At 36.9% G+C, this 46303-nt stretch carries 64 protein-coding genes (1 of these 64 running past the window's edge); 9 read left to right on the forward strand and 55 right to left on the reverse strand.

The window, feature by feature from the left end:
• The 35 genes from ACEN4I_RS04260 to ACEN4I_RS04430 form a co-directional block, all read right to left on the reverse strand.
• Positions 1–115: the start of an anti-CBASS protein Acb1 family protein gene (locus ACEN4I_RS04260; protein ID WP_407127584.1), read on the reverse strand. It extends 1277 nt beyond the left edge of the window; 115 of the gene's 1392 nt are visible here — the first part of the coding sequence; it begins with the start codon at positions 113–115; its stop codon lies beyond the left edge, outside the window.
• A 16-nt stretch (positions 116–131) separates the two neighbouring features.
• Positions 132–1409 (reverse strand): PBSX family phage terminase large subunit, encoded by a 1278-nt coding sequence (locus ACEN4I_RS04265; protein ID WP_230523535.1) that lies wholly within the window; start codon positions 1407–1409, stop codon positions 132–134.
• Positions 1399–1839, reverse strand: coding sequence for a terminase small subunit (locus ACEN4I_RS04270; RefSeq protein ID WP_407127586.1), 441 nt, complete (start codon positions 1837–1839; stop codon positions 1399–1401). The genes ACEN4I_RS04265 and ACEN4I_RS04270 overlap by 11 nt, the downstream gene beginning before the upstream one ends.
• Positions 1840–2057: 218 nt before the next feature.
• Positions 2058–2603, reverse strand: coding sequence for a sigma-70 family RNA polymerase sigma factor (locus ACEN4I_RS04275; RefSeq protein WP_407127588.1), 546 nt, complete (start codon positions 2601–2603; stop codon positions 2058–2060).
• A 103-nt stretch (positions 2604–2706) separates the two neighbouring features.
• Complete coding sequence (locus ACEN4I_RS04280) at positions 2707–2901, reverse strand: hypothetical protein (RefSeq protein WP_230523538.1); 195 nt, start codon at positions 2899–2901, stop codon at positions 2707–2709.
• A 23-nt stretch (positions 2902–2924) separates the two neighbouring features.
• Positions 2925–3401 (reverse strand): single-stranded DNA-binding protein, encoded by a 477-nt coding sequence (gene ssb, locus ACEN4I_RS04285; RefSeq protein WP_407127590.1) that lies wholly within the window; start codon positions 3399–3401, stop codon positions 2925–2927.
• The gene (locus ACEN4I_RS04290) at positions 3398–4147 is read right to left on the reverse strand and encodes a hypothetical protein (RefSeq protein WP_407127592.1); all 750 of its coding nucleotides are present in this window, start codon (positions 4145–4147) and stop codon (positions 3398–3400) included. The genes ssb and ACEN4I_RS04290 overlap by 4 nt, the downstream gene beginning before the upstream one ends.
• Complete coding sequence (locus tag ACEN4I_RS04295; RefSeq protein ID WP_230523541.1) at positions 4147–4380, reverse strand: hypothetical protein; 234 nt, start codon at positions 4378–4380, stop codon at positions 4147–4149. The genes ACEN4I_RS04290 and ACEN4I_RS04295 overlap by 1 nt, the downstream gene beginning before the upstream one ends.
• A gap of 16 nt (positions 4381–4396) precedes the next feature.
• Complete coding sequence (locus ACEN4I_RS04300; protein ID WP_407127594.1) at positions 4397–4915, reverse strand: Holliday junction resolvase RecU; 519 nt, start codon at positions 4913–4915, stop codon at positions 4397–4399.
• A complete protein-coding gene (locus tag ACEN4I_RS04305; RefSeq protein WP_407127596.1) occupies positions 4912–5100 on the reverse strand; it encodes a hypothetical protein in 189 nt (62 codons plus the stop codon). The genes ACEN4I_RS04300 and ACEN4I_RS04305 overlap by 4 nt, the downstream gene beginning before the upstream one ends.
• Complete coding sequence (locus tag ACEN4I_RS04310; protein WP_407127598.1) at positions 5097–5342, reverse strand: hypothetical protein; 246 nt, start codon at positions 5340–5342, stop codon at positions 5097–5099. The genes ACEN4I_RS04305 and ACEN4I_RS04310 overlap by 4 nt, the downstream gene beginning before the upstream one ends.
• A gap of 24 nt (positions 5343–5366) precedes the next feature.
• Positions 5367–5822 (reverse strand): hypothetical protein, encoded by a 456-nt coding sequence (locus ACEN4I_RS04315; protein ID WP_407127600.1) that lies wholly within the window; start codon positions 5820–5822, stop codon positions 5367–5369.
• Positions 5823–6136: 314 nt separating this feature from the next.
• Positions 6137–6325: a hypothetical protein gene (locus tag ACEN4I_RS04320; protein WP_407127601.1), complete on the reverse strand. Its 189-nt coding sequence runs from the start codon at positions 6323–6325 to the stop codon at positions 6137–6139.
• On the reverse strand, positions 6322–6615 hold the full coding sequence (locus ACEN4I_RS04325) for a hypothetical protein (protein WP_407127602.1): 294 nt from the start codon (positions 6613–6615) through the stop codon (positions 6322–6324). The genes ACEN4I_RS04320 and ACEN4I_RS04325 overlap by 4 nt, the downstream gene beginning before the upstream one ends.
• 195 nt (positions 6616–6810) lie before the next feature.
• Positions 6811–7005, reverse strand: a complete 195-nt coding sequence (locus tag ACEN4I_RS04330) for a hypothetical protein (RefSeq protein WP_407127604.1) — start codon at positions 7003–7005, stop codon at positions 6811–6813.
• Positions 7002–7199, reverse strand: a complete 198-nt coding sequence (locus tag ACEN4I_RS04335) for a DUF6877 family protein (protein ID WP_407127605.1) — start codon at positions 7197–7199, stop codon at positions 7002–7004. Before ACEN4I_RS04335 ends, ACEN4I_RS04330 begins: the two co-directional genes overlap by 4 nt.
• Positions 7196–7483 carry a hypothetical protein gene (locus ACEN4I_RS04340; protein ID WP_407127607.1) on the reverse strand — a complete coding sequence of 96 codons (288 nt, stop codon included), beginning with the start codon at positions 7481–7483 and terminating at the stop codon, positions 7196–7198. Before ACEN4I_RS04340 ends, ACEN4I_RS04335 begins: the two co-directional genes overlap by 4 nt.
• Positions 7480–7947, reverse strand: a complete 468-nt coding sequence (locus ACEN4I_RS04345; RefSeq protein ID WP_407127609.1) for an SAM-dependent methyltransferase — start codon at positions 7945–7947, stop codon at positions 7480–7482. The genes ACEN4I_RS04340 and ACEN4I_RS04345 overlap by 4 nt, the downstream gene beginning before the upstream one ends.
• A 5-nt stretch (positions 7948–7952) precedes the next feature.
• Positions 7953–8417 (reverse strand): YopX family protein, encoded by a 465-nt coding sequence (locus ACEN4I_RS04350; protein ID WP_407127611.1) that lies wholly within the window; start codon positions 8415–8417, stop codon positions 7953–7955.
• Entirely contained in the window at positions 8404–8934 is a 531-nt protein-coding gene (locus tag ACEN4I_RS04355) for a YopX family protein (RefSeq protein ID WP_407127613.1), read from the reverse strand. The genes ACEN4I_RS04350 and ACEN4I_RS04355 overlap by 14 nt, the downstream gene beginning before the upstream one ends.
• Positions 8921–9313: a YopX family protein gene (locus ACEN4I_RS04360; RefSeq protein ID WP_407127615.1), complete on the reverse strand. Its 393-nt coding sequence runs from the start codon at positions 9311–9313 to the stop codon at positions 8921–8923. The genes ACEN4I_RS04355 and ACEN4I_RS04360 overlap by 14 nt, the downstream gene beginning before the upstream one ends.
• Positions 9310–9564 (reverse strand): hypothetical protein, encoded by a 255-nt coding sequence (locus tag ACEN4I_RS04365; protein WP_407127617.1) that lies wholly within the window; start codon positions 9562–9564, stop codon positions 9310–9312. Before ACEN4I_RS04365 ends, ACEN4I_RS04360 begins: the two co-directional genes overlap by 4 nt.
• A 95-nt stretch (positions 9565–9659) precedes the next feature.
• Entirely contained in the window at positions 9660–9893 is a 234-nt protein-coding gene (locus ACEN4I_RS04370) for a hypothetical protein (RefSeq protein WP_407127619.1), read from the reverse strand.
• A 2-nt stretch (positions 9894–9895) separates the two neighbouring features.
• Positions 9896–10717, reverse strand: a complete 822-nt coding sequence (locus ACEN4I_RS04375; protein ID WP_407127621.1) for a Lin1244/Lin1753 domain-containing protein — start codon at positions 10715–10717, stop codon at positions 9896–9898.
• Between the two features lie 45 nt (positions 10718–10762).
• Complete coding sequence (locus ACEN4I_RS04380) at positions 10763–11458, reverse strand: MBL fold metallo-hydrolase (protein WP_407127623.1); 696 nt, start codon at positions 11456–11458, stop codon at positions 10763–10765.
• Positions 11458–12381, reverse strand: coding sequence for a recombinase RecT (locus ACEN4I_RS04385; protein ID WP_407127625.1), 924 nt, complete (start codon positions 12379–12381; stop codon positions 11458–11460). The genes ACEN4I_RS04380 and ACEN4I_RS04385 overlap by 1 nt, the downstream gene beginning before the upstream one ends.
• Positions 12382–12383: 2 nt before the next feature.
• The gene (locus tag ACEN4I_RS04390) at positions 12384–14420 is read right to left on the reverse strand and encodes an AAA family ATPase (protein WP_407127627.1); all 2037 of its coding nucleotides are present in this window, start codon (positions 14418–14420) and stop codon (positions 12384–12386) included.
• A gap of 65 nt (positions 14421–14485) precedes the next feature.
• A complete protein-coding gene (locus ACEN4I_RS04395; RefSeq protein WP_407127629.1) occupies positions 14486–14779 on the reverse strand; it encodes a hypothetical protein in 294 nt (97 codons plus the stop codon).
• Positions 14779–14925 carry a hypothetical protein gene (locus ACEN4I_RS04400; RefSeq protein WP_407127631.1) on the reverse strand — a complete coding sequence of 49 codons (147 nt, stop codon included), beginning with the start codon at positions 14923–14925 and terminating at the stop codon, positions 14779–14781. The genes ACEN4I_RS04395 and ACEN4I_RS04400 overlap by 1 nt, the downstream gene beginning before the upstream one ends.
• 20 nt (positions 14926–14945) lie before the next feature.
• Complete coding sequence (locus tag ACEN4I_RS04405) at positions 14946–15071, reverse strand: hypothetical protein (RefSeq protein ID WP_407127633.1); 126 nt, start codon at positions 15069–15071, stop codon at positions 14946–14948.
• Positions 15072–15076: 5 nt separating this feature from the next.
• Positions 15077–15289 (reverse strand): hypothetical protein, encoded by a 213-nt coding sequence (locus tag ACEN4I_RS04410; RefSeq protein ID WP_407127635.1) that lies wholly within the window; start codon positions 15287–15289, stop codon positions 15077–15079.
• A 4-nt stretch (positions 15290–15293) separates the two neighbouring features.
• Positions 15294–15590 (reverse strand): DUF771 domain-containing protein, encoded by a 297-nt coding sequence (locus ACEN4I_RS04415; protein WP_407127637.1) that lies wholly within the window; start codon positions 15588–15590, stop codon positions 15294–15296.
• Positions 15591–15592: 2 nt separating this feature from the next.
• A complete protein-coding gene (locus ACEN4I_RS04420; protein ID WP_407127638.1) occupies positions 15593–16366 on the reverse strand; it encodes a phage antirepressor KilAC domain-containing protein in 774 nt (257 codons plus the stop codon).
• A 3-nt stretch (positions 16367–16369) separates the two neighbouring features.
• Positions 16370–16903 carry a hypothetical protein gene (locus tag ACEN4I_RS04425; RefSeq protein WP_407127640.1) on the reverse strand — a complete coding sequence of 178 codons (534 nt, stop codon included), beginning with the start codon at positions 16901–16903 and terminating at the stop codon, positions 16370–16372.
• Positions 16904–17008: 105 nt separating this feature from the next.
• Positions 17009–17224, reverse strand: a complete 216-nt coding sequence (locus ACEN4I_RS04430) for a helix-turn-helix domain-containing protein (protein WP_407127641.1) — start codon at positions 17222–17224, stop codon at positions 17009–17011.
• A 153-nt stretch (positions 17225–17377) separates the two neighbouring features.
• Here ACEN4I_RS04430 and ACEN4I_RS04435 point away from each other — a divergent pair, with 153 nt between their 5' ends.
• From ACEN4I_RS04435 to ACEN4I_RS04465, 7 genes are all read left to right on the forward strand, one after another.
• The gene (locus ACEN4I_RS04435) at positions 17378–17755 is read left to right on the forward strand and encodes a helix-turn-helix domain-containing protein (protein ID WP_407127643.1); all 378 of its coding nucleotides are present in this window, start codon (positions 17378–17380) and stop codon (positions 17753–17755) included.
• Positions 17742–18191, forward strand: coding sequence for an ImmA/IrrE family metallo-endopeptidase (locus ACEN4I_RS04440; protein ID WP_407127648.1), 450 nt, complete (start codon positions 17742–17744; stop codon positions 18189–18191). The genes ACEN4I_RS04435 and ACEN4I_RS04440 overlap by 14 nt, the downstream gene beginning before the upstream one ends.
• A 451-nt stretch (positions 18192–18642) precedes the next feature.
• Complete coding sequence (locus ACEN4I_RS04445) at positions 18643–19248, forward strand: hypothetical protein (protein ID WP_407127644.1); 606 nt, start codon at positions 18643–18645, stop codon at positions 19246–19248.
• Between the two features lie 90 nt (positions 19249–19338).
• Positions 19339–19659 (forward strand): hypothetical protein, encoded by a 321-nt coding sequence (locus ACEN4I_RS04450; RefSeq protein WP_230523568.1) that lies wholly within the window; start codon positions 19339–19341, stop codon positions 19657–19659.
• A gap of 2 nt (positions 19660–19661) precedes the next feature.
• Positions 19662–20798: a tyrosine-type recombinase/integrase gene (locus tag ACEN4I_RS04455; RefSeq protein WP_407127646.1), complete on the forward strand. Its 1137-nt coding sequence runs from the start codon at positions 19662–19664 to the stop codon at positions 20796–20798.
• Between the two features lie 404 nt (positions 20799–21202).
• A complete protein-coding gene (locus ACEN4I_RS04460) occupies positions 21203–21694 on the forward strand; it encodes an N-acetyltransferase (protein ID WP_407102862.1) in 492 nt (163 codons plus the stop codon).
• Positions 21695–21770: 76 nt separating this feature from the next.
• On the forward strand, positions 21771–22796 hold the full coding sequence (locus ACEN4I_RS04465) for a YeiH family protein (RefSeq protein ID WP_407096994.1): 1026 nt from the start codon (positions 21771–21773) through the stop codon (positions 22794–22796).
• Positions 22797–23531: 735 nt separating this feature from the next.
• Here ACEN4I_RS04465 and ACEN4I_RS04470 read toward each other — a convergent pair.
• From ACEN4I_RS04470 to ACEN4I_RS04520, 11 genes are all read right to left on the reverse strand, one after another.
• On the reverse strand, positions 23532–23696 hold the full coding sequence (locus tag ACEN4I_RS04470; protein ID WP_407096995.1) for a hypothetical protein: 165 nt from the start codon (positions 23694–23696) through the stop codon (positions 23532–23534).
• A 56-nt stretch (positions 23697–23752) separates the two neighbouring features.
• On the reverse strand, positions 23753–24247 hold the full coding sequence (locus ACEN4I_RS04475) for an SRPBCC family protein (RefSeq protein WP_407126431.1): 495 nt from the start codon (positions 24245–24247) through the stop codon (positions 23753–23755).
• A gap of 63 nt (positions 24248–24310) precedes the next feature.
• Complete coding sequence (locus ACEN4I_RS04480) at positions 24311–24484, reverse strand: hypothetical protein (RefSeq protein ID WP_407096997.1); 174 nt, start codon at positions 24482–24484, stop codon at positions 24311–24313.
• Between the two features lie 12 nt (positions 24485–24496).
• Complete coding sequence (locus ACEN4I_RS04485) at positions 24497–24718, reverse strand: hypothetical protein (RefSeq protein WP_407096998.1); 222 nt, start codon at positions 24716–24718, stop codon at positions 24497–24499.
• 78 nt (positions 24719–24796) lie between these two features.
• Positions 24797–25099, reverse strand: a complete 303-nt coding sequence (locus tag ACEN4I_RS04490; RefSeq protein WP_407097012.1) for a PTS lactose/cellobiose transporter subunit IIA — start codon at positions 25097–25099, stop codon at positions 24797–24799.
• Between the two features lie 192 nt (positions 25100–25291).
• The gene (locus tag ACEN4I_RS04495; RefSeq protein WP_407096999.1) at positions 25292–25600 is read right to left on the reverse strand and encodes a PTS sugar transporter subunit IIB; all 309 of its coding nucleotides are present in this window, start codon (positions 25598–25600) and stop codon (positions 25292–25294) included.
• Positions 25601–25767: 167 nt separating this feature from the next.
• Positions 25768–28446 carry a sigma 54-interacting transcriptional regulator gene (locus ACEN4I_RS04500; RefSeq protein WP_407102863.1) on the reverse strand — a complete coding sequence of 893 codons (2679 nt, stop codon included), beginning with the start codon at positions 28444–28446 and terminating at the stop codon, positions 25768–25770.
• A 30-nt stretch (positions 28447–28476) separates the two neighbouring features.
• Positions 28477–29763, reverse strand: coding sequence for a DEAD/DEAH box helicase (locus ACEN4I_RS04505; RefSeq protein WP_407102864.1), 1287 nt, complete (start codon positions 29761–29763; stop codon positions 28477–28479).
• Positions 29764–29883: 120 nt separating this feature from the next.
• A complete protein-coding gene (locus ACEN4I_RS04510) occupies positions 29884–30882 on the reverse strand; it encodes a Gfo/Idh/MocA family protein (RefSeq protein WP_407102865.1) in 999 nt (332 codons plus the stop codon).
• A gap of 686 nt (positions 30883–31568) precedes the next feature.
• On the reverse strand, positions 31569–32480 hold the full coding sequence (locus ACEN4I_RS04515) for an aldo/keto reductase (protein ID WP_407102866.1): 912 nt from the start codon (positions 32478–32480) through the stop codon (positions 31569–31571).
• Between the two features lie 132 nt (positions 32481–32612).
• Positions 32613–33446, reverse strand: coding sequence for a metallophosphoesterase (locus ACEN4I_RS04520; protein WP_407102867.1), 834 nt, complete (start codon positions 33444–33446; stop codon positions 32613–32615).
• A 183-nt stretch (positions 33447–33629) separates the two neighbouring features.
• Here ACEN4I_RS04520 and ACEN4I_RS04525 point away from each other — a divergent pair, with 183 nt between their 5' ends.
• Positions 33630–33842, forward strand: a complete 213-nt coding sequence (locus ACEN4I_RS04525; protein WP_407102868.1) for a hypothetical protein — start codon at positions 33630–33632, stop codon at positions 33840–33842.
• 76 nt (positions 33843–33918) lie between these two features.
• Here ACEN4I_RS04525 and ACEN4I_RS04530 read toward each other — a convergent pair whose 3' ends face one another.
• Entirely contained in the window at positions 33919–34620 is a 702-nt protein-coding gene (locus ACEN4I_RS04530; protein WP_407102869.1) for a hypothetical protein, read from the reverse strand.
• 330 nt (positions 34621–34950) lie between these two features.
• On the opposite strand from ACEN4I_RS04530, the gene ACEN4I_RS04535 reads away from it, so the two are divergent.
• Positions 34951–36294 (forward strand): MATE family efflux transporter, encoded by a 1344-nt coding sequence (locus tag ACEN4I_RS04535; protein WP_407102870.1) that lies wholly within the window; start codon positions 34951–34953, stop codon positions 36292–36294.
• Positions 36295–36361: 67 nt separating this feature from the next.
• On the opposite strand, the gene ACEN4I_RS04540 is transcribed toward ACEN4I_RS04535, so the two are convergent.
• From ACEN4I_RS04540 to ACEN4I_RS04575, 8 genes are all read right to left on the reverse strand, one after another.
• Positions 36362–36922 (reverse strand): GNAT family N-acetyltransferase, encoded by a 561-nt coding sequence (locus tag ACEN4I_RS04540; protein WP_407102871.1) that lies wholly within the window; start codon positions 36920–36922, stop codon positions 36362–36364.
• Positions 36923–37163: 241 nt separating this feature from the next.
• On the reverse strand, positions 37164–39140 hold the full coding sequence (locus tag ACEN4I_RS04545; RefSeq protein WP_407102872.1) for a hypothetical protein: 1977 nt from the start codon (positions 39138–39140) through the stop codon (positions 37164–37166).
• A 46-nt stretch (positions 39141–39186) separates the two neighbouring features.
• Entirely contained in the window at positions 39187–39822 is a 636-nt protein-coding gene (locus ACEN4I_RS04550) for a hypothetical protein (RefSeq protein WP_407102873.1), read from the reverse strand.
• Positions 39823–40391: 569 nt separating this feature from the next.
• Positions 40392–40910 carry a signal peptidase I gene (locus ACEN4I_RS04555; RefSeq protein WP_407102874.1) on the reverse strand — a complete coding sequence of 173 codons (519 nt, stop codon included), beginning with the start codon at positions 40908–40910 and terminating at the stop codon, positions 40392–40394.
• A 76-nt stretch (positions 40911–40986) separates the two neighbouring features.
• Complete coding sequence (locus tag ACEN4I_RS04560) at positions 40987–42108, reverse strand: PfkB family carbohydrate kinase (protein WP_407102875.1); 1122 nt, start codon at positions 42106–42108, stop codon at positions 40987–40989.
• 164 nt (positions 42109–42272) lie between these two features.
• Positions 42273–42941 carry a P-II family nitrogen regulator gene (locus ACEN4I_RS04565; protein ID WP_407102876.1) on the reverse strand — a complete coding sequence of 223 codons (669 nt, stop codon included), beginning with the start codon at positions 42939–42941 and terminating at the stop codon, positions 42273–42275.
• A gap of 4 nt (positions 42942–42945) precedes the next feature.
• Entirely contained in the window at positions 42946–44424 is a 1479-nt protein-coding gene (locus tag ACEN4I_RS04570) for a DUF1538 domain-containing protein (protein WP_407102877.1), read from the reverse strand.
• A gap of 260 nt (positions 44425–44684) precedes the next feature.
• Entirely contained in the window at positions 44685–45953 is a 1269-nt protein-coding gene (locus tag ACEN4I_RS04575; protein WP_407096434.1) for a mechanosensitive ion channel, read from the reverse strand.
• Between the last annotated feature and the right edge of the window lie 350 nt (positions 45954–46303).

Genomic DNA, 46303 nt, shown 5'->3' on the forward strand with positions numbered 1-46303 from the left:
GACGAACGAGAGCATCTCTTGCTCCGGCTTTTCCATTTCCTTGCATGAAGTCCGTTCGGAGCTGCCCTTTTAATTGACCATCTTCTAATATCTTTCTTTTGTATGCTTTAGGCATTCTTATTCCTCCTGTATTATCTAGTCTTGTAGCGATCCAGTAATGATTTTTTCTTGACTGGAACGGATTCCATCGCATAACGGAAGGCATCCATCAAATGATTGAAGTCATCAATTGGTTTGTTAATAGCTGATCCATCTTTGTTATCCCAAACGTAGTTAGTCAGTTCGACTAATGTATTTTCACAACGAGGATGTACAATAACTTCATACCCTTGGATTTTTTGGATACCGTGATTGATGGAGTCTTTCCCTTTGACGGATCCTTTTATTCGAGAAAGTCCCATTTGTTTTAAGTCTTCGATATCCTTTGGCGCGGCACCGTCGGCTATGATTCGTTCTTTGTTATACCCCATGTATTTGATTTGTTTAGCGATATCTTTGTTCAATTGCCCGTGCTTGTACCATTCATCAAAGATGTAAATCTTCTCGTCCCTCGGATCGACCAACGCTGCAATGAAAGCCGTAGGGTCATTCGTAAATCCGAAATCGAGACCAAATGCAGAGAAAACACCCAACTTCTTACTGATAACAGAGTAGTCGAATTCTTCTTCTTTCCAGTTCTCATAAACCAGACCATCCGCAATACCCCAGTTACCCATTCCTTCGATGTTGTACCGACGAGGATTCTTTTTTTTCATCATCTTGAAGATATCAATATCGTCGTCCCCTAAAAATTCATTGCATAAGTAGTTCGTAGTCATCGATAAGGTGTTTTTATCCGGATCATCAAAGAACCTCGGTTTAAGCCAATGATTCTCTGACCAAGGGTTAAACGTCATGATCAACTGTTTGAAATACCCTGGTGGAAGTTCTCCACGAATAGACATATCAATTTTGTTGAACGCATCTTCATCCCTTATTTGAAAGACTTCTTCAAACCATGCCCAACATAAAAACCCAACTTCTACTGTGATGGATGTGATAGACTCCGGGTCATCAAGTCCTCTGAATAAAATCTTTTGACCAGTCGGAATGTATGTTGCTTCTAGCGGACTTTTTGAAAAATGCCACAAATGGGCCACCCCTAAGTTACGAGTAGCCCATTTAAGCTGCGTGTATGTCGAATCCTTGTGTGTATTAAAAAACCGCCGGAGAACTAAAGTGTTCGCCAACGGGTATTTCATCATGTTGTATATAATTTTCTGAGCTGCAGTGGTAGATTTTTTGGACCCACGTCCACCCTTCACTACTAGGTAACGCTTTTGGGACCTCCAAAAGGATCCGTAACCTTTCCCTATTTTTTTAGGAAGATTGATGATAACACTCACTTTTTGATTATTTTTAGTCTTCAAGTTGATCTTCCCCCTGGAACACTATTTGTTGGGAAATATCTACTTCACCTTTATCAACCCACATTGCATATCGTTTGCCCAGCATTTGAGCTGCTTTAGTTCGATTGTTGACATCAGGATGCTTCGTGTGCAACTCGACGTGTTCATCAAAACCCTCTTTGACTGTTAACAGCTGTTCTTCAGATACTTCTCCACGCATGACGGATGTCAGAAACTCCATGATTTCCTGCTGATCAGCCACCTTTTGAGATTTGATTTCTTCGAGCCGCTCTTCTATGTAATCTTTTACGCTCACATTTTCTAACAATTTAGCAGCATTGCCTTTGGCGTAGTTTTCACTGTAACCTGCTTTAAGCGCTGATTTATAGATGTTTCCGCTGATAATGTACTCATCAGCAAAGTTCTTCCACTGTACTCTTAATTTACTCACTTTCCATCACCTTCTTGATGTATTTTAGTTATGCCAATGCCTGGAGTCGAACCAGGTAATTAATCCATTTCATCGGTTAAAACAAACAGCTAGCGAAAGGAAAAGCTTTATAATACTGTATTGTTGTGTGTCTTATGGGCTTCACTAGCTGAATGAATAGGAGGAATGGCGGAAGTCAGAAGGTCCGCCTAATAATAAGTGTCTTTTGTAATACAGAATTAGATTTTTAAAGCCATTTGAATTTGGCCAGCATCAAGTTTGTCTTGTATTTTAGCTTTAGCTCGATTGATGAGTGATTGAGTCGCTCCTCGGCTGATTCCCATGTAATAAGCAGTCTCGGCATATGTATGACCTTCCGCGTAAATACATTTATAAGCTTCCCTTTCTCGCTCGCTAAGTATAGATAAAATTTCATCCATTCTTTCGTTTTCTTCAGCTGTCAGTTCTCTGCCTTCTGGTTCGCTCTGCATCCGATAGGCTTGCATAGATAACATGTCAATCTCTGCCCATAATTGTGTTCGTTGATACCGCGAACGGTTAGAAATACCTCTTTTAGATCCTGGTTCTCTCGCCGACTCTAACCAACTGATAGCATATTCCATATCGCTGATCATCCCACCTAACAGCCTCACATCGTTCTGTTTTTGATTCGAACTCATATCTTTGCACTTTTTTAGCTGTGCTTTTAATTTGTTGCGCTGGATGTATAAAGCTTCTAAACCTCCTTTGTACTCATCTGCCAATTCATCTGCATAATGCCACATATCATTTCCTCCTTTTCATCAATGACAACAAAAAAGAGGACATTCGTCCCTGTACGCATTTGTACAAGAATGAATGTCCTCTAGGGTCTCTAGTCAGACAGCTTTATTGAAGTTTTGTTCTACTTTCAGACACGTCGTCTATGTATTGCACATGTCCATTTTGAGAAACTAGGTTAAGTTTTGTTTCTCCGAACTCTGGAAGTTTTTTAACCCAAACGCTTCCTTTGCTTACTACAAGTATAGCATTTTCTGCTATCATTTTCTCTAATTCTTTTGAATCTATTTTCTCAAATTCCACGTTTTTGCCCTCCCTTGTCACATTTAGAATGGTAAGTCATCATCGCTGATATCCATCCCGTGACTAGAATTATAATTTGGCGTGCTAGTGTTATAATTCGCCTCATTTTTAGCCTGCGGTGTGTTTTGTCGATAACTTGAGTAATTATCAGGACTAGGCGCTTCTTTCTTCTCTTCTGCTTTTTTTCCGTCTAAGAACGTCACGTTACCCGTAACCACTTCCGTCACATATACTTTTTGACTTTGTTGATTATCATAAGAACGTGTCTGGATTCTTCCTTCTATCCCGACCATAGAACCTTTATGCGTATATTGAGCTATTAGTTCAGCGGTTTTTCTCCAAGCAACACAATTGATAAAATCTGCTTCGCGTTCTCCGCTTTGGTTAGTAAATTGTCTGTTTACTGCTACTGTAAAAGAAGTGACGGCCGTGCCTCCAGAAGTATATTTTAATTCTGCAGGTTTTGTCAGCCTTCCAACTAAAACGACATTATTGATCATTGTTTAACGCCTCCTGCTGCTTTATCTTTATAAACTGCTGATGCATAATACTCATTTCCTTCGTTATCCAACTCTCCCCATTCTCTCCCTGCTGGTCTTAAGAAGAGTTTTTCACCACATTCTTTACATTTAGCATAACGATTACCCCTAAAAGTGAATTGTCTCCCAGCGAACTCACACGATGGACAATCAACAAATATTGGAACATTTACTTTTTTATACGGCTCATCTTCGTGTTTATCTTTTACCCATAAAGGCACGGCATAGCTCAACGCATCCAATGAATCTTTATCAACTGGTACTATATCGTTTTTTCGAGCTAATACTTCTTCAAATTTTTCTGCTAACGGTGTAAAAAGAGTATTCCCCGCATTGATAAACTCCACTTGTCTAGGTCTAGGCTTCCCTTGATCAACATTCTTTTTACCAGTTTTTATCGGAGCTGCAATAGGAAGTTGCTCACTTTTAGCATCAGAATAACCTGGATAAAGCCCCTCAAACTCTTTTAATTCATCTAAGCATGCTTCTCTCGTTTCTTGAAATGCTTGAGAAATAGATTGATCTATCTTCATTCCTGAAGAGTTGTTTTTCTGCAACCCAACATCCGACACTAGACAGTCTTCTTTTAAACGCTTGTTTCCAGAAACTAGCTCATAAGCAGCTAGTACAGCTTGTTCTTCGATCATACCTTCTTTTTTAAGAATTAAATGCAGTCCTGTTACTTCATTTTGTAAAGTGATTTTCATTACACCCCAACCTCTTCCCATTTGATTAGTTTTATTTTTGAAACTTCTTCCTCTAAAAATGTAGACACTTTTTCTTTTTGATCTTCAGCTATTTTTTTAGCTGTTACTAGCATCAATGAAGACGCCGGGTTTTCGCTGCCTTTATTCAACATCATGCTGTACTGTTCTATTTGACATTCGAGTGCTCCAATTTCTTTTGCCATGTTTAATACTGCAGTTAATTTATTGGCCATGATAAAGTTCCTCCGCTTATTCGTATTGGTTTAAAAAATGGATGAATCTGCCTTTGTACTCTACTCTGTACTCAACTAAATCTTTTTCGTTAACTGATTTTTTCTTAAATATCCCTTGCATGTCTTCCCATACTGGCCAAGGTACTTTATAGAATCGTTTCATCTGAAAAGAGACTAACACGAAACATTTGGCTCCCAATTCGTACTGGCTATTAAAGTTACATACTTGTTCATCTGTAAGACGATTTTGCTCAATCCGATTGCTCTCGGTGTGCTTTGCTTCAAATATGACAGCTCGACCACCTTGAAGCACCCCTTTGAAGTCAGGCTGCGCTTGTTTAGCGAAACAGGCTTTGAAGGTTCCTTTTTTTCGATCTAGAGGAGCCAGCACTCTCATAGGCTCTGGAGTTTTTTGAATGTCTGCAGCTCCAATTTTTTTATAGTAGTTGCAGCTTATTTCAATCACTTTTTCAAATATTTCACCGTTATACCTTGCTCTTTTTCCTGAAGATCTTCCACCGGTTTCCATCGTCATTTTCTTATCTCCTCAAAATAGATAGTTTCTCCATCTTCCAAGACTCCAGAGACGATCAACTTATTAATTAAATTTTGTTTACTGATCTCAATCGTGTGACCAGTGTATCCGTTACCACTATTTCGAAGAGAAGTGACCATGATACGGCCACGTTCCTCTTCGATTGCTAAGAATTCTTCACTCACTCTGTATCCTTCTTTCTTTCAGCAACTTTTTCATTTCCAAGCCAAAAACCTGCTAAATGTCGATTTTTATTTTCCCAGTTAACATCTCTTTCTTTTTTAGGAAAGTAATTTATTTCTCTTTCGCAAGACTTACATCTAAGTCTTAACATTCTTTTCGATGGTTCGTAGTGAGGATGATGAACTAATCGCCATTGAACCATCTCGTACTCATGTTTGTGAAAGGGCCAAAAATTTATTTTCATTCTATACTCTCCTCCATCTATTTTTTAGCTCGATATAACCTTGAACTTAGATATTCTATTCGCTTTGATAGCTTGATTGATTTCATAATCGGCCCAGGGTTGAACTACCTCAGCTTCGTAAGTTATTACCAAATCAACAAATTCGTAGGAAAATTTTTCAATCCCGTTGATTTTCACAACTGTCTCACCATCAAAAACGACTTCACCAACTTTATAAATTTTCAAACTTCCGAATTCTGCTTTCTTCGCGATGTTGTATTTCTCGGTAAAAGTAAAATGTTTTATATATTTGTGTGCTGTATTCACTTCTCCTATTTTTTGACAAACAACTTCACTGATAACTTTAGGATCTCGAAAAACTTTAACTGATGTATTAAGTATCTGGATGACAATATATTTACTTTTCTCGTAATCAATGATGTCACCAATGTTCATTTGCTCATTAAATCCAACTCTCGTAGTCTTAAATACATATAACATATGACATCACCTCTTACTTTTTGCATTTCTTCTTTGTTCGTTTTCTTTTAGGTCTGCTGCAGATTCTACGAACGAAATTTTCACTCAATTTCATTGTGTCAAACTGTATAATTGAACTATTTCTTAACCAGTAATAGTCATCGCTTTTCATTCCGCACCTTCCTTTATCTTTTTCAATTCTCTTTCCAAACTGTATAAAAGAAACGCTGAAATAAAACCCGTAAAAATCATCCCATGTGTGTCATAAGATATCCCTCCGTAATACATAAAAGCTAATCCGCTTGACAGAAACAAAAATAGTTCTAGCAACACTCTCATTCTGCACCATCTTTTTTTTGAATACTCCTGTTTGTTTCTTCAATCATTTTTTCGAATGCAGATAACTTTTCCTTTCTTTCTGGGCTCGATTCTAAAACACTTTCAAATCGGTCTGATTTCATTAATTTAATCAACCTAACTGCTACTTTATACAAATTGGCAGCTACCATTTTAAGCAATTTCATTCCGCGCCACCCTCCCGAGGTTGTTTCTTTCTTATTGACCAAACAGGAACAGAAGTTTTATATTCTTCCTGCTCTAACCACCAACCGACCACAGGTTGTCCATCAGAACTACCGGCTCTATGTCTAGCGAAAGCATCCTCTACTATATAAGGCACATCTTCTCCAAACACTTCATTTTTCCAAGCATTTATTGCTTCTTCTTTAGAATATTTTTGCTTGTTAAATCCAGCCCAGTTACCCCACTCTCCATAAAATATTGAGTAATCGAATTTACTAGTACCTTTTATCATTTCGCGCCTCCTCGTATTCTTCCCTCGCCCAATACGTCTGATTTCGTGAATAACATTCTCGATGGACAATTCTGACATCTGTTGGATCATGATCATCAATTGCTACGAAGTAATGCTTCTCTGGTGGTATGATATTACTACCACAGCTATCGCATTTTGGAAGGTAGACAGGTTGTATATACTTTACAGGTTGTTTCATTCTGCACCGTCCTTCTCGAGCTCTATCCATGCTCCTTTTTTTATGAGTAGTTGAAGATAGTCTTTAGTGATAGAACCACCATCTAGTTCATAAGGTTTTTCAACCCATGAAATGTAGACTGCTTCATTTGAATAAGGAACAACCGTGTAAATCTTTCCGGATTCAACTTCTAAATAGGCTTTTTGACTCATTCTGTATCTCCCCTCCCAAATCTCTTCGCTACATTCTCAGCAAACCGCACCTGCTGCATAATATACGGATCATCATCTTTTCCACCACTAGCCAACCAATCATTGATACGCTGGTTAATATCGGCTAATACTTTTATTGAGATGTCATTAGGCACATTTTTTAAAGCAGACAATATATCAGCTGCATAACTCACCCGCGCACCCACTTTCCACTTTTGAAATAAGAGTTCTGGCCACGTTTGTATTTTTCTTCCAAGTAGCCGCCCCAACCAAATACCATCAACCCTTCTAAATCTTTTTCGGTAATGGAATCACGTCTATATTTCTCGTAGAAACCTCCGGTGATGGAGCGATGATTTTTATACCTTGTCACTATACCTCGTACACTGCGTTCAGCTGATTTCTCGCTTTCAAAAACATCGTGCAATGTATTTGATCCATCTTTTTGTGTTTTAAAAACGACGTAAACTTCTTTCATTGTTTGGCCTCCTTCATAAATACTAGCCAATGTGTTTTACTTCTCTTATTACCAAACAAAGGCTTGTAGCTCGTTGTGGCCAGAACATCTTTCAGTTTTACCTGGTCCTCATTCCACTTGAAAACCAATGTTCCATTCGGTTTCAAAACTCTCATACATTCGTTGAATCCTTTACCTAAATCTTCTTGCCATGTATCTGGATTTAACTTTCCATATTTCTTGGCAAGCCATGATTTAGGTCCTGCTCTTAGCAGATGTGGTGGATCGAATACTACTAGGTAAAAAGAGTCATCTTCAAAAGGCATTTTTCTAAAGTCACCAACCACATCAGGAGAAATGTTTACTACGTGCCCAGTTTCTAATTCCTCGTAGTAAGTACGGTTGTCCATAAACAAAATATCCTCATTTTGTTTATCGAAATGAAACATCCTACTGCCGCAGCAAGGATCTAAAACTCTCTTCAACCCTATCATCCCCCAACGACTTCAATTTCATCAAACTTCAATAAAGATTGTTCCTTCTCATAAGCCCAGCTGCTCAATTCTGCAAACTTTTCATCAGAATCGGCTCCAGAATGAAAATCTCCATAAAAACCAATGACCTTGGCACCTCCATATTCTCCCCCACTACCATCTTGTTCATACTCTCCAAACTTGACTACACCTTTGTAAATGGAGACTGGTTTATATTCTTTATTATACTTGATACCCCAGGAAGCGATTATTGGATCGCCTTCATAGATTTCGACGCCATTCTTATCTTTAATACCGGTAAACTGACCGACAGTTTCCGGATCCACCGGTTCCCATCTTTCGATAGTGATGTATTCGCTGGTAGCGTCTAAAAATCCGCTGATGATGTAACCTTCGATGTATGTTCCGTAAACCCAATTTCTTGTTATTAGTGACTTACCTCTGACTTTAATCTGTCTCATGGTTTCTCCCCCCCAGCAATTCAGGATTATCATAAATATTCCCTAAAATATGGATATCTTCTTGTATAATATTTTCACTAAAATAAAACCTATTAGTTTCATAGTCGTCTTCAGTAAAAACAGGAATACCATCAATTTCTCTTGGGATTTGTTCTCCTCCACTTGATGGAGGTTTGATTAAATCAAGGCAGTACACGCATTCGGTTTCATCGTATTTCACTATTCCGATGTATTCAGTCTCTCTGTAAAATCCAAACACATGATCTTGAAGAATGACTGATGCTACATCAAATTCAAAAACATCCTCGTCCCCTTCGTTTTTGCGCCCTATATATTGGCCGACTGTGTGATGGTCAACCTCAAAACAGAACTCATGCAATCTTTCCATCGGGTAACCTAATTGATCAATTGTGGCTATACAAATCAAATGTGCTTTCCCAAAACTATTCTTAATTGGAACACCGTAGACCCATTCGTTATTATCTAGGCGTTTACCTCTGACTTTAATTTCTCTCATGATTTCCCTCCAAATATTCAGGATTTTCGTGAATGTTTCCAACTATTTCACCTTCAAGGTATGCACCCTCTGCGAAAAAGTCGGTCGGATTATCTCGGGGTGATTCACAAAAACCAATCAAACCAAATCCGTAGCTCCCTCGAATTAGACGGTAGATGTTGTTTTTGTATTTGACCCAATCATCTTGACAGTAGGTTTTACCATTTTTATCTTTTAACTCGGTGTATTGAAGCAAAATAGCATTCTCGAGTGTTAAAAATCTTGTGTCATTTTCGAATAATTTGCTATCAACAGTTATGCGGTCACTGAAATTTATACGATAAACTTCATGCATATTTCTATTCAATATATCCCACGCTTTAAACTTGATCGGTCTCATGATTTTTCTCCTGCTTCCTTTAGTAATTTTCTAGCTTCTCCTTCTTTAATTCCGCTGTTTACTTGCTCAACAACCTCTCTCCAGCTAATGTCAGCAACCTTTTTGCAGTTATCATAGACTGTCAACTTTCTTTCGCCGAACATCGATGGGTTTCTCAAGATAAACAAATACATCTTAGTCAACCACTTGTAATGTCTGACCACATTAGGTTCCTCACCTTTTCTAGTTATATGCCAAGAGTGTTTACTCATCTTTTCCCCTCCAATTTAGACCCGCTACTATGAATAAAAGGAGCACTATACAGTTAATAATTTGAATCGTTTCTAACATTGGTATACGTCCTTACTCAAAATCTATCCCCGTTGCCACCATACGAAGCTTTAACAATTTTCCCGGGTTTGCTCTTTCCTGGAATATAAACGTCCTCAGCTGTTCCGAAGCCTAAATACTTCAGTCCATGAACCGTCACACAAGCTATGCTTAATTTTCGTTTGTAACCAGCTAATCCTTTAGCAAAATCATATTCTTCATACGGAGGCAGAGTCTCAATTCTGACCGCTTTGTAATAATGTAATTCCATCTTTATTCCTCCTGTCCATTCCTGGATAAATATTCCGGCTGAGCCCAATCAGGTGGTTCTGTGTTTATGTGAATCCGTTCGTTACTCTGGTCATTCTCGGGATTTCCGGTTACTCCTTTTTGTTTAGAATAGTCCTCGTCATCCAGATGAACCAGATCCATCGTGTTGATATTTCTTTTAGACCAATCTTTTAGTATACCTTCTGCATATCTGAATGTTTTTTGATTCAGAACAGCCCTCTTCATAGCTTCTGTGACCATCTCTTCATTCAGCGATTCGCACCAATACTCAATACTTTCTATAATTGGTTTAGCGATCGGGTTAGCATTTTGTTTAAGATTGGTTTCAAAAAAAGCGACAGCTTTAGGAAATTTATAGTCAGTTTCCTTTTTTTCATCAGCTGAACTTTCTTTTTTCTCTTCAGCTACAGGTTTGCTTGCAGCACCATTGTCTCCCCATCTTTTTTTAGCACCTTTTCTGCCTGCTTCGACTTTCTTTTTCCGTTTTTCCTCTTTGATTCCCATACGTCTAAGTAGTGATTCACTCCAGAAATGACTGCCGTCGGAAGAAAGGAGTTCATAGTCATTGATGAGGCTGTTAATGAATTGTTCAGCTTTATCGGCTTCGCACATCATTTCCATCGCGATGCCGTAGTAGCTCCAACTCTTGTGCTCCATCATATAACCTTCCTGCTCCGACAACATTTCTATTAGAATCCAATACCACGCATACCCTTCATTTCCATACTTAGACCGTAGCGCCAGTATTTTAGGATCTCTCCTGGCATTATTGTCATGAGAAAAGTAGTACGCTTCTTTTGCCATCATGTGCCTCCGTTCCTTCCGTAAATCCAGTCATTCTTTTATCTCCTATTCAGCGATATATACAGGTGTTCCTGTTATTTCTTGTATTTCTCGTTTAAATCTTTTTTCATCCGAATTTCCATTGGATAAATGCAGCAGCCAAACCTCTTGCAACTGGCTCAAATCATTCGTTTGGATAAACTTCTTGACGTTGTTCAACTCGAAATGGGACTTTATAACCCGATTGCTTAAAAACGCTCCTAGGCGCCCTGATTCGACGTTTTTCTTAAGGATGTCCATCGCGTAATTGCATTCAATCATCAAATGAGTGACTCCTGGAAACTGGTACTTGATGTAGTAAGTGTCAGTGGCAAATAATATTTTTTCTCCGCCTGGCGCTTGAATCAAAAAACCAAGCGGTTCATTTACATCATGTTGTACATCGAATGGAAGCACCGTCCAAGAGCCGATATTTTGCTTCGTGAGCGCTTTTAACGTTTTGATACGATAACTACTTATTTCGAGAACCTCTTGCGTCCCTGCGCTTAAATACAGGTCAATTCCGGTACGTTTCAGCAAATCTTTTGCATATTTAGTGTGATCACCATGTTCATGCGTAATTAAGCAAGCATCAACCGATGACCAATCAATGCCGTGTAGTTTTTTTAACGGAACCCCGGCTTCTAATAAAAGCGAACGCCCTCCAGAAGTGATAAGATATGAGTTTCCCGAGCTATCGGACCCGAAACTTATTATCTCCATTAGAAGTTCGGCTCCATCTCAGCTAAGCTGTCGAATAATCGCCCTTGCTCTTCGTCTGTCCCTTTAGACACTTCTTCATAAATGGGTTCAACTTCTCTAACTTTAGTAGGTACGACTCTCTCTTCTGGTATCGTATCGAAATCAAGAACTCGTTGATTTGCATTTTGATCAACTTCGTCTTGAACAATTTCAGCTTCATCGACATGTTTTCTTTCACTCGGTTCAAACTCGCTGTCAGTAGTGTTGTTAATAGCTTCGATCAGTAAGTCGCTGTCGTCGCTGGTGTTAATAATGTTTTTAGCTGCACGGTTGATGACCGTTCTCTTGGCCATTTCTTGAGGAAATTTTTTATGGACAGATTGCCCAGTTTTCGATTGGCTCCACGCTGCTTCAACTTCTTTTTTTGTCATGACGGTCAATTCTTGCGCGCCGTCTTCTTTTTCAATGATGCAGTAAACACCTTTAATGCCGCCGTCTCGATTTTCAAATTTTGTCTCGTGTTTGATCAAAACTTCTTTACCTTTTTCAATAGCCATTACAAACTCATCAGCGTCGTAAATAACGTTCGCCCAGATATCTTTAACACCTTTCAATCTCTTAAGAACCGCTTGAGTTCCAAAGTAAGACCGATTCAGCTTCAATGTATTTCCGTAAACGATAAAATAGCATTGAGTTTTAGCAGGGCTCAACCCCTGGACCACCATGTCTAAAAGTGCGTTAGCTATCGAGTCTGTTGTGCAAACACTCAACGCTGGGTTATCCTTTCGATCTTTCGTTTCCTGAAGTTTGAAAAACGCGCTTTTTAAAGCGTTTTGAGGATTATAGTTGGGCGGAAAATTCAATCCGGTACTTTCTAGTTCGCTCAATTTTCCACTAACGTGATCAGTTATATCTTTTTGAAGCAAAGCCATTTCATTAGACATTTTTAAACAACTCCTTCAGTGATTTTAGTTTCGATTTTTAATTTATCGACGCCTTCCGCAACATACATTTGAACGGTTTGAGCTTCTGTATCAAGAAGCTGCGTAACGCTTTCGCTGTTATCAATAAACAGAGGTACTGTGACTCCTTCTAATCGGCTGATAGCATTAATAATGTCGATACCTGCATTGATTCTTGCTGCACTATTTAACCCGCTGCTGTAAGGAACACCGTTTACAGTAGGCTCACACACTTCTTTCAATCCGCCGTTGATTTGCTCTTCAAACAATTTGAAGTGAACGAATTTAAATTGACTATTGATGCGCTCTGTCAGCAGATTTACTTTGGCTCTTGTGAATTGATCCAATAGATAAAGTTGATCTTCTAATTCACCAAAACGAATCGATAACGTTTTTTCTTGATCAATCAATTCTTGTTTCCGTTTCTCCTGGTTAGCAGCTAGTTTGAATTGGTAAAGTTGGTCCTCAATGACATATCGTTTGTTTTTTTGATTAGAAATATCGATACGGTATTTTTCAAGTTCTTGCTCACTCGATTTACTAATGTTATCCAACTTTTCATTCAATTGATTTAAATCATCTATTATCGCGCTATAAGCATCCGTAGCTTCAAACGGATCTTGTTTAGCTTGAATTTCTTTGATTTCAGCTTTTACACTCTCGTGTTTCGCTTTTACTTCGTCGCGCGCCTTAATAGCTAGTTCTAACGCTTTTTTCGTTGCTCTTGCGTTTTCTTCTAAAGAGGCTATTCTTTCATTAGCTAAAGAGACTTGAAGGTTCAAATCAACGCCCTGGCTATTAATATTTTCTAATTTTGCAGCTTTTTTAATATTGAAAGCTTTGCGCTCCTCTTCATACGTAGCTTTGATTTCCTGTTGTTTTTCAAGTGGATAATCTTGTCCGCAAAATTGACAACTTGTTTTGTGTTCATCAAAAGAAGGGAAAATGTCATCACGTACTGTTAGAAATTCAGTTCTGAGCGCTGCTTGCTTGCGCTTAACCTCTTCGACTAAAGACGTTTCTTCAATAACTGCATTTTCATCCGCTCTTAACGATGATTCAATTTCTCCTACAACCTGATTTCTACCCATCGCTTCGTCGTAAAGTTGTTGTTGCTCTTTTTGCAAGCCTTCAACTTTTGCGTATTGCTCCACTTGATATTTGCTTATGGCTAACTCTAATTCAGATTTTTTGGTATTGATTTCAGCCCTTAAATCAGTAGCTGCATTTCCGTTCCGAATCCCGGAAACTTTTTCCTCTAGCTTCTCATTTTTTTTGTCAATTTCATCTATTTCTTGTTGCAAACTTTCTTTGTCGAAGCTACTCAAATCAGGGATAGAACGATCGACTTCATCAATTCGATTAGGAATGCTGTCCAAATCTTTATTGATTTTTCGTCGTTCTTCAATGATTAGCGAACGCTTATCATCTACGCTGTGACCATTTAGAATTTTCAACAACGGTTTTAGTTCTTTTTCTGATTTGATGACCTCTTCATCCGTGAAGTCACCTACCAGGTTGAATAGCATTTCCCGTCGATCTTTAGCTTTCATCGTTTCAGCCACGTAATAAACATTGGTCAGCTGTTTAAATAAATCCTCACTAATAAATTGATCTATACGTTCTTTAAACTTTTTTTGAGTAGTCTGCACACCATCTATTCGATAAGTAGTTTCATGCCCTTGAAACGTTTCTGTGTTGACCCCTCTTTTTTTGGTCCATTTTTCTGCTGTCATGCGGGATAGAGTCAATTCTTTGCCGTCTTCATCCAGCACAAGTTCAACTTCAGTTTCTAGGTGATTAATTTGTTTATTGCTTTTATCTAAAGGTTTCCAGGCGAAATCAGTAGAATCATGGCTGTCTTTACCGAACAAACAGAAAGTAAATGCATCGAAAATACTTGTTTTTCCTGTAGCGTTGTCCCCGTAAATTTGTGTGTCGGATCCACCGAAGCCGATGTCTAATCTTTGAAATCCTTTAAAATTGCGAATGCTCATTTTTTTTAGTTTAATTTGTTTCATTTTTTTTGCCTCCGATGTGGTAAAATAATGTAAATAAGTTTTGTTTTGACGCTGATGTTGACGCATCAGCTGTTTTTTTGTTCTTCAACTAACGATGCAATCAAATTGGCCATCAGTGGATCTTTATCTCTTACTCCTTTTAAAGATTGTTCTCCCAATACATGTAACGTATGCAACAAACCTACTAGGTGCTTTGAATCTACGCTGCTACCGACTGATGTATTTGAAGAAAATAAAGAACCGCTAACTTTAATAACTACCATTGTTTCTTGCTTAGGATCATAATTTTCTACCATCGCAAGCATTCTACTAATTGATTCGTCTTCGTTTAGTTTGTGCTCAACTCTTGTTTCATTCATTATTTTTCCCCCTTTTCTTTTTCCAAATAATTAATGACTAACTCTAAATCTTTTCTTGAAACTGTGATCATGATCATTTCTGGATAGTTGTACAAATCATTTTTGAGTTCTTTAAAAGCTTTTTCTTCTTTCGCATTCATTCCCATGTTCCTAACCTCCCTTTTATTTACATAAACATCGGTAGAAATATAATTCCCATAGCCAAAACCAAGCTGCTTCCCGCAACTAAAACCTCTTTCGATTCTATTTCGTCCTCTTCCAGCCCGAAAAACTCAGTAATGCTTTTTTTCATAACCGTCACCCCCACTTTTCATTTTCATCAGCTTCTTTTATTGCTTCGCTGATTTTTAATCGAGCATTTTCAAGTTCTCGTTCTTTCTCCTGCAGGTATTGACTAAACTTTTTACCAAACTTGTTAGATTTCGCGAAATTATGAGACTGACTAGACCAGAATAATTTATCTTTCGTTTCTTCGCTGATTGGCGAAATACGTTCAACTTTTTTATGCATGTGATTACCCCCAGACTTTTTTATAATTCTGCTGCAGCCATCGGCGCATCGGAAACTTATTGAACTTCCAATGTTCTCCGCTATCCGGGTAAGTCACAAATTGCTCCAACTCGTCACGAAATGGGTAAAGCAGCTTCTCTTTGATGGTTTGTGGGCTCTTTGTTGCCGTTTCTTTCAAAAGCCATTTCATGTCTCCTATGCTGGACTCTTCCGCCTCTTTTAGTTCTCTGAGTTCCGCTTTTTCTACCAGCACCAAATGATCAGGAATTTGAATGTTGACTACCGCTTCAAGCTGTTGCATATTTATTGCTCCTCTCTGTCCATTAAGGCGGTAACGCCGATGTTTTTTAAAATGTCATGAATAAACAAGCGCCCTTTCTGGGTCCATTTGGTATTCATTTTTGCTTCTTGCCTGCCGTCAGTACGTGTGATGTTGATAGTTTGCGATTTAGTGTAGCCTTTGTTCATGTGGTCTTTGTACAGGATCCATTGCCCGCCTACTTTGTGCTGCACACGTTGATCATGCAGGACCTTATTTAATTGTTGAGGAGACATGCCGTAATCTGCAGCTATTTGACTAATGGCCAACAGGCCTTTTGAATCTAAAATAGTGTCTAGGTAACTGATCCTCGGTTCATATTCAGCAATTAGCTGGGCCTGAACTTCGTTCTTTTCAGCCAACTGTTGGACTACTCTTTGTTCTTCAATCCATTTCTCCGCTCTTTTTACCGGATCCTCAATCATGTAAGAATCTAAATGAGCAACAGCAAGCTTGTTTTCCATTTCGTTGAAACGTTGAACATATAAAGCTGTAAAAATGACACCTTTTTTTCCAGTCAATTTATTGGCCACCATTTGGCAACCTTGTTTAGTTAGTAAATAGCATAATCTCGGCTGATTGTTGGCGTCGTAATAACTCGATTCAAGAAAGAAATCGCCCAATCCAATTTTGGCCTCGGCTAGATAATCAGCATAGTTTCGAATATCTCTCAACAACTTACTGTGTTCCTTGCCGACCATTTTAGCTACTTCTCTTGAATCGATTGTTGGAGCTGAACTAACAGACAACAGATGCATAAGTTATTCTCCTTTCAAATACTTTTTCATCTTCCAGTGAGGGACTCTTCTTTTAACAGCTGTCATCATCGACATGCCTAACTTTTCAAACAACGTGATGATGTATCTGATTTCGATAAAGACTTCATCCAGGTAATTCATGGCATACTCGAAAATTGCTTCTTTATCCTCTTTCGAAAGAGCTTCTTTATTTTTAGTAAGAGCAAACATTGCTTTTGATTTGAGCTGATTCCGCTCCTCTTGTTCAATACTTTGGATAATGTCTAAAGCATACGGATCCATGCGGAAAACTTCTGACTCCATAGCTGGAATATTTTCAAAAACTTTGTGTGATAGTTGTTGGCTAAAAATTGAGTCGTCCACCACTTCAGCTATTTGCTGCATCGCTTCAATCGGAGTAGGTTCTCCACGGTAATAACCATTTACCGTTGTTTTTGCTCGGCAAGTTTCTTTAGCAATTGCCACTTGATTTATTTGCCGCCTTTCTGAAACAGAGTTCAGTTCGCGGCTGATAACATAAGATTTTGATGATTTCACATTTGATTCCTCCTCTTTTTCCGTATTCCGTCCGTAGCAAGTACGGCGGTTTAGGATCTATAGTATTAATAAGAAATGAGAACTGTTACTCAGAGTAGTACTTCATCAAACTTTTTTATTACTCTGAGTGATGTTGTTGCTAAAAAAAAGATACTCTACAGTAGTACCGTAGTAATTAGCAAGTTTAATCTTAGTTTGATCAGACCCGCTTCTACGACCTTGCTCTAATAATTGAATCATTGAGTAAGAAATACCAGTTTCTTCGGCCACTTCTTTTTGTGTTTTCCCTAACGCTTCTCGTTCTTTTTTTAAAACAGTCATATTCTTCTATCCTCCCTTCAATTACTTTGTGTAATAATAATATAATCACTCAAAGTAATTGTCAAGATAAAAAATTACATTTAGTAATTTTATTTTTTTTGAGTTCATAATTACGCTTAGTAATTGTATAATTACACTGAAGGTGGTGTCATAATGGTAGATGGTCATAAACTAGCGAGTTTAAGAGAGAAAAGAGGATTATCTCAGTCAGGTCTCGCTGATGCATTAAAAGTATCTCAAAGTACGGTAGCGATGTGGGAATCTAATAAAAGAGGCATGTCTGAGGAAAGATTAGAGTCGCTTGCTGACTTTTTTAACGTCTCTACTGATTATTTATTAGGGAGAAACATTCCTGACTGGGCCACAGAAAAGGATGTGATGGATTTAGAAGACATGTTGAATAGCAATGTAAACATGGCATACGGTGGGGAACGATTGACCGAGGAAGAAAAACAAAGGGTTAAAGATGTGCTGACTGGCATATTCTGGGAAAAATTGGAGAAACGCAAACGAAGTGATGGCAGTGAATGATAAATATCGTCTTTTGATCAACAAATTATATAAAACTACAGGTACTTTAAATCCTTTTGCGATAGCTGAAATGATGGGCATAGATATCAAATATGTCCCCTTTCTAGCTAATCCGGAGGGGCAATACTTAAAGATGTTTGATGAACCTATCATACTTCTCAATGAAAAATACGAGGAACACAATCATCGCTATTTTTTAGTTGCTCATGAACTGCATCACGCGATCGAACATAAAGAGTTATCTGGATACTATGTACAGAATAATGTAACCAGAGGTAAGTTAGAAAATGAAGCAAACGCTTTCGCTGCTGCTTTATTGGTTTGGTATTATGCCGAATTGAATGATCAACTTCCTAGGTCCACGAAAGAACTTGAACTTGAATTTGGGTTTCCTGAAGATTTATCTGAAGAATATTTAACGGAACGTATTTATTAGAGGTAGGCAGCAGCATCTTTTAATTACTACTACCTTTCCTTTAATTTCCTTTAATTTCCTTTACTTTCCTTTCCTTTACTTTACTTTGCTATCGTTTGCTACACCAGTGCTATGGCACTGCCAATGGCACTGCTATAGCACTGCCATTTTCTACCAAAGAGTTCATTGCCTAAAACGTTGTTTTGACAACGTTTGTAGTAAACAAACACATTATTCACATTTTAACTAAAATTTATAGCACTGCCATAGCAGTGCTATAACGGTGCTATAAATCACCTATTCATTTAGCAACAAACAAACAGATATTGATTTCAGTTTTATGGCAACCTATAGCAACAATACAAACGAGCATAGCATTGCTATATTCGTTAATAGCACATCTAAAACTATTTATAGGTGTGCTATAGCATACCTATAGCAGTGCTATAAAATAATAATCGGAGGGATAACAATGTCCAAGAAAATTACTGATGATCAAGGAAATGTGTACGTGCAGAAAAAACCTTTCTATAAGAAGTGGTGGGTCTGGTTGTTATCTATAGTAGCAGTGCTTTTAGTGGTGCTTTACTTAATAGGATCTGCAGCAGAGGATGATGCGGATGAAAGCCAAACTGCTCTTGACAGCAATCCATCCGCTCTGGAAACTACATTAGTTGATATGCCTGTGCCAGAAGAAATTAAAGATATTTCGGATAGCTTAGGCGAAGGTTTTAAAGAGGCTGATGATTTAGTGGTCGAAGAAATGAACTATACAGGTAGCGTAGTAAGCGGTATTCAAATGGAAACAGACAGTTATGACGATAGTCTCACAGCTGTTTTGGATAACGATGGCCAAGTTGTCAGATATCAATATAACGGGTCTAATTCTGCAACACTGGGACTGCTTTTAATCGCTATTGATAGTTCTTCAAAAATAGATCTAGCTGTTTCGGAAGACATGGCTAACCGTTCGGGGAAATTTGAGCAAGGTTACTCCACAGATTTGTACGAGTACAGCTTAGAATATGATCCAGAAAACCCATTGTTTCTGTTTACTATGAGAGTTGACAAAAAATAAAAGATTAGCCTAAAAGGCTTTTCTTTTTAACACAAAAAGAACATATGTTCGTACTTTGAACAAAAAAATACGGAAAAAGGAGCTGTTTTTATGATAATCATTGAAATGACAGAAGAAGAATCGGAGTTTGTAGCCTATAGTACGGAAAATACCGGTGCTTATCGAGTGAGGACTTTCGACATAGACAACGTTTGTTGTTTGTTTGCTTACTATTTCGACGAATTTATTCACTTGAAAATCAGGCGTTACGTCAAAGAACAAACTGCTATAAGCGATTGGTTTCAATTGAAATCAGCTGGCATCATCTATCCTGATATCATCCTGGATGAAACCATCGATGTCCGATTTGATCTCGAAGAAAATCAAATTCATGTTCAGCTCCCTAATACAGTTAACGAAAGGAATTGGTAAATGTGGCTTCAATCAGAAAAAGAAACGGTAGTTGGCAATATAGGATAAGTTATAAAACTGCTGACGGGAAATACAAAGAAAAATCCAAGAGTAAATTTAGGACAAAAAGAGAGGCCAAGTTAGCAGCTGAAAAGGCGGAAAAACAACTCAATAAACAGTTGGAAACAAACGCTGTAATGGACGTCAATGCACCCTTCTGGGATTACTTTACGAAGTGGTACGAATTATACAAGGCTCCGCACGTATCGCCTGTTACTTTAAAAACCTATGATACGACCTCTCGCATTGTTGCGGTTTATTTTGGAGATCTTCCGCTGTCTAAAATTAGTATTGATAAATACCAGCTCTTTATCAACGAGTATGGAGAAAATCATTCGATTCGATCCGTTAGAAAAGCACACGCGCAATTAAAAGCTTGCATCCAATATGCTTTACACACTGGTTACATCACGACAGATATCACATTCAAAGTTAAAATGACCGGTACTGCTCCTCAAGATGAGAATAAAAAGTTTTTGAATGAAGTAGACGTTAAAAAATTGATCGCTACTATCATGAAAGATTATGATGGTAGCCAGACTGCTAGTGCTATGATTTTATTTGCTTTGTCTACTGGCTGTCGATTAGGAGAAGTATTTGCATTGACAGAGGATTGTATTGATTGGAAAAAGAAAACTGTTAAGATCAAAAGGAGTTGGGACTACCAAGATACTCACACCTTTATCAAAACGAAAACCAAAGCCAGTGTCAGAAGCATTGCTGTAGATAAAGAAACGTTGGCCGTACTGGACGCTATTATCAAGCACTATAAAAAAGAAGCTCTCAAAATAGGTATTCGAAAAGAAAACAGATTCGTCTTTTTAACTCGTTTATTCAAACAAATGAGTTATCGACGAGTGAATGAAATTCTAAAAGAAAAATGCCTAGAAGCAGGGATCAAAGTTATCTCCTTCCACTCGCTTCGTCATACGCATGCCAGTTTATTATTGTTGAAAGGAGCAGACATGCAATTCGTCTCTAAACGATTAGGTCATAATAGTGTCATCATCACTATGGAAGTTTATGCTCATGTCCTCCAAGAAATGGAAGATATTGGAAACGACCAAGTTGATCATTTAGCTTCAGAAATCTACAAATAAAAAACCGATTTGGGCTATTTTCGGGCTGAAGCTTCACAAACCCTTTACTACCAAGGTGTGTTTAATCTCTCTAGGGCCGCTAAAAATAGAAAGAAGCTTCTACTCTGTTTGAGTTTGAAGCTTCTTTTTATTTTACAATTAACTGGTAAACTGTATATTAATTCTGTAGAGCGGTTGATTGATGTTATGAACTTGAACTTCATCATTCAGGTTCCTTATTTGATGTTAAAATCTCAAGCTTCTTCATCATCCATCTTTTTCACATCATGTTCTCCCGCTATTATTCCATTATTGAACATCTCGTCAGACGGACAAAATTCTTTTGCTTTCCACCTATCATTAAGATGATTTTATGGTAGAATTTTTATACATAGTTATTTGTGAATAATAAGAGGTGAAGAGAAATGCAAATTAGACCTACAAAAAGAAACGAGTTGTCGCTTATTCAGCATATTTATACTGAAGCAAGGAAATATATGCGAGAGAATGGAAATGACCAGCAATGGGTTAATGGCTACCCCAGTGATGAATTACTGATCAACGATATTCAAGAAGGGACAAGTTATGTTTGTTTAGATGGAGCAGAAATCGTTGGAGTATTTACATTTGCGATCGGAGAAGATGCCACCTATCGTGAAATCTACGACGGAAAATGGCTAAATGATGGTTTATACGGAGTTGTGCATCGCTTAGGATCACTGCGATCGCAAAAAGGAGTAGGAGCTTTTTGTTTAGAATGGTGTTTTCAGCAAATACCCAATATCAAGGTTGATACGCACGAAACTAACATCCCGATGCAAAAAATGCTCCTAAAAAATGGGTACCAAAAGTGCGGTACGATTTATGTAAATGACGGAACGCCAAGAGTCGCTTTTCAAAAAAACAGATCTAACTAGGATGAATCTAGAGTTGAAATTCTCCTTTTAAATGAGTAAGATCATAGAGGTAAGAAATATAGAGGAGGATTTATCGTTGAATAAAGTCAAACAGTATACAGCGGGTGTTTTATTAACTGCAGCACTGGCGGTAGCAGCCAATCAAATCAGTGCTTGGATCCCAAATAGCGTTATTAGTGGAAGTGTCTTTGCTTTATTGATCGGGATGTTATTAAACCCGTTAATTTCAAGATACACGATTTTTAAAGAAGGCATACAATTTGTTTCCAAAAGAATATTGAAATTATCGATTATCTTATTAGGCCTGACACTTAGTTTTACGCAAGTATTAAACGTCGGAAAGTATTCCTTGATCGTCATGGTCTTTACCTTGCTGACTGCATTTGGCGGAGGATACCTTATTGGAAAATTATTCAACATGAACTGGAAATTGTCGAGTATGATTTCAGCGGGAACGGGTATTTGCGGAGGATCAGCGATTGCAGCGATCGCTCCAACTATTGAGGCGGAAGATCGTGATGTCGCATACTCGATTTCTGCTACTTTTATTTTTGATATCTTGATGGTGATTTTATTTCCGATAGCTGGGATGTACTTTGGGATGAGTGATTTAGGATTTGGTTTATGGACTGGGACAGCAGTGAATGATACTTCTTCCGTAGTCGCAGCAGGGTATGCTTTTTCAGATGCAGCCGGTGCGTATGCCGTCATTGTCAAGCTAACTCGGACTCTGTCTATCGTCCCTGTCGTCTTGATTTTTTCGATCATCAATGCACGTATGAGACGGAAAGAACAATTGGCCAATGGGGAAACGATCACACGGAAAAAAGTCAGCATCCGAAGCATTTTCCCCTTTTTCATTCTATTTTTCTTAGTGATGGTAGCTATTAAAAGCACCGGCCTCGTTCCAGAATCGGTCAGCAATATCACTTCTATCATCAGCAAATTTTTGATGGTGATGGCACTCGGCTCTATCGGGTTGAAGACTAACTTCTATGAAGTAGCTAAATCGGGTTTTAAACCGATGCTGCATGGATTTATTATTTCTTCACTGGTAGTCGTGGTTTCATTTGTCGTTCAAATGGTGCTGGGGCAAGTGTAGAACAGAAATCAATATAATAGGATTAGCTATTTCGTTAAAATTGTGTTATACTAGTTAATACACGAAAGATATTGATATACGAGTTTTATGTTTTACGCGGCAAGTTTATTCACACTGGAGTAGCTATGGGGCTACAAGGATGTATTAGAGGTTAGGGAATACATTGTATAAATTGAAATATTGAAAATGAGTAATAGTTTAGACAACCTAAAAATATTGAATATTGATTAGTTAGATAGCCTTCTCTTAAATAGAGAGGGCTATCGTTCATTTTACGGTAAAAAGGTTCTTCATCTTTTAGTGTTGGTGAAGAAATTTATTCCGGCATTTAGGATGTTCATGAAAAGACGCAAAATCGGACTTAAACTAGCCGGTGTTGTTTTTATTCGAGTAGAGTCACGATACTCAGCGGCTTCTTCGGAAGGAATGCTCTATTCAATGTGAAAAGAGGCCTTCATTTGTGGAGCAAATGAGGGTTATTCATCAAGTGAGGAGTGGAAAATGTCCGACTTGATGAATAAATGGGATTTATTGATCAAGTAGCGTTCACTTAAGCTTTCACTTGACTAATAAACTAAAACAATAGCGCTGCCGGCTGACTCAGATTCATTCATGTCCTGCTCCAAGCAACGATTAACGAGTAATGAGTAAACATTGTTTTAGTTACCAACGTTAATACTGGAGAACGGTAAAAAGCTGAAGAGCAGACAATCCGTTCTTCAGCTTTTTCGTGTACTAACAGTCAATTCCCAATACAGTTGATTCTCCTTTTTTAGGCAACATCCGAATTCCATACGAAACAGAATACATAGCTTCGATTTTTTTAGAAAACAGTTCTTCATTAAGATGGCCTACTCCTTCTATCACAAGATAATTCATAGGCGAGATTTCAAGAATCATCGGTTTGCTTTTCTTCGGAACATGCAACTCTTTTTCCTATTTATGCCATTCATGCTTTATTGTCCTGTCTCTTCTCCAAACGTCGCAAATTTTTCTTTGTACACAGGATACAACTCATTAAACACCAATTGCGTATCTGGCATTTCTTCGTTGGCAAGTATAGATTCAATCGCATCCAAACAAATATGCCAACCTGTGATATCTCGAGGAGTATGCTCTGTCACTTCAGAAATGGTCTCTTTGAATACTAAGTGAGTTCCTTTTTCTGAAGGCGTTAAATCAAATCGAACCAAGTCCCTGTCCCAAGTGTACTCTAAAACATTCGGTTCACTCAATGACGTAATGGTCATTTCTTCAAAAGTCCCATCTTGCATATCAAATAAAATCTTGCCATTTTCTTCAAGCGACTTTACACTCAATTCAGGGAACCACTTTTGCAAATACTGATTGTCTGCTAGCATTTTCCAAACTAATTCTATTTCATACGGAAATTCTCGTTCAAATTCTGCAATCACCTTGTCTTCAAACTGTTGGATAGTCGCTGTCATCATAAAACCTCTTTCCTTTTTGTAGTATTAAAAAAGACTCTAAAAATCAGAGTCTTTTTCATTGTATCAATCTTTATTTATCTTTTCTTTCTTTTCAGCTTGGTAATACAAAATAAAACCAGCCACAATACAGATTACGGCTAATGCTAAAACCCAACCACTGTTCTCACCTGGACCTGTAAGGCCTAATATCAGCGCAATAAATCCTAAAGACATGATGAACATTCCGTTTTTAAGCATTGCCTATCTCCCTCATTCCACTGTAGCTTGAAAATACAATATAGAACCGTAATCTGTACCTTTAATAATTTTTTTAGCTAATTGAGCTGCTTCCTCTTCGTTATCCATAGTGGATTCAAAGTACAATTTCATACCTTCTTTTTTTATGAAATTGTAGCTAACCCCATTTTCACTGTAATGAGTTAAAGTGTCAATTATTTTGTCTTGTTGAATCGGTGCATTTAAAAGAATCATGTTTATTTCCTCCTAATTTTTGTTTAAACTGAAAAAGCTACAAAAAGGGATACTCACTTTTCGCAGCTTGTCGTTGGTTTACTCTTCAATCAAAACGCCAGCTATTTTTTTGTAAACATCTACAACTTCAGCTGCTAAATCACGGAAAGTAATGGCATTCATCAAATGATCTTGCCCATGTACCATCAATAAAGATATCGTAACGGCATCCCCAGAGGCTTCTTTCGTTAACATACCTGTTTGAGATTTATGTGCTTCTGATAATGATTTATCAGCATCTTTGATTTTTTGGTCTGCTTCTTCAAAGTTCCCTTTTTTAGCAGCTTGGATAGCTTCCATAGCATCACTTTTAGCATTCCCGCCATTAATAATAAGACCCATGATCGTTTCTAAATTTTGTTCATCTACCACAATAAAACTTCCCTTCCATTACTACGAGATTGACTGTATTAGGTTATCTTTATTTCTTCGTACGTTTAGTTTACTAAATGAGCTGCGAAAAGCAGCCTATGTGGCTATAAACCAATAGGCTGGATGCTTTTCTCCACTCTCTTAAACGGTTTGCTATACTCTCTAGATTAATGTTAATGCGTGATCTAGTACTTTCTCACCGTTCATCATACCGTAGTCTTGCATGTTGATGATGTCTACTGGAATATTTTTATCAGCAACTTTCTTTTCAAATTGAGATTTCATGAAGCGAACTTGTGGTCCTAATAATAGAACGTTTACATCTTTATTCGCTAAGTTAGCATCAGCTTCTGAAGCGGAAACGGCAAAGATATCTGCTTCGATTCCTTTTGCTTCTGCTGATTTTTCCATTTTGCTTACTAATAAACTTGTACTCATACCTGCTGCACATACTAACATAATTGTTTTCATTTTATATTCACTCCATATATGATATTTTTTTACCTTACACTTATATATAAGCAATTTTCGTGCCAACTTTTTAAAAAGTAAACGTTATCAGAAAAGGCTTTCTCACCATTGTAAAAATACACACTAAAAACAAATGGTTACACATTTGTTTTTAGTGTGTATTTCTGTCATTCATGAGTCTTATTTTCTAACAACATGTAAGCCAAGTACGCTATCTCATCTTCTGGAAATTGGATCTCATAACGACGTTCCAATACGATGCACGTTGTTTTAGTCACATCCATCAAGATTCGATTTTGTTTAACAAACATTTCTTTATTAGGAAACGGACGTAAAAAAGCTTCTGTTCTTAAAGAATCAACCAAGAATACCAGGTGAAGGATGACCCCTACTTTTACACCCGCATCAATCTGAAACTGCATGTTAACCAGTAATTTATCTACTACATCTCGCACCAATTCCAGCAATTCTTGGACAGAATCCACCGATTTAATCGTTCCTTCGAGTGAATGAGCCATTTCTTCTACTGGAAAATCCGATTCTAAATGACGCTTTAAATCGGTTAATTTGTTGCCCTCAAAAATATCAAAAGCCGAGTAATAAGGAACCGAGGAATAATCAAAGCCTACTGTTCCTACGATAGCTTTTAAGTCATATTTTTCCATTAATTGATCAATTCGTTGACGAAATTGCTCTCGCTGCAGAAATTGGAGCGGAATAATTTTTGTCATGGTCGTATCAATTTCTGTTTCTAATTTTTCTTCGAGCTTTTTCGCTACTCCTTCTCCAGTAAAGCAAGTCACCACAATAACAGGTTTCTTGTCTTTCTTTACTGTGAAATTTTGCTGGATACTGTTGCTCATTCCACGTTGACAGCTTTGATAAATGTCTTCTAATGACCTGCCTAAACTGGCCATTCGAACAGCCTCCAACACAATCGGAGTACTCGTCATCGACAAAGTCTTGATAGGCATATCCAACTCTTCTGCTAAAATATCCCCAAATGAATTCAGCGATCCCATATCAGTCAGCAATAAGATGCCTTGTGCATAATCTTTCATGTGATCCCGAATCGTTATCCTGACCCATTCGTACATTTCCTTGACTTTCATCGTCAACGGCATGTCTAGAGCAATCCCAAATTTAGTATCTAATAATTCTTGGACCGTTTCCAACATACTGCTGGCAGTAGATTTTCCATGCATCATTACAAAGACGCCGACTTTTTCTTGCAGCTCTTCTGACTTCTCTTTTAAATCGATCGTCAGAAACATCGTAATAAAACCGATTTCATCTAATGGTATCTCAATCACAAACTTCTCTTCAATCAAGGAAGACAATTCGATAGCTACTTGGAACTCTTTGGAATACTGTTTACGGACACCATTTAAGTTAGGATGGATAATAGGTCGATTTTCTCGAATACGGTCTAATGTACTTTGCAAATGCAATGAAAAAGCAAAACGCGTGCTGTTATTGAATGTTCGATTCAAGCGTTTTTCTGCTATATCGTAGACCATTTCGGTAGCTTCCAAAATATCCGTTGAAATCAATTCTTTCTGTACTTCTCTACTCGCCAACTGCTCAATGTAATCATTGAAATAATGTCCCATGCCATTTTGTACAAACTTCTCCAAGTCGATATTTTGAGCACCTGATCTGAGCAACTCATCTACGCGTTCTTCAATCGCATTGTAGACACTCATATCTTCTCCGGAACCTAAAAAATAATCCGAATCTTGGTGATTTGATTCAAAAACAAACCGGTTTTGCTGCGGTTTAATGATTCGATTCAGGCGATCTGGCGCTTCTTTTTTGAGCAATAATCCTTTTTGTACTTGTAATGGCAAATCTTTTTGCGTAATGTTCAAATGGTCTTCATCATTCGTACGGTAATGCAAAAAAGCTTTCGCACAAACCAGTTTTAAATCTCGCTCCACTTGTCCAATATTGGCTTCAGGATGATAAAGCATAAAGGCTAAGATGACGTCCCGTTCAGCAACAATCTCCTGATTCAAACGACGGGCTTCTTGCTGTAAGAAAGCTGCTACTAATTGATACCGTTCATCAATGGTTCTTTCCGACAATGGCGGCAAGGTAATCGACATGGGGATACGTCGTTTGAATGTTGACAACAATACATCAGAACTTTCAGTGGTAGCCCCGATAATCTGAACACTTGCTTCATACTCTTTGCCGCTTTCTCCTAAAGGCTGATAGACACCTTTGTCGATAAACGTAAACAACATTTCTTGCCCCTCAGGAGGCAGCCGATGGATTTCATCTAAAAACAGAATCCCGCCATCAGCTTTTTTCAACAAACCTGGTGTATCTTCAGTCGCACCCGTATACGACCCTTTTTTCACTCCAAAAATGTGCCCAAACAATAGTTGTGGATTTTGAGCGTAATCGGCACAGTTAAATGAAATAAAAGGGGCATCTTGCGGCATTGCTTTAGCTTCTAAAGCAAACTCATACATGCTGCGGGCAAAAACAGATTTCCCAGTCCCAGTTTGACCAAAAATGATCGTATGCAAGCCTCTAGGCGGGTAAAGTATAGCCGCTTTAGCTTGCTGCACCATAATTTTTAAAGACAAATTATACCCGATCATTTTTGAAAAAGCTTTGCTTTCCCCATCTTCTTTTTTAGAACGAGGCGATTTGAATTGAAATAATACCGGACGGCCGACAATTTTGTGGACTTTATGATCCGCATACAGCTCGTTTAAATAGCGGCTCACATTTGTTCGATCAAGTTCAAGCGCTTCTGCAAGCTCCCTTGCAGAAAAGGAATCATCTGGATTTTGCTGTAAATACTTCAATACTAAGTCTTTACGATTGCTCATCTTCAACACATTCTCCTTTTAAGCAAAAAACTATTCTGACTTTTTACGTCTTGCTCCTTTATTCTTCGTTTTTTTCGTACGATTCTTTTTCTTTTTCTTCACAGGTGCCTCAACAGGTTGTGTAGACACAGGTTTCTTAACTTTTTTAGGAACAACTTTTTTGATGGTTTCTTTTTCAGCATGCGGCGCTTCTTCTTGAACTACTTTTTTGGTCACTAATTCCCCACCATATAAGTACAATTGGATCAAAGACAATTCCAACGGAGCGATCAATTGTTTGAAATTACGCAGTTCCCGCTCATTGACTAACGTTAAGACAGTCCCTTTGCGTCTCATACGTCCTGTACGCCCAGAACGGTGAACATAACTTTCTTTAGAGATAGGAATATCGTATTGAATCACGTAATCCAAGGCTTCTATATCTAAACCTCTTGAAGCTAGATCCGTCGTCAATAAATATTGGATTTTTCCATTACGGAAGTCTTGCAGGACTTGTTGACGTTCCGTTTTGTTCCGTTCGCTATGCAATACGCCAGCTGAAACTCCTTCAAAACGCAAACGATCCAATGCAGCCGTCAAACTAGCTACATCATTAAAAAAGACTAACGCTCTAAAATCCGGTAAATGACTCAATTGTTTTAATGTCGCATCTCGTTTGCGAATCGGCGTTTCGATATAAGCATGAACGATTTCACCTTTTGAATCATCTATTGCTGTAACATCTTTCCAGATTGGTTCCACGTTGAACCATTTAGACAAATCTTGCATCAATGCGTTGCTGGTAGCTGAGAAGAATCCCATTTGACGATCACTTGGCATTTTTTTGATCACTTCACGTACTGTGCTCAATTGATCTTGTCCCAACAATTGATCTGCTTCATCCAATACGACTGTTTGCACTTGATGCAGCTTTAATTTGCGTTTATCGGCCAATTCTAAGATACGTCCTGGTGTCCCGACAATAATTTCAGGTTTGCTTTTTAATTTGTCGATCTGGCGTTGGATGTTGGCCCCTCCAATTAACGTTAATGTAGTCAATTGCAACGCTTTAGCCCATTCACTGACAACTTGTCCAACTTGAACGGCCAATTCTTGAGAAGGCTCTAAAATCAATAACTGCATTCCATCTGTCGGCACAATCTGTTCCAATAGCGGAATAGAATAAGCCAATGTTTTTCCACTACCAGTAGGAGAGATTCCTACTACGTCTTTCTTCTCTTTTAATAAATCATATACTTCCGTTTGAATGGCCGTTGGTGCACCAAAACCGGAATCATTCCAATGTTTCTGGAATGCAGGGATTAATTGTTCATTCATGTGATTGCTCCTCTTATTTACGGTATTTAGGTCTTTTCGATCGCCCTTTTTATGATGCTCTTCGAAAAACAGTTTAAAAGGCTGAGACATTATTCTCAGCCTAAACATTTTTCACTTTTTTTAGTCTGCTGGATAAACGATTTCTGCGTCTTTTCGCAGCTCATAAAGTACTTGATTGACTTGTTGACTCAGGTTTGTCCATTCTTGATAGTCTTTTAAGCGCTCTTCATCTTCTGCGTGATTGATCACATCTGCAAATGCAATAGCTTCTTCGATCATAGGAGATTTTTGAGCCGATTTAGCAATGTTGTCTTTTAGTCCTGATTTGCGGTCAACGATTTCAATAGCGGATATTCCGGTAACTCCGTCTAAGGAAATGGTTTTGTTTAATCCGTAAATTTCACTTGGCAAATAAGAACTAGCAATTTTTCCTGTCTGCATCGTGACATCAAACGTCGGATAACGTAAGATCATAGTCCCTTTTCCATCGACCCCTGTAGACACTTTTTGCGCAAAGTAATGAGAAGACTGAGGCATACCGAACCAAGAAACGGCTGCATAAATCAAGTAAACACCTAAGTCTGCTAAAGCTCCCCCAGAGAATTTCAATGAAAAGATATTCGGTTCTTCTCCATTTAACACATTGTCATAACGAGAAGAATATTTCATGTACGTCAAATTAGCCCCTTGGATATTCTCAATGTTTTGAACTTCCACTTTCACTCGCTGGAAATTTTCTTCGTGGATATGGCGAGCTGCATCAAACAAGAATACCTTGTTTTCTTTAGCCTTTTGTGTGGCTTTTTCCCATTCGTTTGGATTAGAGAACATCGGCTTTTCTACAATCACATGTTTGCCATGCTTCATCAACTCAATCGCTTGCTCAAAGTGCAAACTATTCGGAGAAGCTACATAAACCACATCGATTTCCGGGTGTTGCGCAAAAACAGTCAAGTCTGTTTCAAAGACGTCAGCTCCGTATGGTTTACCAAAAGATTCTGCTTTTTCTACAGAACGTGAATAAACCGCTTTTAAGGAATAGAGTTTCGATTCCAACGCAGCATCTACGAAAACATTTGTAATAGAGTTTGTTCCAATAATTCCAAGATTTAAAGTCATACAAAAAAACCTCCAGTAATTTTGAATTTATTATGAATAAGATGGTAATCCTGTTGTATACTATTGCTCCTAAGATCAGAAAGCTTTTCTCCCAAAGCTAAACGAGGCAATTCGCACGCTTCCAATCAAATAAAATACCTCTCCATTTTCTTATTTTACCAAATCTCCTCTAATAGTAAAAGCAAAGCTGAAAATAAAGCTGTTAATCTTAGAATAGATGAGATGAGGTGAAAACCACTTTACAACTTTTTGTCTCGTTCCTCGAAAATAGAATAAATTCCACTGATCAAGCTTATACGTACGTTTTTTCAAATTGAGCTGCAGGGTGAAGGGATTAAAATACTATATTGAACCTTGTATTTCACCTATATGGTACTTGAAACCCACTTCATCTACCATATCCTCAAATGATTTCACCACTTATGGTCCGAATCAAACTCTTATCTACCATATCGTATTAAATGTTACTGCAATATGGTACTAGCAACGCATCCCGTCCACCATAACTCCCACCAAACTATTCACACATAATACCGATACTTTCAAGCACTTTAGTGTTGATTGAAAAACTGTAGAAAAACAGCTGATAGTCAAAAAGCTGACAGCTTCTTACAAATTCAGTAAGAAACTGTCAGCTTTTGTGGTCTTTTTGAACAGATATTTGTTTACTCTGAACACAACAACGGTTAGTGTCTCATACGTCCTGTTCCGCTGCCTCGTCCTTTTTGAATATTTTTACGACGATTGGTCCGATCAGTATTTCCTCCGCCATCATCGTTGTCACGCTCTTTTCTTGGAACATCCAAGTTGTTTAAAGTAGTCATGTCGCTATCACTCAAATTAAAATCGAATATATCAATATTATCTCGAATATGGTCTTTGTTTCCAGATTGCGGAATAGGGATCACATTACGATCTACTGACCAACGTAAAGCTATTTGTTCAGGTGTTTTATTATAATTTTCTGCAATAGACATCAATCTTCGTTCTTTTTGCACTTTCCCTCTTTTCAATGGGGAGTACGCCATAGAGACAATATTTTCATCGTCACAATAATCATTGGTACTGCGGTCGCTTGCTCCAGGGTACATTTGATATTGATTTACTGCCGGTCTTACTTTAGCTTCATCCAGCAACATTGCTAAATGACCACGACTAAAGTTCGAAACCCCAATCGATTGCACTCGACCAGAAGCATAAATATCTTCCATCGCTCTCCACGTGTCTAATGTTACTTCATCATCTTTAGCTGGCTTGTGAATAAGCAGCAAGTCAATATATTGCGTGTTCAAACGTTCTAAACTTGCTTCAAATGCATCAATCGTTTTATCAAATCCCATATCTTCTGGAGCAATTTTAGTGACCACAAAAATTTCATCTCGACTAATGCCGGCGTTGATCGCTAAGTTGATGCCACGTCCAACCTCTTCTTCGTTGTCATAAGATGCTGCTGTATCAATCAAGCGATAACCTTGATTCAACGCATAAAATACTGCTTCTTCCGCTTGGGAACCGGATAATCCTGCTGTCCCTAATCCAATACGCGGAATCGTGTAACCATTGTTTAAAGGAATTCTGTCATATAAGCTTACTACCATATGCTTCGCCTCCTATTTATGTTACCCCTAGTTTATCGAACCCAACTAAAAACATCAAAAGAAACCACTTACAACCAAAATGTTTCTCGAAAAAAAGACACCTTCCAACTGTTTGGAGAAGTGCCTTCTTTGTTACTTCAGTTTAATGACGATCATTTCTGGCCGATTATTCACACGGAACGGAAAAGAAGAATTTCCAATTCCACGACTGACTACCATCCGTTTATCCGGCAAATGGGAGTCGAAATGAACACCCGACGTATATTTTGGAAAACGCCCTTGTCCGGGAGCGAATAATCCTCCTACAAAAGGCAAGCGAATTTGCCCACCGTGAGCATGCCCTGATAGAATCACATTCGGTACACGCGTTAGATCCATTAAATACTCTTCTAAAAACTCCGGATGGTGAGCTAATAAGATGCGTGTCTCATCTTTCCACCCATCTGCTAATTCCACACCTTTTAAAATCGGTTTAGGCGTCAGTTCAAAGTCTTCTTTTTCAGATAATCCCATTATTACAAGTCCGCTTCCATTTATTGGTTGCCAGACAGCTTCATCAATTAAAACGGTAACTCCTGCTTCACTCAAGACTTGTTCCCACTCTCTTAAGTGTCCACCACTTAAGTCATGGTTCCCCGTAACGGCATAAGTAGGAGCGATATCCGCTAATCCTTTGGACAGTTGCGCCAACTTTTTAGCAGGAAATTTTTCATCTACTTGAATCAAATCCCCAGTTAATGCAATCATGTCTGGCTTTTCTTGGGCTACTTTTTTCAATAATGTTTGAATTGAGATGCCTTCTTTAGGCAAATGAAAATCAGACAAATGAACAATTTTAACCCCTTCTAACGGTTCCTTTAAAAAAGGGATACCAATGGTATAACGAGTAACTTCAAGTAATGTATTATTTAAATATAAGTAAATAGCTAATAGAATAATCAAAATCCCTAAGATAAACCAAATCATAATTCTTCCTCCGATACAATTCGTCAATCACAAAATCTTCTTCTTTAGTTTACCATACATTTTTAGGATAAGAGAAGAATTGCGCTGTCTTTTTTAGGTTTTTAGCAGTCAAATTAAAAGCGTTTACATAACAATTATGCTATAGTAATACCAGTAATAAAAAAAAAGAAATGAGGTGTTTCCATGGTTCAACAACCACCTGGAGATGGTCACAATCCTGTTGTAAATCCTTTATTTGTTAAAGAAGGACTACAGGAAGTCTCGGAACCAAACGACAAAGAAAAAACAGAGGCTGAAAAAGAAAACGAAACAGCTCCTGAGGATTTCCAATCATTTGGCGATCCGAGTAAATTGAAAAAGGTCAAAGAAGAAACAACAGATTCAGATAAAGAGTAAGCTAATAATGTAAAAGAGATAAGTCGGAATGCTTCCAGCCTTATCTCTTTTACATTGTTAAAACGTGCTTTTTCTGTTAAATATTTGAAATCTGGTATTCTCCAATAGTGTAGAAATGTTCTGAATCATATAAATACAACTTTTCCCCCACCACAATTTCGAAAAATACTGATGAAATGCTGCTTTCTTGATTATTAGCTATGATTTGCTGAGACAATGCCTGCGCGGTAGAAAGAATCAGGTCTTTTGACCACTGACTATCCATTTCAATTTTGACGGTTACTTTGCCTGTAACTAAATCTAAAACATTATCGCTCAAATCCCAATTTTGTTGTACGACTGCATCTGGTTGGCTGTCTTTGTAAACACTAAATTCAATGGTTTCCATTTTATTTTCTGTAATCGTCACTTTATACTCCACATCTTCATGGTATTCTACCGGTGCTTTTTGAGACATCGGTTTTGTACTTGCAAAAACTACTACCGCTTGGTCTTTTTCTTTCATCATTTTTTTTGCGATAGTCTCTGTTTCTTTTTTAGAAACCGATTCCCTATTTATGAGAATTTCTAATGGTTCTTCACTCTTTTCATTTGTCATTTCAACTAAATCATATCCCAAACTTTCAGCAAGCGGAACAGCCCCGGCATTTACTTTATTGAATATACCACCAACGATGACTGAAAGTAGAAAAAAGAAGATAAAAAAAGCCACACTAATTCTAGTGGGCGAGAAAGTATTTTTTAAGTTAGTGTTGGAGCGGTCGACTGTATTTTTCATGGAATTTCCTCCGTTCAAATGGATGTGAAAGATAACAAACTTATGTGGTTGTTACATACTTTAGAACTCAAATATAGGAATAAATAATTTAGTTGTTACTTATCTTATCGGATAAATATCAGATAAGTTAATAGATGCAAACCCTTTTCTGAAATTTTATTTTAGTGGTTAAGTTTTTGACCTAATCCTCCCCATATGCTATACTTCAATCAAAATTATACATGCTAGAACTTGTTTGTCGCCGGACAACAAGTTCCTAAAGCACTCATTCCTGTTGTCATAGGCCTTGGACAATAGAAATGGTGCCTTTTTTATTTTAGGAGGAAAAATATGAACTCAACGGATATTTTACAACAACCCTTACATAAATCATTTATGCATTATGTATCTTTAAGCTTATTTAGTATGCTGGGTCTTTCTTTGTACATCTTAGCCGATACCTTTTTTGTAGCGAACGGTGTAGGACAAAATGGTCTAACAGCCTTGAATGTGGTAATCCCCGTCTACAATGTAGTGAACGGTATTGGATTAATGCTCGGGATGGGTGGTGCCACACTGTATGCCATTTCTCATGGCGAAAAACGCATCGGAAAAAGCAATCAAATTTTTACTTCGACCCTAGTGATTGGGTTAATAGTAGGTATACTTCTTACTGTGTTAGGATTCCTTTTTATGGACCCTTTAATGGCTTTATTAGGTGCCACTGGAAAAATTGTTCCTCTGGCAAAAGAATATTTTAGTATCATTCTGTTTTTCGCTCTCTTTTTTATTGTCAACAATATCGTTGTTTGTTTTGTCCGAAATGACAGCAATCCCAACTTAGCCATGACCGGGATGCTAGTCGGCAGCTTAGCTAATATTGTATTGGATTACTTGTTTATTTTTCCGTTGCAAATGGGAATGAGAGGTGCTGCTTTAGCAACTGCAACTTCTCCAATCATTAGCCTGCTGATTTTAACGCTGCATAAACGTTCTCCAAAACGAAACTTGGCTTTCGCTTCTTTCAAATGGAAAACAACAGATTTTATCTCTATTTTTTCTATCGGATTCCCTTCTTTCATTACAGAATTTTCATCCGGACTCGTTATTTTTATGTTCAACAAAATCATTTTAGAGTTAGTTGGCAACATTGGCGTGGCAGCATATGGCATCATTGCTAATATTTCTCTTGTCTGTATCGGTATTTTCACCGGAATTGGACAAGGTATCCAACCCATAGCGAGTGTCCATTTTGGAGCTAAGAATCACAGAAACATTCTCCACTTGATGGTGTACGGTTTTTCTGCAGCTTTGTTATTTGGGATTCTTTTTTATGGGCTAGGTTTGATTTTTTCCGATACCATAATTCAATGGTTCAACAGTGAAAATGATCCATTACTTGCTTCTATCACTAAAGAAGGCATCCAAATTTATTTTACAGCTTTCTTGTTCATGGGCATCAATATTGTCACTATCGCCTTCTTTTCGGCAGTCGCTAAACCAAGACAATCGTTTATCCTTTCTCTATTAAGAGGACTCATCCTCATTATTCCTGTCTTATTTTTATTAGCATCGTTCTTTGATTTGACAGGTGTTTGGCTAACAATGCCTGTTACAGAAGGCTTAACTCTAGTACTCACAGTAGCTTTTTTGATTCATTATTTTAATAAATCAAAATCTTATCCATTAATCTAACCGTTAAGAGAACCCCTATTTCAAATGAGGTTCTCTCTTTTTATGCAAAAAAATACAATCTCTCCTATTAAAAGAAATTGTATTCATTGACTAGAATATACTTATTTAGTTTGGTTTTCGTATTTTTTGTTGGATAATAGTGCTGAATAGTTTCAGAGTATTGAAAATCCGAATTTTCTACCAACTCAATAGCAGCACTGTCTTCACTATCCATAGCAGCAATTAACTTTCTTAGCCCTAATTTATCAAATGAAATCATCGCTACAGTATCTAACGATTCTTGCATGTACCCTTGGTTTTGATAATCTGGATGCATCACAAAATTCACTATCGCAGAAGATTCCTCATCATTTATATCGGTCAAGCAAATTGTTCCGATCACTTTTCGATCAGCCTTGCATTCAATAACCCAAACAATCCATTTATGCTCTTCTTGTCCTTTATTCATTCGAGCGAGGTATGATTTCGTCACGTCTTTAGTTTCATCCGTATACTCATCAAGGTAACGAAAGAGTTGAGGATTGTGCCGAATTTCAAATATGTCATCTACATCACGAATAGTCGCTTTGCGTAAAACCAAATTCTTCGTATTCATTCGTTCATATGAAGCAATGTCTACCGGTAACAATCCTCTCACCTCCTAAAATATCTTATATGTGCTCAAACAATCTGTTTGAAAAGTAAAAAATTATGTAAAAATCAAAAAAGGACCAGAATATCTGGCCCTCAACGGTTTGGTCTGTAATCAAGGGGCGCTTATGACTATACCTAGTATAGCAACAGAATGTGTATCTTCCGTTAATTCCCCGTAAATGATTTATTTTATTTGTGTCATTCATCCATCTCTAAATGCCATCAAATGGTAATACTCATTCTTGAACAATTAATTTTATTGCTTTTAATTCTGGATCATCCTTAATCGTAAAATCAATTTTAATACCTTGGCTATTCATTATAGTACGAACATCGTCTTCAACTTTTATTACACCAAAATCACTTGGTAATTGGTCGTAATCAATAGAGATTTCTTTTTCCCCATTAGTGATAGATTGAATCAATTGTTTTTCATAACTCACTTCGGTATCAGAAGCCGGCTGCTCTACAGTTATTTTATTTTGAGAATACTGGGCTGATTTTTTAGGCATCGTATACTTAATACTAACCGGTTGATCGTTTATATATCCCTGGTTAGAGGTATTAATATCTTTTTCTCGTAAAATACTGAAATTAAAACCAGTAGGAAGTGAATTTTGATCCAAATTGTTACTGATAAATTTTAAGTCAATTTTCATATATTCTCCACTAGGACTATAGAAAATAGTTTGTTTCACAAAATTAGCTGAGTTAGGTGGAATGTATTGTAATTCTTCTTTGTAGAGATTATTTACATAGATAGAAATACTATTTGTAGAAACAAAGTTTTTATCAGCCACTTGTAAATTAAAAGTTGCCTCTTCTCTATAGTTTCCTTTACCGTCTGGTGTACCCCAATTAGTTGACATTCCGTTAGGCCATGTAGCCTCATTAGTAGTAGGCAATAATTGTATGTCTCGTGTTACTTCCAATATCTCCCCAGAAGTTCCTTTAAGGAACATACTTAACTTCATTCCTGCTTTCTTTGTCTCTGCTTTACTTTTAGGTTTCAAAGCAAAAGAATTTTCTTCTGCCTGTATTTTTTTTGCTTCAACTAACTCTTTATTGTTTCCACTAACTTCTACGGATATTTCGGGACTTTTATTAAAAGATATTTTAGTTAAATCTTTATTCAAATAGCCAGTACTATCTTGCTTAGTTTGAGCCAAATACAATTGCCTTTCTTCTGCAAATAAATTAACAGGCCGCACATTAAAAGTTCTTGTCCCTGCTTCATCAGTAGAAAGTAAAATTCTTTTTAAAGTGATTGGTGCGTCTTCTTCAGATAACTCAAATGTATTCTTAGTGTACGAAGCAATTGAGTAATCATATATAGGCACTGATAGAACAGTTCGTTTAAACTTAGCCTTATCAATTGAAATAGTAATCTTCAAATGCTGCTTATTGCCATTAACCTGTTCCACTTTGATTATCATGTCTTCTGGAGAACGAATAGCTAAGTCAGTTAATTCAATTCCTTTTTCATCCTTTATCTCAACATAAAAAATATTATCGTTTAAATTTTTGATTTGCTTTGAATTTTTCATCTCACTAAAGTACATAATCGGGCTATAATCTTCTTTGTTGTACCGAACATTCCCATGATCTATCCAACCTGATGTCGGCCAATAATCATTTGGGTCTTCTTTAGGAGGAATTGTCACTTCTCCACCTTCTTTATCTAAGATTAGGTTATAAGATATTGTTATCTCATCATAGAACATCGGTTTTTTGAGAGTCCCATTAGTTTGGAATAATAAAAATTCAATTTGCACTTCAGTATTGTTAATTTGATTTTGAACCGAAGTTACATCTATATTTAAAGAAACTTCTGTAGACTCATTTGGATTTAAATGTAATGAATTACCGTTAGAACTATTTGTCAGCACTACATAGTCATTCTGAATTTTTACTTCCTTAGTAATAGTATTTTTAAATAATACTCTATAGGCTAGTTTACCAGTTAGTGATCCTTTATTTTGAATAGTTTCTTTTAATTGGATTTGATTTTGATTTTTCTCTAAAGTCACTATTTGACTATCACTGCTATCTTTTACAGCCAAATCAATATTTCCTAATTTTAGCTTAATCCCTGCAGCTTCTGTAACTGAGTCGCTAAATTCTGCATGAGTAACATGTATAGGCGCTAATATAAAAATAACGAAAACTATACAAAAAATAAAATATTTTAGCTTTTTGTATAGTTCTTGCATCTATTGTCGCCTCCTTGTGAAATGTAACTAACTAATATAATAGATTTTATTTTGCTTGATCTAATTTAACAATAATACTCTCCTTCATTAAATCTAATACATCATTATCATTTATAAATTCATTGCTTCCTGAATTGTATGTATTATCCATCGATTCGCTATCAACCGTTAATGTCAACTCGACAGTGGCTGATTCTTGACCTTGTAAAGTATACACGTTTTGTTGGTTGCTAATATCTTCAATAGACACGTCATGCTTGCTTCCTTGCTGGTCTATAGTTTCTATCACTTTAAAGTTGATATTGTATGGGCTATTATCTACAGCAGCACTAATTTTTTCTTCAAAACTGAAAGTTGTTTTTAATGAACTATCATTTGTAAATTTAAATTTCTTAGTGAATGAATCACCAGGTTTAACATTTGTAAAATCTGCTGTACTAGTAAGTTTAGTTTTATCAATTAAATTTCCTTTAGAATCTTTTAATTGGTTGTCATTTATACCTTTACTATTGTAAACCCAGTTAAAAGACTCACCTTTAATTTTTACATCACCCAATGTAAGTTTAATCCCAGCTTCTTGACTTGTTGAATCCGAGAAGTAAGCACGCGTTCCATAAGCAGCCACACTAATTAATAACACCAAACCTACAATAAGTGGATAATATTTTTTGATCTTGTTCATTCTATTCATTACCTCCATTTTTTATTTTTGAATTTTTATTTCTTAATCTGTTCATTAATATAATACACAAGTTTTTTTAATTCAAATAATTTACTTTTATTCCTTAAAAATTAATACGAATCAGAACATTAAAACTTTTGTTTTGAATTACATTAAAATTCAATTGATAATCAAACTTTTTTTGATTAAAAAATGGTATTAAAACAACGTTTTTAGTTAATCATTAGCTATTTGACAAAAAAATACTTTTTTACCAAACTTTTGTCCTTAAAAAATATTCACAAAAAGTATATTTATTCTTTTTTAAAAACACTTAAATTTACAGCTTAGATGTTTTTATTAGACATTATTAAGTAACGCGTTAATATTTTATGCACTTATTTTTAATAAGAAATATTTCTTTTAAAAAAAGGGGATCTTTTTATGCTTTTTTTCTTTTTTGGTTGAATTTAGAACTAAACGTAAAAAAAACCGTACAATGAATATATGTTTATTCATTGTATAGTTTCCTTTTTGTATATAATTTAATTGTGAACAAAAAACAACAATTTCCTCATAACGCTTAACTTTTAAATGTTGTGATTTTCCGTGATATCTGATTTCTCTTCTTTTGTAGATTTAATATACGTTAGAATATAATACAAACCAAGTAAAGCTACTAGGATACTTAAAACTAACGGTTGCTGGGTAGCGACTACTACATATCCAAAATAAGGGACGATTAAAGACAGTTCACCAATGTAATCATCTTCGGTGACTTCTCCTTGATCCGCAATATTATTTGCGTCCCCTTGAGTCACAAGCCCTGCATCAGTGATTTCAATAGCCCTATGTGTAATAAACTCTTCACCACGTGTAAAAGTCACTACATCCCCTGATTCAATTTTCTCAATAGGAGTTGTTTCCACAAATATAAAATCTCCAGTTGAAAAGACCGGCTCCATACTTCCACTCACAACGGTATAACCTTTGTAGCCAAACAGCCCCTCATCATCAGGACCTGAGAAAAAACTAATGGCTGCAGTAATTGCAAACAATAAAATGACTATAGTTAATAAGGTATTCCCAAAATATTTGATGTATTTCACACTAATTTCCCCGCATTCCTTTTAATTAATTAAAAGATAGCACAAGTTTCTTCTCTGAGCTAGTACAAATATCAACTTAGACTTCTCTTCCTGCAGTAGAGTATTCTGCTACGTCTTTTTTTAATTTATCTACTGTCAGATTAGGACGGACAATTTGCAGACAATCCAGCGTTAAATAGGCATTTATCAATCCTATTTCAATGCTGTCATGACCACTCTCTTCAAATTTATGAAAGTCTGCATATACCTTGGCTCCACAAAAAGCTTCATTTTGTCCCCATTCATACCGACTTTTGTTGTATCGAGGATTTTCAAAAATGCGAATAGACTCTTTGTTCCCGTGAATCATTTTCTCACTATCTTTTGAAATAAAAACATCCGTAGCACCTTTTTTTAAAAATAATTGGACCATTTCTTTTAATTCTTGGTCTGTTTGAACGGTACGGCGATAGGTATCTTCTAATTCATCGTGCTTCGTGATCAGCGTGATACCCTCTAATCTTTCGGGCAGATTAACCATTTTTTGAGTGGATACTGTGATCAGTATCATTTGCACATGGTACCGTGCTGTAAACGATTGTAAAAATTCAATGGTTTCTTTAGAGCAATTTAAATCTACAATCAGACATTTGGCTCGTTGAATTTTTTCAAGGTATTTGTCAATCAATTCTAAATTTAGGCAGTCATAAATAGTCATGTCTGATAACCCCATCAGCATTTCTTGTTCTTTCCCAATGATTTCAATAAAGTTTCCAGTTGTCTGATTATCCAACACCGTAACACTAGATAAATCAATAAAATATTTTGAATGATTTTTGATCCGTTTCCAATCATCATCATTTCCGACAACTGAAATCAGTTCTACATGTTCTCCTAATCTCCCTAAATTTTCAGCTACATTGCGCGCAACTCCACCTAATGAGGAAGTAGCATGTATATTGTTTGAAGTGTTTCTTATCAAATCGTCTTGTACAATATAGCGATTGTCAATATTTGCCGCTCCAATGCACACGATAGGACGCTCCTCATTAATAACATAGGCTTTTCCTAGTAAGTAACCTTTTTTGACCAAGCCCGAAATAATATTCGCGGCGGCTGAACGAGATAATTTAATCGCATCAGCAAGATCTTGTTGTGAGATAAAGGGATCTTCCCGAATCACATCTAAAATTTTTCTTTCATTTTCATTCAGCGCCATTTGACATTCCTCCAACTTAAACTTAGTAATACCCAGTTTTTTTCTTCCTTGTCTTAATTTTATTTAAGCGCTATCCTTAAGTCAAAAATTTAAAACCGCAGTCCTAAAGGGATTTTAAAAAATCCATTTAAGACTACGGCTAATGTTAGTTTTATGATTCTAGTTTAAAACAATCCTTTGGTATCTTTTACATCGATCGTAAATAAGACACCTTTTCCTGGTTTTTCAATTTCTGTCGCATTGCTGATCGAAGCAACAATGGGATCTACTTTATCAGTATCCGATAAAATCAAGACGATTTCTTTTTCAGGTTCAATATCCATCCCAAATAAGCGACTTGTTTCATGAATTCCTGATCCTCTTGCACTAATAACTGTTCCGCCTTGAGAACCTGCTGCCACAGCGGCATCAATAACTTCTTCCGCTTGTCCGCGCTCTACAATCACAAAAATGGCTTGGTGCATCACACTGTCATCCTCTCTAATTTGAGCATTTTGATCATACGTACTATTTCGTCTTCCAAGAATGTTCAATAATGAAATCGCAAAAGCTATTCCACGATTTGGTCGCTCTAATTTTAATTTATCTGTCAAAACCTTCATAATGCTCTCACTTTTTGATTCTTCCGTTAGCATGAGGACCACTTCTTTGCGAATATTATCTAAACCAAGCATTTTTAAGCGCAAATTATTGATTGTTCCATATCCATAGAAGACCGTTCCGCCACTAGAGCCATTTTTCTTAGCGATGCGGATGACGTCACTCCCCATACCGTCATTGACGATAAAAAAGAGCAAATCTATATTTTCTTTTACTGATGGATTTTCAGTCATAGTTTTAACGATCCTCCCTTTTTGATTTCAATTTAAAAATCAACCCAAGTATTTGTAATGTAATGATCGGCATCATAGCCACCATAGCAATCATACCAAATCCATCCCGTATAACATCTGCTCCTTCAATCGATTGAGCAGCTCCTTGAACGAACGCTAAGATAAAGGTTGCAGTCATCGGACCAGATGCAACACCACCCGCATCAAATGCCATCCCGATAAACATTTTAGGAACAATGTACATTAAGCCTAGAGCAATAATGTATCCGGGTAATAAGTAATGCCACAATTCCAATCCTGGTACCATGATTCGAATAACAGACAGCAGTACTGCTAAACCAACACCAAGAGATAAGGCTACTAAAACAGCTTTTCTTTTCACATAACCATTCGTCACTTGTTCAATTTGTTTAGTTAAAACGTACACTGCCGGTTCGGCTAAAATCGTAACCAATCCTAACACAAAAGCAATTAGAAGTAAATAAATCGAAGCATCCATACCAGCAAGATTGTATCCGATTAAACTTCCTACGTTCATAAATCCAGCATTCACACCAACTAAGAAAATAACCAATCCTAGAAATACATAAAATATTCCTTTCAAAACTCTCGCCAAAGGACGTTTATGCAATTTTAAAGAGAAAAAGTTGTATCCTAAGAATGTTAACACAATTGGTAACAAAGCAATAAAAATTTCTTGAGAGATAATAGGAATTTCATGCAAGAAAGGTTCCCAGACTGTTCCTGAAGGATTTAAATCAACAGGCAGTTCACCAGTTAATTCATTTTGGCCAGTAATGATATTTAAAAACATCACTGCCATGATAGCTCCTGAAGAAGAAATAGCCACTAATCCAAAACTGTCTTTTTCTGAAGCTTTTCCATTTTTCTTCATAGCAGAAATCCCAGATGATAAAGACAGCATAAATGGTACTGTAAGTGCACCTGTTGTGGCACCTGAAGCATCAAAAGAAATTGCTAAAAACTCACTAGAAGTAAAAAGAGAGAGGACAAAAATGAAGAGATAAACACCTGTTAAAATTTTGAACAAGGGAATACTGAAGACGATACGCAATATTCCAACAGTCATCATGACTGCTATTCCTATGGAAACGGAGACCAAAATAGTGGAACTTGGAACTAGACCTCCAGTAACGGTATTGATTTGATTTGCTAAGATGTGCAAATCCGGTTCAGCAATAGAAATAAAAAAGCCTAGAAATAATCCCGCTATCACTACCACCCAAACTTTATTACTTTTTGTAACAGCTTTTCCCAAGTAATTACCAATCGGTGTTATTCCAATATCGGTCCCTAGTAAAAAGATAGCTAGTCCAGTAATAATGAAAGCTGCTCCTAATATAAATCGTAAAATGACGGTCGTATCTAAAGGAACGATGGTAAAGTTTAATGCTAATACTATTGCGACAATCGGAAGTACAGAGAGGAGAACTTCCTTAAATTTTTCTGTTAATGGGTTCAAATAAAATCCACTTCCTTTCCTATAATTTGTCCACACATGATACAATTCATCAACCACTGACTGTCATCTACGAACAACAAAAATGCATGTGCTTACTTTTTATACGTAACTTATTATACCATAAAAGGCACTTATACTGAAATGGACTACAAGTAAATGAGCAATTTGTAAAGTAATCTAATAAATCATTTGAACTTAAAAATGCAGAAAAAAGTCGACTCACTAGGGAGTCGACTCTTTATACCTTGTTCAATTCAATTTTAAAGTGTTGGCGGTGTAGAATCATTTGATGATTTGTTTGATTCTTGTTCTGCTTTATCGTTTGCTTTTTCAAGCGTACGTTTCGCTACGTCACGTCCACCAATACCAAAGGCAATAGCGAAGGCTACAGCAATACCACCCATAATGAAGATAAAGGCTGTATTAACAATGCTTGTTGCAAATTGCAATTGATCTAATGCCATAAAGATTGAGAAGATAATCAAGATATACTTCACAGCTTCTCCAAAGAATTCGCTCTTCGTAGAACTAGAAATGAAGTTTCCTAATAATGTTCCTCCCACGATACCAAGTCCTAAAATAACTAATGCACTAATAACTAGTGGCAAGTAAGAAATAATCGCTGCTCCAATAGTGTTTAGAACTTCTAAGTTTAGTACATTTAGTGCTTCAACTAAGAAGAAAATACCAATCACTACAGAAACGATTTGGCCAGCTAATTTAGCTAAGTCAATATTCATTTTACCGTTTGTATTCAAGTATTTCGTCAAGCTGTTGATACCCGTTCCGCGTAACAAATCAGCAAGTAATTGTCCTACAAATTTAGCAATAAAGATCCCAAGGCCTAAAAGAATAACAGCTACTAATACATTTGGAATGGCTGCTAAAATTGAGTTCAATACACCTACTACTGGTCTAGAAATACTTTCAATTCCTAAAATCTCAAGAGCTGCAGTAGCAATTGGAATTAAAATGACTACGAAAACCAAGTTAGCTAATACTTTAGCAATTGTACCTTTTTGTGATGGTGACGGAGTTGCATCAGGAGTTTCTCCTGAGCCGCTCAATTTATTCATCCATTTGTCTAAGTTAAGCGATAAAGCTAAGTTGTAAACCAGGTTCTTGACAAATTTTGCTACAAAGTACCCTAAAACTAGTATAAACGCCGCACCGATTAACGTCGGGATAAAGTTCAATGCTGTGTCAAACATGTTAGAGATTGGTTGAGCTACCGCAGTTAAACCTAACATACCAAGGATTGCTGGTAAGAATAATAACCATACAAGATAGTAGACAACATTTCCAATTGAATCAATGGTTGTGTTAGCTTGTTCTTCGGTTTGTACTACCCCCCATTTCACTAAACGTCTGTTAAAGCCTATTTTACGCAGGCCTTTTTGGATCCCTTTTCTTAATAATGCTGCGATCAGCCAAGCAATTAGAAATAGGGCAATCGCACCTAATAGAGTGGGCAGAAAGTTAACGAATGAGTTGAAACCTGAACTGATAGTATTCGATATATTATCCATTTCATCTCTCTCCTTTATTTTTTGTAATATTTTGTACACATTTGAGTATAGACTATCTTTGCAAAAGATTAAAATAATATGCTTTATGCTTTTCTTTTTCAATTATTCATTTTCTGTATGTCAAGCGAAAGTTAAAATGTCCTAAAACCAAGGCTCACATTAATGCAAGCTTTTACTTCGCAAAAGCTTGCATTAATGTGACCGAATTTGTTAAAATTAGTCTTAAGCTGTTTGTTCAGCTTCGTACTCTTCGAGTGTTTTTCCGACACTGCGAAGATATCTTTTGAAAGATTCTAGTTTCCACGGGTGAGATTGTGGGGGAATATACTGGCGTCTTTCTTTTTTTTGCT

The sequence above is a fragment of the Desemzia sp. FAM 23990 genome (assembly GCF_045528485.1).
Lineage (GTDB): Bacteria > Bacillota > Bacilli > Lactobacillales > Carnobacteriaceae > Desemzia.

Bases quoted from the DNA above. Each gene is read 5' to 3' on its own strand.
- ACEN4I_RS04290 (WP_407127592.1), bottom strand. From the start codon at position 4,147: ATGAAAATCACTTTACAAAATGAAGTAACAGGACTGCATTTAATTCTT.
- ACEN4I_RS04500 (WP_407102863.1), bottom strand. From the start codon at position 28,446: ATGAGCAATCGTAAAGACTTAGTATTGAAGTATTTACAGCAAAATCCA.
- ACEN4I_RS04330 (WP_407127604.1), bottom strand. From the start codon at position 7,005: ATGAGTCAAAAAGCCTATTTAGAAGTTGAATCCGGAAAGATTTACACG.
- ACEN4I_RS04295 (WP_230523541.1), bottom strand. From the start codon at position 4,380: ATGGCCAATAAATTAACTGCAGTATTAAACATGGCAAAAGAAATTGGA.
- ACEN4I_RS04395 (WP_407127629.1), bottom strand. From the start codon at position 14,779: ATGAATGAAACAAGAGTTGAGCACAAACTAAACGAAGACGAATCAATT.
- ACEN4I_RS04485 (WP_407096998.1), bottom strand. From the start codon at position 24,718: ATGATTCTTTTAAATGCACCGATTCAACAAGACAAAATAATTGACACT.
- ACEN4I_RS04430 (WP_407127641.1), bottom strand. From the start codon at position 17,224: ATGACTGTTTTAAAAAAAGAACGAGAAGCGTTAGGGAAAACACAAAAA.
- ACEN4I_RS04460 (WP_407102862.1), top strand. From the start codon at position 21,203: ATGCAAATTAGACCTACAAAAAGAAACGAGTTGTCGCTTATTCAGCAT.
- ACEN4I_RS04565 (WP_407102876.1), bottom strand. From the start codon at position 42,941: ATGACTGAAAATCCATCAGTAAAAGAAAATATAGATTTGCTCTTTTTT.
- ACEN4I_RS04355 (WP_407127613.1), bottom strand. From the start codon at position 8,934: ATGAGAGAAATTAAAGTCAGAGGTAAACGCCTAGATAATAACGAATGG.
- ACEN4I_RS04445 (WP_407127644.1), top strand. From the start codon at position 18,643: ATGTCCAAGAAAATTACTGATGATCAAGGAAATGTGTACGTGCAGAAA.
- ACEN4I_RS04510 (WP_407102865.1), bottom strand. From the start codon at position 30,882: ATGACTTTAAATCTTGGAATTATTGGAACAAACTCTATTACAAATGTT.
- ACEN4I_RS04415 (WP_407127637.1), bottom strand. From the start codon at position 15,590: ATGCAACAGCTTGAAGCGGTAGTCAACATTCAAATTCCTGATCATTTG.
- ACEN4I_RS04350 (WP_407127611.1), bottom strand. From the start codon at position 8,417: ATGAGACAGATTAAAGTCAGAGGTAAGTCACTAATAACAAGAAATTGG.
- ACEN4I_RS04370 (WP_407127619.1), bottom strand. From the start codon at position 9,893: ATGGAATTACATTATTACAAAGCGGTCAGAATTGAGACTCTGCCTCCG.
- ACEN4I_RS04315 (WP_407127600.1), bottom strand. From the start codon at position 5,822: ATGTTATATGTATTTAAGACTACGAGAGTTGGATTTAATGAGCAAATG.
- ACEN4I_RS04520 (WP_407102867.1), bottom strand. From the start codon at position 33,446: ATGATTTGGTTTATCTTAGGGATTTTGATTATTCTATTAGCTATTTAC.
- ACEN4I_RS04490 (WP_407097012.1), bottom strand. From the start codon at position 25,099: ATGGGTCTTATTATTAATGGCGGGAATGCTAAAAGTGATGCTATGGAA.
- ACEN4I_RS04365 (WP_407127617.1), bottom strand. From the start codon at position 9,564: ATGAGTAAACACTCTTGGCATATAACTAGAAAAGGTGAGGAACCTAAT.
- ACEN4I_RS04515 (WP_407102866.1), bottom strand. From the start codon at position 32,480: ATGGTAGTAAGCTTATATGACAGAATTCCTTTAAACAATGGTTACACG.
- ACEN4I_RS04450 (WP_230523568.1), top strand. From the start codon at position 19,339: ATGATAATCATTGAAATGACAGAAGAAGAATCGGAGTTTGTAGCCTAT.
- ACEN4I_RS04405 (WP_407127633.1), bottom strand. From the start codon at position 15,071: ATGAAAAAAAGCATTACTGAGTTTTTCGGGCTGGAAGAGGACGAAATA.
- ACEN4I_RS04380 (WP_407127623.1), bottom strand. From the start codon at position 11,458: ATGGAGATAATAAGTTTCGGGTCCGATAGCTCGGGAAACTCATATCTT.
- ACEN4I_RS04530 (WP_407102869.1), bottom strand. From the start codon at position 34,620: ATGAAAAATACAGTCGACCGCTCCAACACTAACTTAAAAAATACTTTC.
- ACEN4I_RS04325 (WP_407127602.1), bottom strand. From the start codon at position 6,615: ATGATAAAAGGTACTAGTAAATTCGATTACTCAATATTTTATGGAGAG.
- ACEN4I_RS04550 (WP_407102873.1), bottom strand. From the start codon at position 39,822: ATGAACAAGATCAAAAAATATTATCCACTTATTGTAGGTTTGGTGTTA.
- ACEN4I_RS04300 (WP_407127594.1), bottom strand. From the start codon at position 4,915: ATGACGATGGAAACCGGTGGAAGATCTTCAGGAAAAAGAGCAAGGTAT.
- ACEN4I_RS04410 (WP_407127635.1), bottom strand. From the start codon at position 15,289: ATGCATAAAAAAGTTGAACGTATTTCGCCAATCAGCGAAGAAACGAAA.
- ACEN4I_RS04340 (WP_407127607.1), bottom strand. From the start codon at position 7,483: ATGAAAGAAGTTTACGTCGTTTTTAAAACACAAAAAGATGGATCAAAT.
- ACEN4I_RS04495 (WP_407096999.1), bottom strand. From the start codon at position 25,600: ATGAAAACAATTATGTTAGTATGTGCAGCAGGTATGAGTACAAGTTTA.
- ACEN4I_RS04575 (WP_407096434.1), bottom strand. From the start codon at position 45,953: ATGGATAATATATCGAATACTATCAGTTCAGGTTTCAACTCATTCGTT.
- ACEN4I_RS04560 (WP_407102875.1), bottom strand. From the start codon at position 42,108: ATGGCGCTGAATGAAAATGAAAGAAAAATTTTAGATGTGATTCGGGAA.
- ACEN4I_RS04360 (WP_407127615.1), bottom strand. From the start codon at position 9,313: ATGAGACCGATCAAGTTTAAAGCGTGGGATATATTGAATAGAAATATG.
- ACEN4I_RS04390 (WP_407127627.1), bottom strand. From the start codon at position 14,420: ATGAAACAAATTAAACTAAAAAAAATGAGCATTCGCAATTTTAAAGGA.
- ACEN4I_RS04320 (WP_407127601.1), bottom strand. From the start codon at position 6,325: ATGAAATTGCTTAAAATGGTAGCTGCCAATTTGTATAAAGTAGCAGTT.
- ACEN4I_RS04375 (WP_407127621.1), bottom strand. From the start codon at position 10,717: ATGGCAAAAGAAGCGTACTACTTTTCTCATGACAATAATGCCAGGAGA.
- ACEN4I_RS04400 (WP_407127631.1), bottom strand. From the start codon at position 14,925: ATGGGAATGAATGCGAAAGAAGAAAAAGCTTTTAAAGAACTCAAAAAT.
- ACEN4I_RS04420 (WP_407127638.1), bottom strand. From the start codon at position 16,366: ATGCATCTGTTGTCTGTTAGTTCAGCTCCAACAATCGATTCAAGAGAA.
- ssb (WP_407127590.1), bottom strand. From the start codon at position 3,401: ATGATCAATAATGTCGTTTTAGTTGGAAGGCTGACAAAACCTGCAGAA.
- ACEN4I_RS04475 (WP_407126431.1), bottom strand. From the start codon at position 24,247: ATGATGACAGCGACTATCCAACAGTTTGAAGACAAGGTGATTGCAGAA.
- ACEN4I_RS04275 (WP_407127588.1), bottom strand. From the start codon at position 2,603: ATGTGGCATTATGCAGATGAATTGGCAGATGAGTACAAAGGAGGTTTA.
- ACEN4I_RS04310 (WP_407127598.1), bottom strand. From the start codon at position 5,342: ATGAAAATAAATTTTTGGCCCTTTCACAAACATGAGTACGAGATGGTT.
- ACEN4I_RS04545 (WP_407102872.1), bottom strand. From the start codon at position 39,140: ATGCAAGAACTATACAAAAAGCTAAAATATTTTATTTTTTGTATAGTT.
- ACEN4I_RS04435 (WP_407127643.1), top strand. From the start codon at position 17,378: ATGGTAGATGGTCATAAACTAGCGAGTTTAAGAGAGAAAAGAGGATTA.
- ACEN4I_RS04505 (WP_407102864.1), bottom strand. From the start codon at position 29,763: ATGAATGAACAATTAATCCCTGCATTCCAGAAACATTGGAATGATTCC.
- ACEN4I_RS04535 (WP_407102870.1), top strand. From the start codon at position 34,951: ATGAACTCAACGGATATTTTACAACAACCCTTACATAAATCATTTATG.
- ACEN4I_RS04525 (WP_407102868.1), top strand. From the start codon at position 33,630: ATGGTTCAACAACCACCTGGAGATGGTCACAATCCTGTTGTAAATCCT.
- ACEN4I_RS04440 (WP_407127648.1), top strand. From the start codon at position 17,742: ATGGCAGTGAATGATAAATATCGTCTTTTGATCAACAAATTATATAAA.
- ACEN4I_RS04470 (WP_407096995.1), bottom strand. From the start codon at position 23,696: ATGATTCTTGAAATCTCGCCTATGAATTATCTTGTGATAGAAGGAGTA.
- ACEN4I_RS04480 (WP_407096997.1), bottom strand. From the start codon at position 24,484: ATGCTTAAAAACGGAATGTTCATCATGTCTTTAGGATTTATTGCGCTG.
- ACEN4I_RS04385 (WP_407127625.1), bottom strand. From the start codon at position 12,381: ATGTCTAATGAAATGGCTTTGCTTCAAAAAGATATAACTGATCACGTT.